Here is a 50,760-nt window from a genome sequence, read left to right on the forward strand (position 1 = left end):
ACCATCGCTCCGAGCACTGGGTCGTCGTCAAGGGCACGGCGGAAGTGACGGTCGGAGAGAACGTGCAGATGCTGCGCGAAAACGAATCGGTCTATATCCCGCTCGGCGAAGTGCACCGCCTTTCCAATCCCGGCAAGATTCTGCTGGAGCTGATCGAAGTGCAGACGGGCTCCTATTTCGGCGAAGACGATATCATCCGCCTCGTCGACGAATTCGGTCGTCACTAGTTTCAAATCACGTTCTTATCAAAATTAAAAAGAGAGGTTGCATGCGTATTGTGATGATAGGCTCAGGCTATGTTGGCCTGGTATCTGGCGCCTGCCTTGCCGATTTTGGGCATCATGTCACCTGCGTTGACAAGTCCGTAGCAAAAATCGATGCGCTTGAGGCCGGCGAGGTTCCCATTTTCGAGCCAGGTCTCGATATGATTATCGAGCAAAATCGGAAAGCGGGACGCCTCCACTTTTCCAAGGAACTCGCCCGCTCTGTCGCTGAAGCCGACGTTGTGTTCATTGCGGTTGGCACGCCGTCGCGCCGTGGCGACGGCCATGCTGATTTGACCTACGTGTATGCCGCCGCGCGGGAGATCGCCGCCGCGGTGAGCGGCTTTACAGTGGTCGTCACCAAATCGACGGTGCCGGTTGGCACGGGAGACGAGATTGAGCGCATCTTCCGCGAGGAATTTCCCGAACAGGAGATTGCCGTAGTCTCTAATCCTGAATTTCTTCGCGAGGGCGCGGCCATCACGGATTTCAAGCGCCCGGATCGTATTGTTATCGGCACAGAGGACGCACGCGCGACACAGATCATGCGTGAAGTTTATCGGCCGCTCTATTTGAATGAAGCGCCGCTCTATTTCTGCGAACGTCGGACCTCTGAGCTGATTAAGTACGCAGCGAATGCCTTTCTCGCGATGAAAATCACCTTCATTAACGAGATTGCCGACCTTTGTGAACAAATCGGTGCGGATGTACAAAAAGTCGCTAAGGGCATCGGGATGGATAAGCGCATCGGCGACAAGTTCCTGCACGCTGGCCCCGGCTATGGTGGTTCTTGCTTCCCCAAAGATACGCTTGCGCTCGTAAAGACTGCGCAGGACTTCGGCAGCCCCGTTCGCCTCATCGAAACGACAGTCTCTATCAATGACAATCGCAAACGCGCCATGGGCCGCAAGGTTATTGCCGCTTGTGATGGCAGCGTGCGTGCCAAGAAGATCGCGATCCTTGGTCTCACCTTCAAGCCCAACACAGACGATATGCGCGATGCCCCGTCGATTACCATCGTTCAGGCACTCCTCGACGGAGGCGCCAGTGTTCACGTTTACGACCCCGAGGGCATGGATGCTGCTCGGGGCGTGCTGGGTCCCGTCACCTACGGCAAAAACCCCTATGACATCGCGGCTGGCGCCGATGCCATTGTGCTGGTGACGGAATGGGACGAATTTCGCGCGCTCGATTTCAATCGTCTTAAAGAGCTGATGCAAAATCCCGTTCTCGTTGACCTGCGGAATATCTATCCAACCGATGAAGTCACGAGGCATGGCTTCCGCTACTTCGCTGTCGGAAAAAGAAATTAAAGGGAATAGATATGAAATACTTTATCACGGGGACCGCCGGCTTCATTGGCTTCCATCTTGCTCGACGCTTACTGGAGGATGGACATGAGGTGACCGGCTTTGATGGAATGACGCACTATTACAACATCAAGCTAAAGCACATGCGCAATGCCGCGCTGGCGCAGTTTCCGGCGTTCCGAGCGGTGACTGCCATGCTGGAGGATAGCCAAGCGCTTGAAGACGCCGCTGGAATTGCTGAACCCGACGTGATCGTTCATCTCGCAGCTCAGGCAGGCGTGCGCTATAGCCTTGAAAACCCGAGAGCCTATTTGAACTCGAACCTCGAAGGGTCTTGGAACATTCTGGAAATCGCCAAGAGGTTCAACGTCAGCCATCTCATGCTGGCTTCAACTTCATCAGTCTATGGTGCGAATCCGACCGTCCCGTTTCGTGAAACCGATCGCGCTGACGAGCCGCTGACCTTCTATGCGGCCACAAAGAAGTCGATGGAGCTTATGGCACACAGCTATTCGCACCTTTACAAAATTCCGACGACGGCATTTCGTTTTTTTACGGTTTATGGCCCATGGGGCCGCCCCGACATGGCACTCTTCAAATTCGTCAAGAATATCCTGGAAGACGAGCCGATCGAGATTTATGGCGAGGGCAAGATGAGCCGAGACTTTACCTACATTGATGATCTGGTGGAGTCTATTATCCGTCTGTCGCAAGTAGTCCCGGCGGAGGCCAACCGCGTCCCAGACCACAATGTCGAGACGCTTTCACTCGAGGCGCCATTCCGCGTCGTGAATATAGGCGGTGGTCAGCCTGTAAGCTTATTAGATTTCGTTGACACGGTTGAGATGGCGCTCAAGCGTAAGGCAAAGCGTTTAATGCTACCGATGCAAAAGGGGGATGTACCTAGAACTTTTGCCAGCCCCGACCTTCTATTCGCTCTCACCGGCTATAAGCCTGAAACGGGCTTGAACGTAGGAGTAAAAGCGTTCGCGCAATGGTATCTTCAGGCACGTCACGAACTCTAGTCACCATAGAGACAACTGCATGATGGCCGAACCAAAAGTCGCGTTCAAGAAGCTTTTATTTGCCTCTTGTTCAGGAAACCGGGGGTAGCCGCAGCTTTAATTTGTTCGGCCGACAGGCATAATTTCGGTCAATCGTGATCCAGCAAATACATAAGCTTGATCGATCCTTTCAATATACTATCAGAAGTATTAATAGGGACTCATCTTCCGGGCTATTTAGGATATCTATGGCATTTACGGTAGACGAGCTTAAGCAAGATGATCGTTTCTTATCAGCTATATTGCAGGGCGCCCACGACCTGATCGCCATCTACGTCGAGAATCCGCGCATCGCGTCCATCTTGGCCTCTCAGCAAAGGTGGCTATTAGCTCATTCTGCCTTCGCTCTACATCTTGGCTACCCCGGTGATCTCATGCCGGGGCTTTATAGTAGCCGCCTTACGGAATTTGCAGACAGGTACAATATAGCGAGCCATAATACCGCAGTGGCATTTCTCAAAGAGATGATGGCTTACAAGTTCGTCCAGCCCGTACTTCACGGCCAGGATCGGCGCATCACTCTTCTCGAACCAACAGAGATAACATATGAGTACATGGGTAAGTGGTTATATACACATCTTCATGTGCTGGACACATTGGACGGCGGCAGTCGAATTGCGGAAGCAGCGCTTGATGTGGCAGCCATCTGGAAGATGCAGCCACATATTGCCAAAAGGATAGTGGAAAGCAAGAATCTGAGAAATCTGGGGCCAACGTTCAATCTATTCAATTTTGCAACGTCCGGCGGGTTAGTGATGGACTTTCTCATCTCGTGCATAAACCTGACAGGCTCCCTGTCAGATAGGATCGTTATCGGACCGGTTTCCATGCAGGCGCTACAGAGCCAGTTCATGATCTCTCGGACACATTTGAAACGTTTGTTTAGGTCTGCAGCTGAACTTGGTAGCTTGGGTTGGGTAGGGGTACCGGGGAAAAGTAGTTTCTGGATCTCTCGCAATTTTGTGCTGGAATACAGGAACTACCAGGCTGAGAAATATGCCATCATCGACATCGTCCGCAATGAGATCTTTAGCTCTATGGAGAGTGGAATGACAATCTGCGCTGAAAGCTAGTGCAGTGTTTCCGGCGAGCGTATTCTTGAGAAGTTGCAGTCTAGCGGTGCTCAACGAATGTGACATATTCGTTTTTGAGGCTTGTCTTTTCGGTTGCGGATTGGGCGAATGCGAAGCCGACGATGCTGACTAACGCAACGTCGCCGCCCATCGCGCCACGTGATCGGCGACGGTCGCGACATGCTCCGCTGCCGTGATACCGGACACGGCTTTCCGCGGCTGGAAGTCATGGTCTCCGTCTTCAAGCCAGAGAATTTCGATCCTTTCGGAGAGCATGTAGCCGGAGACTTCCTCCCGCGATCCGAATAAGTCGCGAGTTCCCTGGCAAATGAGGGTAGGCGTCTTCATCTCCTCCAGATGAGCGGTCCGCAGACTGCCAGGCTTCCCAATCGGATGGAACGGGTATCCAAGGCAAAGCAGTCCGGAAACTTTTCCCTCATCGCGAAGATCATCCGCGATCATGCTCGCCACGCGGCCGCCCATTGATTTCCCCCCGGCGATGACTGTTCCTCCCAAATCGAGTTCGTCGATCACTGCTTCGAATTCTTGCTTCAGGAGTTCTGCGCGGGGCGGTGGCGACCGCTTTCCGGAAGACCGTCGTGCTGACATATAATCGAACTCGAACCGGACGACCCGTAAGCCTTTCTCGGAAAGCGCCGCGGACACGGTTTCCATCCACTTCGTGTCCATTGCGCCACCCGCCCCGTGGGCGAGAACGACGGTGACCGCGGCGTCTTCGGGACCGGTGATGAGGACGTCGTGAGGCATTCGAGATTCTCCTGGTTCGTGGCACCGATATCACGAAATCGAAGACAGCAACTCGTCCATACTAGGGAATGACAGTTGAACGGAGAACCGGTCGGCAAGAAGATTCACAGCAGCATCATGGCTTGCGTTGACGTCTCCGTTGATACTAATTTTCCACCTCTTTTGAGACTGCGGAATTCATGTGTATGCTCATTGGAAGTCCATGCAGATGAAGTTGCCCTTATCCATGCGCGAAGTTTGCAGCATGCCGGATAGGAACATGCGATCTCCATATGACCGCCCTAGGGTTGGCACTTGGGATCAATCATATCCTCTGCGGACCCGTGGGATTTGTTTGCTCCGATTATTCTCGCCAGAATATAGAAGCCATGCCGCCCGTCCGACAATGTGGAGCCAAAGACGCCAACGACTACGTTTTTCATATTTGAGCGGGCTCCATCAACACCGTCTGCGACAACCTTCAACGGGTTTAAATTTGAGAGGTCATCGGCCGGATGGAATGTTGCCCACCAACCGGCTTTGGTCCTCAAGTTTGTAAACCGGCCGCTTCCAATCTCTGTCGCATGGGTCTTCAGCAACGCGCGAAAGCGAGGTGTCTCGCATCCCATGTGTACATGAAGACGATCTTGCGTGCGCCAACTGGCAGGGTTTATCGCTAGCGCAAAATCCTGTGGCGAAACCTTCCATGCGTGCAGGCCGATTGCGGCTGATCGCTCTCTCCACGCTGCGTCAAAATAGTTCGGCGCTCCGGCCACTAGAAGGCGAGGGTCTTCGATGCCGGGCACATCGTCTAGCGGCGCAAGAATGGTTCGCTCTTTGTCAGTCGGCTCGCGAAGAATGGCGTAGGCGGACAACGGATCCTGCGCCTGGACTACTTTGAGGCACGGATACGGCGATCCCGTCAGGGTAGAGTTAATCTCGCAGGCTCTAACGACCAGCCCCAAAGCAGAGCGGCTGGCGAATGAGCTCATGATTATGACTGCAATAACGAGAGAGATAGAGAGAACGGCAGGACGATGCTTCATGCGTGATTTCGAATTTCTGCTGACGAGCCAATCATGTCTGAAGACATGTCTCACGATAGCCTATCTTAAATCCCTTGCGATAGACGCGGAAGAACCACGGACCTCGAGAATTCAGCGGAGATTTCCATTCCGATTGTCGGGACATTGATATTTCCAGAATCTTTGTCTGGCAAGGCAGAAAGGGGTCATTTGCGGCCTTGGTGCACGGGTCGCGGTTTGGTTGGATTTCGATCTTTGACGCTGTGGCTATGCCGTAGCTGTCTTGCACCGGACGGATTTCGGGCGTGCACACGCAAGCATGCGATTGAGTATGGCGCAGCCAATGGCAACTTCCGTCTCCTGCGCGCCGAAGGATCGTGCCCGAAGCCGGTGTCCGATGATCGACTTGTAGCGCCCGATAGCAGTTTCGACGAGCGACCGCTTGCCATAGCCGGTCGCTGCTTGCCACTTCATCCGCCCGTCTCTGTTGATCGCCGCGATATGCTGGTCGCGCTGGCTGGCGATCCCTGCGTCCGAGCGGTTGATCGCGTTGGATCTCGGTGGAATGACCACGGCGGCATCAGCGCTGTGATTGGTAACGGTGTCGTAGGTCGGCTCACCATCATAGGCACCATCGGCCGTCAACTGGCCAATCGGTCCGTCGATCTGATCGAGCAGCGGCTCCACCTGCGAAGCGTCGCCCGCATCTTGATCGGTCATGACGTGGGCGATAATCTCCCCGTTGTCGGCGTCCAACGCCAAATGCAATTTGCGCCAAGCCCGACGGGATTTGGCGCCATGCTTCTCCTCCAGCCACTGGCCGGCGCCGTAGACTTCGAGCCCAGTGCTGTCGATCAGGACGTGAACGGCCTCTTTCGTCGGAATTTTGCGGCCCGCCCGCCTGTCAACCAATCGCCATGCCCTTGCACGTCGGCTCAGCGTCGTATGATCAGGGACGGCGAGGTCCAGTCGCATCAGCGTCAACACCGATGCCAGCAAGCCCTCCGTCTGGCGCAGCCGCAGGCCAAATACGAGGCCCAGTGTTAGGGCGGTCTCGATCGCCAGATCTGAATAGCGTGGCTGGCCACCGCGCGTTGTCCGCTTCAGTGCCTGCCAGGACGACAGAGCTTCTGGCGTCATCCACAGTGTCAGGCTGCCGCGCCGGCGAAGGCCTGCCTCATATTCCGCCCAGTTCGTCACCTTGAATTTCATCTTGCCAATACGATGACGGCAGGCGGCTTTATGTTTAAAGGGCATGATGATGGCACTGGACTGTTTCGATCGCGGTTCCATATTCCAACTTCGCTAAATGATCCGTGCACCAAAGCAGAGCAGATGCAGATCGATGGTGGCAGGAATGACAAGTTCGTCGCCTGGGCGGATTCCGGCGGCCTCGTCATGGGCCACTACGACGGTTCCAATCTGCCCATGTGGCAGATTGCAAAGAAATACGTTCTTGCCGACAATTTCTTCCAGGGAGCATTCGGTGGTTCGTTTCTGAACCACTTCCAGCTGGCCTGCGCTTGCGTCCCTGTTTTCCCGGATGCCGACAAGAGTCCGGCAAAGCCGACCATCGCCAAGGTAGACGCGGATGGCGTTTCACTGACTGTGGTCGAGAACGCGCCCAAATCGGCTTTGGAGGGCGCGCCGAAATTTGTATCCGACGGCAATCTCACGCCCGACTTTCACGCCGTCAACACGATGCAGCCGCCATATGAGCCGAGCGCCAATCCTCCCGTTGCTGGCGGCGATACGTCCTTTGCGGACCCCAGTCTGCCGACAACCTTGCCGCCGCAGCACGACGTCACGATCGGCGATCTTCTGACGCTGAAAGGCATCGATTGGGCATGGTATGCCGGAGCATGGCAGGCGACCCTTGATGGGAAGAATGCGACGCCGGTGCCGAACTTCCAGTTCCACCACCAGCCATTCAACTATTTCGCCGCCTATGCACCCGGTACTCCGGCTCGCGCCCAGCATCTCAGGGACGGAGGCCTCAGCGGCACAGCCTTCATCAAGGACATCGATGACGGCAAGCTTCCTCCGGTCACGTTCTATAAACCTCAGGGAAATCTGACCGAGCACAGCGGTTACGCCGACGTTTCAAGTGGCGATCAGCATCTCGCCGATATTGTTTCTCATCTCGAAAAGAGCCCGCAGTGGGGCCATATGTTGGTGGTCGTCACTTACGACGAGAACGGCGGGTTCTGGGATCACGTCGCTCCTCCGAAGGCGGACCGTTGGGGTCCGGGCAACCGGATTCCCGCATTCATCATTTCCCCCTTTGCACGGATCGGCATGGTCGATCACACGCAATATGACACGACGTCCATCTTGCGCTTTATCACCGCCCGCTATGATTTGCCCGTCCTGCCGGGTCTAGTCGCCCGTGACAAGGCGCTGCGGAACAACGACGAGGCGCCCATGGGCGACCTGAGTGCGGCGCTCGACTTGACACGATAATCATGCGGGCCTCGGACACTGTCCGAGGCCCACTACCTTTCCGTGGCAGGAAGAGTTGTCTGACGGCCCTCAGAGGCTGGGCGACATGCTGGAAAGGGCACTCTAACGTTAACCGAGCATCGCTCGCATAAGGGCCCAAACAATCGGGCGGAGAATTCTCATCAACCCGTCCGATAACGGAAGAGGATCATGAAGCGCTTCAAGTTGGCGCGACTGCTTCAGCGTTTCGTTTCCATCAACGACCCGATCGCCAAGCTCCTTGACGTTCCCCGCTACGCTATTCCATCCGCCCACCATCGCGAGCTGCGAGCAGCAGCTATGGAATCATGGCGCCCAATCGCGCGCCTGGTCAGAGCAGGCGACCTGGACGAATTGCTTGAGCCGTTCGTGTTCACTTTTTTCTTCGCCATCGGAGATATGGAGGCTGATGGAGCCCTCAGTAGGAGTCGTCATTCGGTCGTTACACAGCTGTGTGATGCAGGTAGCCGTGGCGCGGTTAAGCGCCTAATCGTCAATCATTGAACGGGGATGATGATGAAACACGATACCAGAGCTGGCTACCAGCTGGTCGGCGTCGCCATCTTGGCATTGTGCCTCGCCTTGCCGGTTCGCGCGCAGGACACTTCTTCGCCGGCAAATGCCAAGCCCTTCCTGACGCTCGACGGCAAGCAGCCGCTGGTGATAGGCCACCGTGGGCTTCCAGGCCTGATGCCCGAGGAAACGTTAGCCTCCTATGATATGGCCGCTGCCCTCGGCACGGACGCCCTGGAAGAGGATATTCACCTCACCAAGGATTGCCAGCTGGTCGCACGCCATAATCCCTGGCTTAGCGACAACACCAATGTGGCGGAGGTCGCCAAGACCAATGCGGACGTCGCTGCTCGCAAGCGCACGGTGCCCGGCGTCATGGTCAAGGTCAAATGGGCGCAGACACCGACCAGCGGTCCGGCCGAATATCTGGCCGATCTCACCAATCCCGCCGATCCAAAATCGGTGCTGAAATCTTTGGTGGTTGACGGTGAAGATCACACCAATGACTGGTCGATCTCGGATTTCACCCTGGCCGAACTCAAGACCTGGATCGCCGGCACCACTTTCGACGCCGCTGCCGAGCGGCCGAAGGAGTTCAACGGCAAGTTCCCCATCCTGAGCTTGCAGGACATCATCGACATTGCCAAGGTCAAGACCAAGGAAACCGGCCGGACGATTTCCGTCTATCCGGAGACCAAGAATCCGACCTGGAACGATGCGCAGGCCATTGCGAATGGTTGCGGCGCGCCCGGCAGTCACCCGCTTGAAGATGCGATGATCAAAGCCATCGAGGAGAACGGACTGAACTCGAAGGAGGCGCCGATCTTCGTTCAGAGCTTCGAGCCCGGCAGCCTGAAATATATGGTCAGCCATGGCCTGAAAACGAAGGTCGTGCAGCTTATCGACGGCGACGGCGTTGACTTCAAGACTGGTGCCGTGAGCTATGACGATATCACTAACAGCCGTCCCTTCGACTGGACCGTAGCAGGTGATCCGCGCTGGTTCGATGCCATGCTGACCCCTGCCGGACTTGCGGAGATCAAGACCTATGCCGATGGCATCGGGCCGTGGAAGCCGCAGATCATCCCGTACAAGATCACGGCATGGCCGGACAAGAATGCCGACGGAACGCCCTTCAAGCCCTCATATTCGCTATCGACGACACAGGCGCCCACCACGCTCATCGCGGATGCGCACAAGATCGGCCTGTTCGTGCATGTCTTCACCTTCCGCAACGAGAAGAAGTACCTGGCGGCGGACTATGGCGGCGATCCCCAGCAGGAGTTCTTGAAATTCTACCAACTCGGCACCGACGGCGTCTTCACGGACTTTACGAATACCGGCGTGATGGCCCGCCTCGCGTATTTGCATGAACTCGGACGCTGAGGTCGCCGGCATCCAAGCCAAGCTGCGTTTCCAAGCGCCGAAGCGATAGGCCAGTTATTGCCCAAGTCGCTTGATCTTTCTGCGTGGGCTATGCGAGTTGGATTATTATACGGACACTCTTCGAAAGAGCGAGCATCCCCAAGCGGGCTAAGAAAGTTCCATAGGTAAACGATATGCCACAGTGTCCGAATGGGGTCGCAGGTTCGTATCCCGTCAGGACCCTCAATTGCAGCATTCGATCTTCAGTCACTGCAAGCTGACGAGCTGTTGACTGTTTGACCAATGGCAGGTTTAGCCAGCCTGGCCGCCGCAAGATTGGCGTACAACCAGCCGGCATGACAATCGAGTGATGCCTGTCGGAACGGTTTCGCCTTTTGTCAGACTGAGGATGGCAAGGCCAGCGCGCCGACCGATCTCTTTCAATTCCATATCCACCGTTGTCAGAGGCGGTCTGGTTTGTCGGGAGATCACCTCCCAGTTGTCAAAGCCGACGACGGCAACGTCCTTCGGAACGGCGATATCGATGTCGCGAAGGGCATCGATGACACCGCGGGCGATCTCGTCATTGCCGCAGAAGATGGCATCGGGCTTTTCGCCAGGGCGGGAAAAGACGGTGTCGATTGCCTCGTGACCCCATTCCTCGCTCCAGTCCCCATAGAGCACTTCCGCATCCTTACCGAAGCTCTCGCGATAGGCTTTCGCCCGGATGCGCACGGCCAGATAATCTTCCGGCCCGGTAATATGCAGGATTCGGGAGCGGCCCAGTCCTTTCATATGCTCAACGGCTAGGCGGGCGCCCTGAGCATCGTCCGGGAAAAAGCTGATGTTCTCGGGTGGTCCTTCGGCAAAGGCATAGACGACAGGAATTGCCAATTTGGCCAGTTCAGCCGGCGGCTTGAGATCGAGGCGCGTGGCGGTGAAGATGATGCCGTCTACCTGTCGATCGAGGAGGGCCTCCAGATGCAGGCGCGCTAGGCGCGGGTCGTTGTTGGTGGCGCAGAGGAAGACGGAGAGGCCGTGATCGACGAGCACTTCCGACACACCGGCAGCCATGGGTAGCGTCAGCCTTCCATAGGTATCGTTGGTGAGCATGCCGATCGCATGACTGCGCTTACTCAGAAGCCCGCGGGCGAGCGTATTGGGCCGAAAACCGATTTCCTTGGCTACACGTTTAACGCGTTCCCGCGTTTCGGCATTGGTGCGGCCGGTTCCGTTCAGGGCATTTGAAGCTGTCGAAATGCTGACCCCGGCTGCCTGGGCCACGTCATGGATCGTCCGCCGTCGTATGTCCTTTTCAACCAAAGGCAGGTTCCTCTATCGAATATGATAAAACCTTTTAGCAGAAATAATCGTGATGATAAAAGGTTTTATCAGATTCCTTCATAAATGCTGCGTACATACTGTCGACATACCAAAAAATGTCGACTAACGTTTTGCACACGCCAATGGGAGGCTGCTGGCGGCAAGAAAAAGGGGAACATCTATGTTCAAGTTAAAGTTGACGCTTTCTGCGCTTTCGCTTCTGGCCAGCGCGACGCTTGCCAATGCTACCGACATCACCCTTTGGGTGCGCACCTCGTCCGGCGCCGTGCTTCAGGGGCTGGCCGACAAATACAACGCATCGCATTCCGACAAGATCAACGTGACCCAGATCACGGCTGAGCAGATGGTGCCGAAGCTCGGCGCCGCTATTGCCGGCGGCGCGGCTCCGGATAGCGCCGTGCTCGACCTGATCTACCTTCCGACTTTTGCCGCGGCTGATGGTCTGGAGGATATCACCGACTTTGTGAAGGGCCTGCCATATTCGCAGGCGATGAGCCCGTCCCATATCCGCCTTGCCACCTATGACGGCAAGATCTACGGCGTGCCGGCACTGCCGGATGCGTCGATCATCGCCTACAACACCGATCTCTTCACCAAGGCTGGTCTCGACCCCAACAAGGCGCCGGCATCGCTGGAGGAAATCGCCACTGACGCCAAGAAGATCACGGCGCTCGGCAACGAGACCTATGGCTTTTATTTCGTGGCCAATTCGGGAAGCTGGCTGATCTATGACTTCCTGCCGCATCTCTGGGCCGCAAATGCCGACGTGCTGAGCGATGACGGCCGTGCAGCAACCGTCGATACACCGGCGCTGCGCGAGACGATCGCGGCTTACCGCGATATGTGGAAGGCGGGCGCGATCCATCCCACATCCCGTTCCGGCAACGGCAACAATGCCGTCGAAGCGTTCGCTTCGGGCAAGGTCGGCATCCTGATGACCGGCTCCTACATCGTGAACCTGCTCACCAGCAAATATCCGGATGTGAAATTCAACGTCGCGCCGATCCCGGGGGCGAAGGGCGGTGAATCGAGCTTTGCGGGTGGCGACACGCTTGCGCTCATCAAGGGCATCAGCCCGGAAAAGAAGAAGGTCGCGCTCGACTTCGTCAATTTCTATATGCAGCCCGAGCAGCAGGTCTACATCACCCAGGAGTCGGGCATGCCGTCGCGCACCGATCTCGCCACAGAAGCCTATGCGAAATTCGACAAGCGCAATCTCGTCGCCTACGACATTCTCGCCAAGGCACGCACGCCTTACACCTTCTCCTCGGATGAGCTTTTCGTCAGCCGCACCGGTCCCTTCCTCAACCTGATTCAGGGCACGATCTTCGGCGACGATGTCGATGCAACGATCGTCAAGACACAGGCCGATTTCACCCGCATACTCAAGCGGACCAATCCGAACTGAGTGGTATCGTCTGCGATCTAGGCAGGGCGTTTGAACACGCCTGCCTTTCTGACCGAACATGTCGATAATCAACCAAGGGGGACAGTGCCGTGAGATCGTCGGTGCGTCACAATGAGACGCGAGCTATCTCCAGCGGAGAGCCCGAACCGAAGGGGTGGCTTGGTCTCGCGTTCATCCTGCCGGGTCTGCTGTTCATCGTCGTACTTTTCCTCGTCCCCCTGGTGATGACAATCTGGATGAGTTTCTACAATTGGCCGCTTCTTGGCCGGACAAAATTCATCGGCCTTGCCAATTATGCCGAGCTTATCGACGACGTCCAACTCTGGCATTCCCTGGGTTTCACGCTGCTCTACACCGTGCTGGTGACTACTGCGATCTTCCTGGTGGCTTTCCCGCTCGCCCTGCTTGTCGACCGGCCGCTTCGCATTGCCGGCTTCTTCCGCACGATCTACTTCATGCCCGTCGTCATCGGGTTCGGAGCCGCATCGACATTGTGGATGTGGCTGCTCAATCCAGACAGCGGCGTCTTTGCGCAGCTGCTGCGGGGAGCGGGGCTTATCGACAGCGCCCCGAGGCCGCTGGAAAGCTTCTGGCCGGCACTCGGCGTCGTCATTCTGATGGTCGTCTGGAAGACGGCAGGCTTCACCATGATCATCCTGCTGACAGGTCTGCAGAGCATATCGGATGATGTCATAGAGGCTGCCAAGATCGATGGTGCCAATGTCTGGAGCCGGTTCCGCCGGATCACGTTGCCGCTGATGCGAAATTCGGTGGTGCTGGCGCTCGTGCTGAACGTGACCTCGTCGATGCTGGCCTTCGACCAGTTCTTCATCATCACCCAGGGCGGGCCGGAGAACAGCACGATCTCGGCGGTGTTCTCGATCTATCTCGCGTCTTTCTCGTCATATCGCCTGGGTTACGGCTCGGCGATCTCGCTTGCGCTTCTCGTCGTCCTCGTAGCGATCAGCACGATCCAGTTCGTCTTTCTTCGCCAGCGACCGGAGGAAGGCTAATGCACCGGCTAAACTGCAAGCTTGCGCCCAAGCCCGCGGGCGAGCGGCTCGGCTATCTCGCCTTCATTCTCGTGGCTCTTGTCTTTGCCGTCTTCTTTGTGATGCCGATCGTCTGGTCCTTCGCGAATTCCTTTAAGCCGGCGGCCGAGGCGCTTGCCAATCCAGCGGCATTGTTCTCGAAGACCTTCTCGCTGGAGAACTACCGCCGCCTCGAGCATGTCGGGGCCGGCTGGTACGTCTATGCCGGCAATTCAGTCTTGATCGCCACCGGAACGGTGCTGTTGACGGTGCTGATATCGGTTCCGGCGGGATACGGCTTTTCGAAGTTCCGCTTTCCGGGTCAATCCATGCTCTTCGTGCTGATCATGGCGACGATGATGATCCCGTTCCAATCGATCCTCACGCCGCTCTTCCTGATCCTGAAAGCCTTGCGATTGCAGAACAATCTCTTCGGGCTGGTGCTGATCTACGTGACGTTCCAGCTGCCCTTTTCCGTCTTCATGATGCGCAATGCCTTCGATGCGGTGCCAAAGGCGTTGATCGAGGCGGCGCGGATCGACGGCGCTTCGCAGGCGACGATTTTGCGGCGGATCATGCTGCCGATCGCGTTGCCCGGAGTTGCCACGATCGCCATGTTCGCTTTCCTGAATTCATGGAACGAGTTCCTGGCGGCGCTGATTTTCCTCTCCGACCAGAACAAGTTCACCCTACCGATCATGCTGGTCAACGTCTCCTCGGGCATTTACGGCATCATCGATTGGGGCGCGCTGCAGGCCGGCATTGCCGTGACCATGGTCCCCTGCATCCTGCTCTTTCTTCTCTTGCAACGATACTACGTGCGCGGCCTGACAGCCGGCGCCGTGAAATGACAGCGGTCGTTCCGCTGAAGGAGTTATCATGTCCAGTTCCCCTCGTGTTCAATCGGCACTGCCCGCAGGGCTCAAGCGTTATCTGCCTGCCGATCATTCCAGCGTCGCCTTCGATGGCGGCTTCTGGCAGAGCTGGAGCGAGACCGTTCGCAACGTCACCATTCCCACCCAGCACAAGCGGCTCGAGGAAGAGGGCTTCCTAGAAGTGCTCGATTTCGACAGACCCGCTGGCCCGCTCGTCCGCTCGATCCAGCCGAGCGGCCTGTCGATGCAGCATTTCTTCGATTCCGACTTCGGCAAATGGATCGAGGCTGCGAGCTATACACTGAAAGCCCAACCCAATGCGGAGATCGAGGCGAAGATCGACGATATCGTCGCCAAGCTTGAAAGCGGGCAGATGGCGGATGGTTATCTCAACAGCTGGTTCATCCGTCGTGAGCCGGAAAAGCGCTGGAGCAATCTGCGCGACCTGCATGAAATGTATTCGATGGGTCATCTTCTTGAAGGGGCCGTCGCTTACTATGAAGCAACGGGGAAGGGCCGTTTCCTCGATGTCATGATCCGTGCCGTCGATCACATCATCGATACCTTCGGCCGAGAGCCCGGCAAGCTCAGGGGTTACGACGCCCACGAGGAAATCGAGCTCGCGCTCGTCAAGCTTTATCGCGTCACGCGCGATCCCCGGCATCTGAAGCTTGCGACCTATTTCGTCGACGAACGTGGCCAGATGCCATCCTATTACGACGAGGAAGCGCGCAACCGCGGAGAAGATCCGGAAGATTACGTCTACAAGACATATGCCTACAGCCAGGCTCACATGCCTGTACGCGAGCAGCAGCAGGTGGTCGGCCACGCGGTCCGCGCCATGTATCTCTTCTCGGCGATGGTGGATCTGGCTGTCGAGAACAGCGATCCGGCGTTGAAGGCAGCCTGCGCACGCCTATACGACAATCTCGTCGGCCGGCAGCTCTATGTGACCGGCGGCCTCGGTCCGTCCGCATCCAACGAGGGTTTTACCCGCGAATTCGATCTGCCGAACGAAACGGCCTATGCCGAGACGTGCGCCGCGGTCGCACTCGGCTTCTGGAGCCATCGCATGGCCCAGATTGATCTCAACAGCAAATTCACCGACAGGCTGGAAACCGTACTGTTTAACGGCGCTCTCTCCGGCATCTCACGCGACGGCGAGCACTACTTCTATGAAAATGTGCTGGAAAGCCACGGGCAGCATCGCCGCTGGAAATGGCATTATTGCCCCTGCTGCCCGACGAATATCGCCCGCTTCATCACGTCACTCGGGCAGTATTTCTATTCCACCAAGGAGAGTGAGCTCGCCGTTCATCTTTATGGCACCAATTCCGCCGAGCTGATGGTCGGAGACACTTTCGTTCGTCTGAAGCAGGAGACGCAATATCCCTGGGACGGCGACATCATGCTGCAGCTTGCGCTTGAGCGGCCAAACCGTTTCACGTTGCATCTGCGCATCCCCGGATGGTGCCGGAGCGCTGAGATCTCCGTCAACGGTGTGGCCGTCGATCTCGGCGCACGCGTGACGAACGGTTATGCGGCGATCATAAGAGAATGGCAGAACGGCGACGAAGTCCGCATCAGCCTGTCGATGCCGGTCGACCGTATCTACGCCCATCCCGCCGTCTCCGAAGATGGCGGGCGCGTTGCCTTGCGGCGCGGCCCGGTCGTCTATTGCGTCGAGGAGACCGATCTCGGCGGCGAGCCGCAGCGGCTTCGCCTGCCGGCAACGTCGGAGATTTCGGCTCGCTACGACGCAGGGCTTCTCGGTGGTGCTGCAGTTCTCGAGGGCACAGCGCTCGAGGCTGAGGATGCCGGTTGGGAAAATGCGCTTTATCGCACCGCGCCGCCCGCGTTGAAGAAGAGGCCGTTCAAGGCGATCCCCTACCATCTCTGGGCCAATCGCGAGGCCGGAGCGATGGCGATCTGGCTGCAGGAATCCTAGGAGAGAACGATGGCACGACTGGAACTGAAAAACGTCGTCAAATCCTACGGCATCTACGAGGCCGTCCGGGGTATCAGCCTTGAAATTGAAGACAATGAATTCGTGGTTTTCGTCGGTCCGTCTGGATGTGGAAAGTCGACGACGTTGCGCATGATCGCGGGTCTCGAACATATTACGGCGGGCGATATCGTCATTGGCGACCAGGTCGTGAATCGCCTGGGGCCTGGAAAGCGCGACATCGCCATGGTGTTCCAGAACTATGCGCTCTATCCGCACATGACGGTGCGTGAAAACATCTCTTTCTGCCTGGAGCAGCAGAAACTGGCGAAAAGCGAGATCGATGCGCGCATCGCCCGGGCCGCCGAAACGCTGCATATCAGCGGGCTTTTGAGCAGGCGTCCGGGCCAGCTTTCCGGTGGCCAGCGCCAACGCGTCGCGATGGGGCGGGCGATCGTGCGCAATCCAAAGGTCTTCCTCTTCGACGAGCCGCTGTCGAACCTCGATGCGAAGCTCCGGGTCCAGATGCGCACGGAGATCAAGCGGCTGCACCAGATACTGCCAACCACGACGGTCTACGTCACTCACGACCAGGTCGAAGCCATGACCATGGCCGACCGTGTCGTGGTGATGAATGGCGGCGTCATCGAACAGGCGGGGCCGCCGCAGGAACTCTATCACCGCCCGGTCAGCCAGTTCGTCGCCGGCTTCATCGGCTCGCCGTCGATGAATCTCCTTCCGGCGCATTTGGTTTCGAGTAGCAGGGGAGTTGCCGTCGTTCTGGGGGACGGCGCCGAGCTTCCGGTTCCCGATGCGCGCGTCAACGAGTATGCGTGCCATGCTGGAAAATCAGTCATTTTCGGTATACGGCCAGAATCGATTAGCGATCGTCAACGGCGCCCAGGCTTTGCAGACGTTGAGGCGAAGATCGATCTGGTAGAGCCTCTCGGTCCGGAGACTATGGTCTATTTTTCCATCGGCGACGCCAACCTATGCGCTCGCATCGATCCGGAAAGCGGACCTAAGCCCCAGACGGCGATGCCACTGTCGTTCAATATGAACCAGATGCACTTGTTTGACGTGGCGACAGGTTCGGCTCTCTCGCTTGGATAGATGTGATCGAACGTCACGGGCGTTGTCGCCTGCCGCTACCTGTTCGAAAGTAGGTAGCAGGGGGAGTGTGTGCTGCGACACGGTTGGCGTTCGATCGGTATCGGAAACTGCAGAACTATCGCTGTTCATTCCAGCGATGCCCAAAATTGAAATCGTCATGGATCGGCTCCTCTTCCTTCAATGACGGCGCATCATACTCGATGTTTCGGAAGGGCGGGCCATCCCATAATCAACACACTAGCGACCAGAAGCCCTCGCCTTCTTGGGGGCCGAAATACCGCTTTCCCGCTCAAGCTTTTTGCGAGCGAGTTTACGAACACGCCTGATACCCTCGGCCTTTTCACGAGCACGTTTTTCGGAGGGCTTTTCAAACGCTCCCGAAGTTTTAGGCAGGCCTGCCGGCGGTTCTTCTACACGGAGAACCTTCTTCCCGGGAAGGCCAAGGATGAGGAGAGCGCAGTTTCGGCGGATATGCCTTTGCAGCCGCCGAGTGCCGCGGTTTCGCTGATCAAGAAGGTATTGTCGCAGGAGGACGCCGAGGACGGTTGGGTCAGTCTTGGCACGGTCGGAAAGCAGGTTTTGAACTTGGCGCCTGACTTCGATCCGCGTACGTTCGGGTTCAAGAAACTCAGTGATCTCGTCCGGAAGACGAACCAGTTCGAAGTCCAGCAGGGCGAGGGTGGGCCAATCCGGATTCGTATGAAGCGTGCCGCCGGAAAGTAGCCACGCGAAGGTTGTCGACGGGCATTTCAAGCTTTCCGTCACCGCCAGAACAGTCTATTTGTGCTCCAGCAATGAGATCCGCCTGGCGAGCATTGGATTTGGCGCGACGCTTCGAACGAGGAAGAGACTATGGCGACTGGTACCGTTAAATGGTTCAACGCGACCAAGGGGTTTGGGTTCATTCAGCCGGATGACGGCAGCACTGACGTGTTCGTCCACATTTCTGCAGTAGAGCGCGCCGGTATGCGTGGCTTGAACGATGGCCAGAAGATCACCTATGAACTGGTGAAGGATCGCAAGTCAGGCAAGATGTCGGCGGACAATCTACAGGCCTAATTTGCGCTCGGGCGAAGCTTGTCGAGAGGGCCGGTTTTGCGACCGGTCGTTTTCAGTTTCCGAGAGGGTGCTTGGCGCGCCGACGACTTGTAATGACGCGATGCAATATGAAGGATGTTGACATTGCTGCAACGCAGCATTACCTTCGACGTATCGAAACGGTTCACCTCCTCCCGAGCCCTTTCGTCCGACGGACAGCACTCCTCCTCCCAGCTGTCGGTCACCTATCGAAGCCCGGTGCACCTCCTCCCGCACCGGGCTTTTTCATGTCCGGTTTGCCAGCTGTTCATATCGCGCCGATTAGCCGAGGACGCGGTGAGGCTAAGTAGGTGAGGGGATGGGTGTGATGTGGCGCCGACATAGGTCCTTGTTGACTTCGAGGGTAGAACGCTCCATATAGTAACCCATTGGGTTATAGGAAAGAGGTGCAAACAGTTGCCGAAACACCGCTGTTTGTGAAATAGGCAGCTGAGCTCTTTACCGAGGACGAGCGGAAGGAGCTGATCGATTTCCTCGCAGCAAACCCACAGGCCGGCGATGAAATTCCCGGTACGGGCGGTGTGCGAAAGGTGCGGTTCGGTGCCAAGGGCAAACGCAAGCGCGGTGGGGCTCGCGTGATTTATTACTGGTACAGCGACGATGCACCAATTTATGCCCTCTTGGCTTACGGGAAGAACGAAAAAACCGACCTGAAACCCGAAGAGGCCAAAGCCGTGGTCGCGTTCGCGAGGGCTATTAAGGCGGCGAATAGGAGCAAGGCATGAGCGAGATGACAAAATTCGGCGCGGATTTGATCCAGGCTATGTCTGAAGCGCTGGCGCATGCTCAGGGCAAGGACCTTCCGGAGGCCCGCGTGCACACGATTGATCTTGGCATGGTCGATGCGAAGGCGATCCGCAAGAAACTCGATTTGACCCAGGACGAGATGGCGACAGTCCTGGGAACCAGCCCATCTGGATACAAGAAATGGGAGCAGGGAAAGCGGCAGCCGTCCGGCGCAGCGCGGACCTTGCTTCTGATCATGGAGAGGGAGCCTGAAGCGGTGCTACGGGCTTTGTCGGCTAATCGTGATACGGTTGATAGCGACGGCGCCATCCCCCAGGCAGCTCACTGAAACTCTTGCCAGCGGCGAGGTGTTCTACAGTCCCGCCGCCTTTGTCAAATTGATGCGGAAGCGGTCACGTCGAAGCTGGTACTTGCGCGTCATCTCGGTGGACGCATGGCCAAGCTGCTTTTGGACATAGTATTGCTTGGCACTTAACAGTGAGAATGCGATCGTTTCGATCATGTTCGGCAGGCAATTGCGAGCATAAGGGAGGTTGGCGCCTCAATTGGATAGTCGGCCAGATTACCGTGAGACAGGCCCGCGGCGGAAGCGTTGAGATAGCTACTTGAATGTTATAGCGATCTTTGGTCGGTGGCTTCTAAACACCTTTCTTTCAATCGTCGCATTTCACTTAACCCTTGCTTCGTCAACGGATGGTAAGGGGTGCAGAACAACCGTTGAGAATTGCATGAAAGCCAACCGAAAATGAAATCGAAAAACGCAGATGGAATCAGCCCCCTGGTCCTCGTCGCTCTCTTCGGCTTGGCCGCCTTTGTGGCAGGAATATTCTTGGTAGGTGCGCAAAGACCCGATTGGGTAGCTGTGGAATGTTCAGCTGCTGCGGTCGGCACGGCGATTTCTGGTGTCCTTTGGCTATTTGGGAGATGGCGCGGCTTTTTCGCTCCCTGGCTATCGGTGCTATTGGGCGCGGTGTCCGGACCCGGGATGCTGTATTTGGTGTTTGCGAACATTCTCATTTGGTCGGGCAGTTCACCCTTTGGCGGACCTGTTGGTCAGGTCATTCAGAACAACACAACCGTGACGTTAACTGGAATAATCGACCAGCCGATGTACGACCAATGGCGATCAATCACGACCTCCGGTGCCTTGCAAGGCAATGCGCGAGTGGCTCTGGACTCTCGTGGCGGCGATATTCGTATCGCGCGTAGGATTGGAGAGGAGATCAACGGACTCGGCTACCCGGTGGAAGTGAAGTCCGGAAATAACTGTGAGTCTGCATGCACGTCGATATTCGCCTTGGCCAAAACACGTCTCGCTGACCCCGAGGCAAAATTCATGTTTCATGGGTCCGCCAGTGCCGTCGGAATACCTTTCGTTATGCTGGGGACGCGGTTCGACTCTGAGGCGCCCTCTACTCGCGATGATGTTGCAAAATTCGATGCTATCGCTCGCTACCTTGAGAAGGCGGGTGCCTTCGATTCGACGCGGAGAGTCGAACTCAAAGGCCAGGATTTGTATGACCTCGATCACAACTTTCTGCAGCTTCGATAATGAATTGAAATACAATCCTCCAAAGGAAGAGGCGAACTCACAAAAGGTCAGAGTCCCGCGGCCTTGCGGACATCGGTAGCCCTGGCAGGATCCGTGTGATGGTCAATCGCCGCAGGTTTGGCTATCTTGGGTATGACATCTGCACAGGCAATGCAATGTTGCAGGTCAAATGGCTGAGTTCGACCCGCTTTGCCGATGGGGTGGAAAAAGGGATTCAATTTTGCGCGAGTTTTTGCTGTTCTGTGAACTAATTGCTCTCGGAGCACTGTTCTTTGCGCTCATCTGGCTCAAAGCGAAGAAGAAAATCCCCGGTTCGTGGGTTTCGTTTGGGCATGCCTTGCTTGCTCTGGTCGCGACCGCGTCTTATGGTTTGACCTATTCGTTTAATCTTTGGTTGGTCATTGGCGGAGCAAGTTTGACTGCGGCCTTGATTCTCATTGGGTGCATCGAACGATCGAAAGCCGAGTAGGTCGCCGCAATCTTGCTCCCATAGAGGTCGGATGCGGCGACGGTAGTGCCGTCTGGTTTTCGTCACGGAGGGCGCTTGCGTAACAGACAGTTCGGCCGGCTTATGAAGCAGGCGTTCAATCGCGAACGAGCCCGAAGCGACGTGCCTCGTCCAGCAGCGCCCTGACGGAAGACGGCTGCCATTTCCGGCCACCACGTGCCGGCCACTCCCCCATTTGATCCAGTTGCGCGGCGATGTCGCGCAACGATAGATCCGGATCGGCGATCGTGATCGCGGCGACGAGCTTCATCAAATGATCTTCGGGCGCGCGACGAGGAGAACGCGCCAACAGTTCTGGCTCCGCGAGCTTCTCACGAATCATGCGATGAACCGCCCGCGCAATCGTTCGACCGTCCAATCGTGACCCCTGCGATTGAGGATCCGTACGACATCGTCCCAACTATGCTGCGGGCGTAGCTGCCGCACGGTTGGCAGCCATGTCTGCGCCGACGAGATCAGTTCGTCCAAATAGACGCGGCGACGAGCGGCCGAGACCGCACGTACTCTCCGGTTGACGTTCTCGAAGGCCGGGATTGCCGGCAAGTCGCCCACGCGCCTTGGCCGCTTTCATGCCGGACTTGGTTCGCTCCACGATCAGAGCACGCTCAAGCTGGGCGACGGCGCCGAGCACCTGTAGCGAAAACATGCCTTGCGGGGTGGAGGTGTCAATCGGATCGCGCAGCGAGCGGAAATGCACGCCGTGTGTTCGAGGTCTTCGATGACGTCGAGTAAATGGCTGACCGACCGAGCCAGACGATCGAGGCGAACGACGACGAGCACGTCGCCGGCGCTGAGATCTTTTAGCAGCTTGGCGAGGACCGGTCTTGCGCGTGACGCTCCCGATCCGTGCTCCTGATGAATGCGATGGCAGCCGGCTGCGCGCAATTCGTCGACCTGGGCGTCATTGAGCTGATCGTCCGTCGAAACGCGGGCATAGCCAACTAGTTTTTGGATTGGGGGAGGGGGACTGACCTTCACCGCTTTCGCCATCGATTTTTCGACCCGTTTTTGATGACGTTTGTACAGATAAGGAATGCGTGAGAAAAGGAACGTTAGTGAACGTCCCTAAGTAAACGCGCCGATCGGCCCATCGTATGACCGGTATTGTCGTCGAGCCTTACCGCCGCGTGCAGCCGGATGCCGCGACGACAAGCATTGGGTTAATTGGCGACAGCCATAAAGCCGCCGCTTGGCCGTCAACAGGTCGCCGCGCTATTGCCCCACAGAAAACGTTTGACGGCCACATTGTCGCCGGATCGTTCTTCAACCCTAACCAACGGCTAAATCAATGCGATATGCCGCCGTTCGCCCTACGCCATCAAAGAGGTGTTCTCCGCACGCTACGAGAGAGGAATTAAGATGATCACTCGTTATATCCCTGCCGCATCGTTGACCGCTGCAGTCTTGAGCTTGATGTTTCTCAGCAATCCTGCATCCGCACAGCAAGCAACGCAAGAGAAGCAACCTACCCAAGCACAACCAGATAGCAATAGTACGCCTGCGACCGTGAGCGATCAAAAAATCGAGGCTTTTGCGGTCGCGTATCTCCAGGTAGACAAAATCAGGCAGGAATACTCGGCCAAGATCGGCGCAACGTCGGATCCGACCGCGAAGCAACAGCTACAGACCGAGGCAAGCAAACAAATGGTACAGGCTGTTCAGACCTCTCCGGGCATGTCAGTAGACGAATACAACGCGATTCTAGCGGCTGCAAATAAGGATCCGGCGCTCGTTAAGAAAGTTCAGGACAAGCTTCAGAAATCCGCGCCTGCACAGTAGTAAGCGACGCCACGAACACCAAGCAAATTGATCACCCACCGCGGCCGCGCCGAGTGCCCCGATCTTGGCGCGGCACAGATGCGGGACTCTTCATCACAATGGTCGCGAGCCGGTCGCCCCTTGTCGAACGGCAGGATAACTTTGAGCGCGCCAAGCTCTACGGCCTGCCAAATACACACTGAACTACCCTCTCTGAGCCAATAGTTCCGGAGAGGGTTCTTGGCAGCAAACATTGCGTATGGCGGACGCCTGTTTCGCGGACTGTCACAGAATGTACGCCTCCGCAACTCGTGAGTTCGACTCCCATCAAGACCACCAATTCAGAAAGGGAGCTTTCAGTCCGAGGCGGGCAATGTGGCCGCCGGTCGGCTCGCGAGCACCAGGGGTGCGTGTTTCCAGCAGACAAAGCCCGGCGATGCGAAGGTGGTGTGGTGATAACGCGGCATTTAGGCGGTGCTATTGCCTAATGCTGTCTAATCGCACCAAGTCGAACTAACGCATGCCCAGCACCGCCAATTTGAATCAAAAGGTCTGCTCTCATCTCCCCGTCGGTGACGACCTTGATTTTGGTCCATTTGCCTATCTTGGTATCGGCGGGTACGGGCAAGCCCTCTCGCAGCAAGAGAGTAAGCTCGGGTGCTATGTCCGACTTGTAGATGCAAATTCTCATTGCACGGCGCCCAACTGCACAGAATTCTAACAGTTATATTGCGCTGCATTATCAATTATTGCAATGCCGCAAAACGCTTCTCCGCTCGTTTCGCAACGTTCCCGCATTTTCCATTAGTTCCTTGCAAGGCTCTACACCCCCAAAGTAGGGGGCGTCTTTTTACCATGCGGGAAGAAGCTCGGATTCTGATCTTGCCGCGTCTACTAGAAGGCAATAAATTTGCTGCTAGAAAGATCGCAGCCATGCGGCTGCGGTCAGTTAAGGACCTGAATTCTTAAACCGCAATCGGCGTAAGCCAGGGCTGATCGGCTGCCGCTGCGCTGTCAACAACCGCATCAACGAATGCTACACCCTTTAGTCCATCGTAAGCGGTCGGAATATCGCGTCCGATCGCTGTCGGTTCCCGTCCTTCACGCTTGGCACGAATTGCCTCGGCAAAGCCGGCATACAGATTGGCGAACGCTTCGAGATAGCCTTCGGGATGGCCGGGAGGCGTACGGGTCCGCGCTTTGGCGGTGTCGCTAAGGTCGTCGGCGCCGCGCTTGATGATCTCTGTCCGTCCATTCAATCGTGCGTGCACGAGCTCGTTCGGTTGCTCTTGAAACCATGTCAGCGAGGCTTTCTCGCCAAACACCCGCAACCGCACACCATTTGATGATCCAAGGGCTACTTGTGAAGACCAAAGAAGCCCGCGGGCGCCGCCTTCATAGCGCAGCATGACTTGGGCGTTGTCATCCAGGGCGCGTCCGTCCACGAAGATGGCGAGATCGGCGGTCAATGATTGAAGCTTGAGGCCCGAGACGAAGCCGGCCAGATGATAGGCATGCGTGCCGATATCGCCGATCGAGCCACCACGGCCGAACGATCCATTCCATGATCGCAACATGGCGATACATGTCGTTCTCAATAAACGGCTTCATGAGGTAGAACAATTACTTCCGACGACGGATCAAAAGGGGAGCGGGTTGGGGATATTTTCAGGCCCGTAGAGAACCGTCGGCACCTCAGTCTCAAGCGGAAACGGGGCCTGATCATGGCCAAAAAAGGCGAAGTGGCGAAGGATGAGATCTACCGCCAACCGGACCTGCAGTTCCGGACTCTGATCGATCGCAATCGACATCAGCCCTTCTCGGAGGAATGCCGCCGTATTGCTCGTCAGCTCGTGCCCCACAAACACTGGGCGTACGTCAAGAAGGTCAGCGCGAATTGCTCGCGCAACGCCGATGTTCGCTGCGCCCACATTATAGATGGCGACGGTGTCCCGATGCTTTTGGAAGACCTCGCGCAACCGCAATTCTGAATGCATCCGGTCATCTCCGCCTTCGACAACCTCGGCCACGTGCCATCCCGGGGCTTTTTCTACAAGAAACTGGCAGAAGCCGCGCACTCGATCCGCATGGGATTGGAATCCGAGGTGGTTACATAAGATCACTATCGGACCAGGTGAGCGTCCCATTTTCGTAGTAAAGTAGCTCGCCGACCGGCCAGCCTTATAATGATTCGTTCCCGCGTATCCAATCCGCGCGGATCCAGGAACATCCGAAATTACCGTGACAACAGGAATCCCCTTAGCACTGAGCTCTTCGACAGCTGCGTGTACGATAGGATGGTCCTGCATATACGACACGACCGCATCGCAGCTCGTCTTGGTAAGGGCCTTCGCAAGCGTTTCGGCTCGCTCGTCCTCCAGAACTGTGCGGTGAATGATAATTGACCTGTCAAGCGAGGTCGAAAGGCGGCGAAATTCAAATCCCATGCGGGCAATCAGCGGCAGTTCCGGCCGAGCAAGAATGACATCTATCCTAATTAAGCGACGGTGGCTTTGCGGTAACATACGACGTAGCCCCAGCTCCTTTGCCGCCTGAAGAACGCGTTTACTGACTTCTTCACTGACGTTGCCGCGATCGTTTATAACTCGATCAACACTGGCTGTACCGACACCTGCACGTTTTGCTACGTCTGTAAGTGTAATGCGTGTTGTCAGTCGCTTCGATGCCATTGCTTGCTACCTCGAACTACGAAATCTTCAAATGGTCCGCTCGTCGTATTTCGCTGGCCCGTCTCTGTGGTCGAGCGGATCGGCGCTTGATCTGCCGCGCAGTGATCGCAGAGCTGCCCCCGATGCCGAACACATCGATAGGCATCACCATTTGTCGTTCAGAACACCAATATCGAGACTGATTGAATTCAATCAATGATCTCGTAAATTCTTGCACCAGAATTTGCTAGCGATGGTGAGCTGGCGGCGAGCGCAAGGAGACGCTCGGCTGGGCGTGGCCGCGATTTCAAGCAGCGAGAGATCTCTTTGCCGTGCGAGCGTGAGATGGGGTGAGGGCGCTCGCCGAAGGAAAACAAGTGGAAGTCAGCACGGCGGAGAAGCCAGTGCTTTATCGTACAGAAAGAACGCAAACGCATCGAAAGGCAACCAAAAGATGTCTATGTGCCGTAAAATAACACCGAAAGATGGCATTTCGGATCAGATTGATTGATCTTGATTGAATCCAATCACCAATCTCTTTGCTTGAGTCGGCCGCCGCTCTGAAGATGGGCGCGAGAAACTGGTCAAAAATCTGTTGGGGGAAACGGGACCGGTTCACTGTTTGGGAGGAATGGCCATGGGTGGCCGGATAGATTTTGCACTCAATCATATAACGACGCCACGGCTAGACATCCGTGCGTTCATTGACCTTGCGGCGCGAATTGGCTGCCTCGGCGTCGAGCTCAGAAACGATTTGGCCGACAAGAAACTTGCGGATCGGCCGTTCTTCGATGGCGATGAACCGGATGCAATCGGTGCCTATGCCCGCCGAAAGGGCATACGTCTGCTGGGGCTCTCGGAAGTCTATGGTTTCAACCGCTGGTCCGAAGAGATGCGGGCAAAGCTTGAGCGCCTCATCAAGCAGGCCAAGGAAAGTGGGGCTAAATCCATCAGCCTCATTCCGAGCAATGACGGCGCAGTCGTGACAGACGAGGCCCGTCTTGCAGGCCTTCGCCACGCCCTGCAGGAAATCCTGCCGATGGTTGAATTGGCCAACATCGTGGCTCTCGTAGAGCCTCTGGGCTTTCCTACCTCGTCGCTTGGGCGCAAGCGGGAAGCCGTCGAGGCCATTGAGGCAGTCGGCGGTAGAGGCCGCTACAAGCTCGTCCATGATACCTTCCACCACTATCTTGCAGCTCACTACACCGGAGTCTTTTCCTACGAGCCGTTCGCCACAAGCGTTCACGCTGCCTCCGATATTGAAGGCGACCTCCGCGCAAGCATGGCACTGATCGAAGCCGGGATCGCCCCGTAGCCGACCTGCTTGAATTGCGGCCTCTAGTGCAAACATCTTGCGAAGCATTGCTTCGTTCAGAGTCGACATGTCGTTTTAGTCGCCGTCATAGGACGGCATATGGGAGGGGAGAAAATGAAAAAATCCATCAAAACACTGGTCTGGGCATTGGCCGCAGGCGTGGTCATGGTCACCAGTGCGACTGCCGCCAATATTGCGATCATTGGTGGCAAAACTGACGATGCCTTCTTTGCGAAAATTAAGAAAGGCATCGATGATGCGGCGCTTGTCGTAAAAGAACATGGGGGCACCGTGAACTATCTGCAGCTCCAGACGTACGACAATATTGGCGGCGACGCTGCAAACCTTATTCGCACAGCAATTAGCCAAGGCGTCAACATAATCGCCGTTCCTAACTGGGTTCCTGCCTCCGAGGATGAGGCTATCAAAGCCGCGATGAAGGCAGGTATCCCGGTTATGCTCTACAACGCGGGTGGTGCTGAGAAGGCGAAAGAGCTGGGAGCGATCAATTATATCGGAAACGAGGAATATCCAGCTGGAGTTGCAGGTGGACGGTACTTTGGAGACCATGGGTCTAAGAACGTAATCTGTGTGAATACCGTTCCTGGCGCTGGAAATCTTGAGGCTCGCTGCAAAGGGATTGCTGACGGAATTGCAACTAAAGGAGGGAAGTCGAAAGAGCTTCCGCTGCCCTCCTCTTCATTTGGAGATCCGACCGCTGTTGCAGAAGCCATCAAAGCTGAGCTTGTTCGCGACGACACCATTGACGGCGTCTTCACGATTTCTGCTGGTGACGCCGATGCTGCCGCGACCGGGATCAGCCAGGCTGGAAAGACAGGATCGGTCAAGCTCGGTGCGTTTGATATGAATGCAGCTGGTCTCAAGCGCATGCTAAGTACCGGACAACTATTCGCCATCGACCAACAGCCTTGGCTGCAAGGCTTTCTAGCAGTCACGATGTCTGACGCCTACTCGAACTACGGGCTCGCAATATCGTCGGCCCCGGTTCTAACCGGACCAGGGATCGTGGACGCCTCGAACGCCGAGGTGACGCTCAAAGGCGGCGAGGCAGGCTATCGCTGAGACGGCGAAGTTCGCCTGCCACCTAACCTTGGGGGCAGGCATTCAAACCGGGCGTGCCTTCATTGACGAGGTTCGCGGGCCCATCAAAGGGAAACCAGATCCATGACAACCAATGCTCTCTCAAACCGGGCGACCGCCACTATAAACGCTCGCCCCACAGCCAAAGGCGGCGTGCCATTTACTGGACTCTTGCGTCGGCCTGAAGCAGGTGCACTCCTTGGTCTAATTGGCGTAATTGCCTTCTTCTCCGTTTTCGGAAGTATCAAATTCCTGGGACTGGCAGGCGCAGCCAGCTGGCTCAACGTCGCCGCCAACCTCGGCATCATCGCCATTCCAGTAGGCCTTCTAATGATTGCCGGTGAACTCGACATCTCTGTCGGGGCCATGATCCCCGCTGGGTCGATGACTGTTGCCATCATCTCAGGCCACTACGGATTGCCTATATGGATCGGCGTTGTCGCCTCGCTCGCACTGGGCCTGGTCGTTGGCGTAGTCAACGGCTTCTTGGTTGCGCGCACCGCCGTGCCCTCATTGATCGTGACGCTCGGCACGCTGTTTGCGATGCAGGGAATTGTGCTCGGGTGTTCCGTCTTCATAACCGGCACGACGAGTGTCGCGCTCACTGCCGATCCTGTTAGCAAGTTTCTATTCGGTCAGTTCATCGGTGGCACGTTTCAAAACATTATAGTCTGGTGGTTTGGACTGACCGTTCTCTATATCTTCTTCGTGCACTTCTCACGCTACGGCAATTGGATTTTTGCAATGGGCGGTGACAAAGTTAGCGCCCGTAATGCCGGTATTCCCACCGAAAAGCTGACGATCACGCTGTTCGTCTTGTCGTCAACGAGCGCCGCGTTCGTTGGCATGTGCCAAGCGATACTCTTCAATTCTGCGCAGGTGTCGGCTGGCATGACCTACATCTTCAATTCGATCATTTCCGTGGTAGTCGGCGGAGTTCTCCTAACCGGCGGCTTTGGGTCGATCATCGGCATCTTCCTCGGCACCATCACGTTTGCGATCGTCAACCAGGGCATCTATTTCACGGATTTTGATCGAAACTGGTCGAGCCTCATCATCGGCGTCATGTTGCTTCTGGCGGTTCTCATGAACAACACATTCCGCAAGATGGCGCTCACGTATTCGCCAAAAAAGAAGTGAGGACATGCAATGAGCGAGCCAATTCTCGAATTTCGCAATGTCAACAAGTCCTTTGGCCCAATCGACGTACTTCACGACATTTCGTTGAGGGTCCATCCGGGTGAAGTACTCTGTCTGCTGGGCGACAACGGCGCTGGCAAATCGACTCTGATAAAGACCCTGGCAGGCGTGCACAGACCAACGTCCGGCCAAATCCTGATGGACGGGCAATCAGTTGAGTTCAACAGTCCGAAGGAGGCCAGCGACCGGGGAATTTCCACAGTCCACCAATTCGGTGGCACCTTTCCGCTGATGAGCATTGGTCGGTCGTTCTTCGTTGGCGTCGAGCCCACCAAAACATGGGGTCTGTTCACCGTTTATGACCGCAAGCGAGCAAACGAGATTGCCGTCAAGGCGGTACAGGAGTTTGGTATCACGCGCATCGATGACGGCGATCGTTTAGTCGGCGGCCTGTCCGGCGGCGAACGGCAGTCGCTGGCCATCGCACGCGCGGTCCATTTTGGTGCCCGTGTGCTAATCCTTGACGAACCGACTGCAGCGCTTGGTGTCAAAGAAGCCGCACATGTGCTGCGCATTGTGCTCGAAGCACGTAAGCGAGGTCTCGCGGTGATATTCATCACACACCAGGTTATCCATGCGCTGACCGTTGGCGACCACTTTGCGGTCCTGATCCGTGGAGCGCTAGCTGCCGACTTCCGCCGTGGCGAAAAAAACCGCGACGAGATCACGGACCTCATGGCGGGTGGCGAGCAGATGGCCGAATTGGAGGCCGAGATCGAGGCCCACCAAAGAGCGCGAATGGGACATCCATCGTCAGTCGCCGAACTGGGTTAGGCCGCCTGATCAATCTTGGATGCCCCCACTACGTTGAATGGTCTTTGGAAGGCCAGCGATGGACACTCGCCGACCATTCTTTTTCCTGACGAACAAATCGAACTGCGTGGCAATTAGAACTGTGCGGAGAACGCATGATGCCTGAATGGATTGAAGCGTGCGGCGTCGGCGACGTCGAAAACGAAGATTTGACCCGCTTTGACCACGGCGGACGGACATTCGTCATCTATCGCAGCCCCGATGACGAGTATTTCTGCACCGATGGGCTTTGCACGCATGAAAAAGTGCACCTCGAGGACGGTCTCGTCATGGACTACGAAATCGAATGTCCCAAACACCAGGCAGCATTCGACTACAGAACCGGTGAAGCTTTGCGTGCACCGGCTTGCGTTAATCTCAGGACCTACAAAACGAAGGTCGAGAGCGGCCGTATCTTGATCGAAATCTGAACACTGGTTCGACGGAGTCGATCACTCGCTGAAATACGAAGATGGCATTCCTCTTCCAGGTGCGAGGCGAATTGGTTTTGATTGAATTCAATCAGTATTGGGCCCGCGTTCGCAAATCTCCAATGCTATCCTTTTCCTCGAGTGACGCTGCCCAAAAAGGGAATTTGAGGAGTTCCACATTGAGGGTGACGTGCTGCGAAAGTGCCTGTCTGCAGCGAGCAAAAATCCGTTCATCTAGAATTTGAGCGCCTGCGGAGCGAACCCGTTAGGGAGGAGAACGATGCAGTATCGCGAATTTGGAAGAACCGGCTGGCAGGTCTCGGAAATCGGTTTTGGCGCATGGCAGATCGGCGGCACGTGGGGGAAGGTTGATGACGATGAGTCCGTGAGGACGTTACTTCACGCGTTCGAGCATGGCGTCAATTTTGTCGATACAGCGCAGCTCTACGGCTCAGGGCATTCCGAAGAGGTGATCGGGACTGCTCTTCGAGAATGGAGGGGTGGCAAGGTCTACGTTGCAACGAAGGCGCAACCGACGATCTGGCCACATCCCGAAGATGAAGCCCCCCTTTTCCGTGGCCGTTTCCCTAAATGGCATCTGCGCGAAAGCGTCGAGAACTCCCTGCGGCGTCTTGGCGTTGAAAGAATCGATCTGTTCCAGTTGCACAGTTGGTCCCCGAGCGGTCATCGCGAACTCGACTGGCTGGAGACGCTCAACGAGCTTCGGATCGAAGGAAAAGTCGACCAGATTGGCATCTCATTGCGAGATAACCGACCAGACGAGGGTGTCGCTCCAGCCAAGCTAGGGTTGGTCGCATCTCAGCAGGTCATATTCAATATGTTCGAGCAGACGCCGCGCAATCATCTTTTTCAGGCCGCCAAGGATTCGGACACGGCTATTATTGCGCGTGTCCCGCTCGATAGCGGCTCTTTGAGCGGGCGCTGGGTAACCGATACCTATGCCAGCTGGGAGCCTGGTTCACAGCAGCACGACATGTTCCGCGGCGAGCGGTTCGCCGAGACACTGACCAGATTGGAATTGCTAAAAGCCGACATCGGCGATCAATACGGGTCACTTGCTGAAGCAGCCATGCGCTATGTGCTGTCTCACGATGCGGTGAGCGTACTGATCCCGGGCATGAGCTCTGTCCAACAGATTGACATGAACATTGCCTATTCAGACGGCCGTTTCCTGCCGGACGAATTGATAGAACGGCTGCGGACGCATTGCTGGGTCAGGAACTACTACAAATGACCAGAGCAATAGAAATGCTGCGCCCCTCCCAAATCCGAAGTGCATTCGAAGAATGTTCTCTCGTTTATCTGCCGCTTGGAACGATCGAATGGCACTGCGAGCACCTGCCGGTCGGGCTGGATGCGCTCACAGCACGTGACCTGTGCCTCCTGTCGGCGGAAGTGACCGGTGGCCTGGTCTGGCCCGCCCTCTACTATGGAACTGGCGGCGATCATGGGAGCTACCCGTGGACCGTCATGATGGAAAGTTCGGAACATCTTGCGCCGCTTCTGCGGAAGACACTCAACCGTCTTGCGGAGCTAAAAGTCGAGCGCATCGTCCTCTTCTCCGGCCATTTTGCCGGTGATCAGTTAGATATGATCGACCAGCTCAAGGGCGAGTTTGAAAAACTTGGGCCGATGAAAGTGCTGGCGACGGCGGTAAACCGCTTCAACATCCCGGACTTCCCCCCAGACCATGCTGGCCGTTTCGAAACGACCCTCCTTGCGGGGCTTTGGCCCGAGACCGTCAAGCTCGACGCACTGCCCGCGAAGACGAACGGCGATGACAGGCCCGACCGTCATGATCCTTCACATCCTCTCTGGGGCGTGATCGGGGCCGACCCGCGCGATGCGGTGATATCGGACGGGCCGAAGCTTGTGTCAGAAATCGCCTCGAAGCTCGCGGCCTTCGCCGTCGGCAGAGACTAAGCGGGCGTCCAAGAATGGGCGCCAGTGCTGCCGTTTCCTGGAATGACCCTCAAAAGCTAGGGAGATGAAAATGAATGATCTTGATTTTGGTACCCGTGATAAGCGAGGCGATTGGCGGCCCAACCAACCGCTTAAGGTTGGCCCTCTGCTGGATTTCCCATGGCGCCCGCTACGCGTACTAAAGTGGCTTCCCTCGTACTTTCTGCCCTGGAACGTGGTCTTCATGGCAGTCGGTGCGATCTTTTGGCTCTATCTGACGCCCTCGCGTGAGGCCTTGCAAACGATAAGCTGGACCTGGCCCCTTTTGCTACTTCTCCGCAACTCGGCACTTGTTCTGGTGCTTTACGGAGCGTTGGAACTCCGCCTTTACATCAAGCGATCCCAGGGCAATCGATATAAGTTCAACGGCAAGTTTCCGTCTGAACAGCCATCGACGATCTTCATGTTCAAAAGCCAGAACATTGACAATGCCATCCGTACATTCGGAACCGGCCTGCCAATTTGGACCGCATATGAGGTGCTGATGCTCTGGGCTTGGGCCAATGGCTACGGTCCGTGGGTCACCTTCGGCGACAACCCTCTATGGCTTGTCGCCTTTGGTCTCGCTATCCCTTTGATCCACGAGGTACATTTTTTCTGCATTCACCGGCTGATACACGTTCCGGTGCTATACAAGTGGGTTCACTCGGTTCACCACAACTCTGTTAACCCCAGCCCGTGGTCGGCGCTCTCCATGCACCCGGTCGAGCACCTCCTTTACTGGTCGGACATCCTCCTCCATCTGGTCCTCCCATCCCATCCCCTGCTGGTACTCTATCATCTGCAGGTCACCGGCACAGGCGCAGTCATCGGCCACGTTGGCTTCGATAAAGTTGAGGCAGGAAAAGAAGGGCTGGTAGACACTCACGCGTATGCCCACTACCTCCACCACAAGTATTTCGAAGTAAACTACGCCGATGGCATGCTACCGATCGACAAGTGGATAGGCACTTGGCATGACGGCACTAAGGCAGGGGACGGCATTATGCAGGAGCGTTTCAAGAAGAAGCGCGACCGAATGAATGCCACACTCAAGGACAGCCAGTATTGATCTTCGATACGCACAAAGATGCAGATGGTGTTATCCGTTACGGCGATAATGGGGACAAGGTGGTCGCGGCCGGTGGGCGATTTACGTTCGATGACGCAACTAGTGACATCCTGCTTAAGCAGCTTCCACCACTGATTCATATTCCTGCCACCTCACGGAGTGCCGGTCCGCTTGGGGCGATCCTTGATCTGCTCTCTTATGAGACCAAGACGATCCAACCAGGTTCGGCCATCTCAGCCAGCAGCATCGCAAACGTCGTCGGCTGGCTCGGCGCGATGATTGACACTCGGGTTGGAGCCGCCCTCACGCTGATGCATGGCGATCTAGCCCGACGCTGGAGGTCGAAGACCTGGCCCTTGCCGTTGGAATGTCGCGAACGACTTTCACCCAGCGCTTCAAGACACTCGTAGGCTTGCCGCCCCTCGACTATCTGATGCGCTGGCGCATGACGGTTGCCAGGGCCGAATTGAGGAAAGGTGACAAGAGCCTTCGACGGTTGCCGAGAGCGTCGGCTACGCCTCTGACACCGCATTTAATTCCGCGTTCAAGCGGACGATCGGGCAAAGTCCTGGCCGCTGGCGCAGTAGAAACTAAGGAAGGGGCGATTTCACGCGATGGTGGGGCCAGTTTTCGGCCTGCTCGCCCATCCGGCCGTCAACAGGCATGACAACGCCCTGGCCTGATCTTTTCCTCGGCAACTCGATGCTGGCGTTTTCCCGACAACGTGACAGCGGCCCCTGCCATGTTGCTAGGGACGTACCAAGCCTATATCGGTAATCGGTGGGCGAGAACGTTCGACAAGATGGGGAACGCCGAAATATGCATGAATACGCCAATGCCGGAACGGAGCCTCCCGGGCGCAATGCCGGCTCCCCAATCCTTCTTCGACTCGAATTGGTCTCTGGTGTCGTTTGGCAGTGGCGAAAACGGTTTTCGCCGACCAAGGAGTGGACGTCAGCCTGAACGAGATCGCCCGCCGCGCCGGCGTGGGGATCGGAACGTTGTATCGGCACTTTCCGACTCGCGGCGCGATCGTCGAGGCGGTCTACCGCCGCGAGGTCGAGCAATCGGCCGGCTCGGCGTCGCGCCTTCTCGGATCGTTGCCCCCCGGCGTGGCCCTCGGCGAATGGATTTGACTGTTCGTCGACTATATCGCCACCAAGAAGGTCATGGCGTCAGCGCTCGGCTCGATCGCCGGCAGTGCAACTGAGCTCTACGCTGAAGCCCGCAAAGAGTCGGGAACCCCGCTTTCCCGCATCCCGGCTGAAGGCGGTCGCGGACAAGAGGCCCCCATGCAACCCCTCAAAACCTCTGCAGAGGTACTAGGCGCATTTGTAGTTTGGGGAAACTAGAACGCCTGGTCTATGGCCCCGTCGGCGATCCGGGTGCGCGCTTGCCGTGCCTTTGATCCAAGTACCACTCGAGGAGCCCATTCATGTAGGGGCAGACCTCTTGGACAAGGTCAGTACGAGCGTATTCCACGCGTGGCGGGATCTCAGCGAAGATCTTTCGCGATACCAATCCATCGTTCTCAAGGTCACGTAACCGCTGCGTCAGCATGTGCTGCGTGATACCAGGAATAGCACGCCTTAATTCGCCAAATCGGTGTGCCCGTTGGCTGAGTATCGACATGATTTCCAGTTTCCATTTTCCGGAGATCATGGCTAGAGCGCGGCGCATGTTTCGATTTTTGTCAGCGACTTGCGCGGGTGTCAGCCCCGCGGTGGTCTGAATTTCCATACTATCCATCAAAAATCCATCCTACTTGTTGGCCCGTGCAAGCATGTTTAGATGCAATTCGTGTTGATCGCCAGCTGTGCCCGCCCTCGCTCCAATTCGTCGCGTCCAAGCAGCCATCCGGCACGAACATCGAGCAGCTAACTGGAGAAATGAGTATGACCATGAGACGCATAGTGACAGCCCACAACAAAGATGGCCGCGCGATAATCGTCAGCGACGTACAGTTGCCGCCCAATCCGGTATCGAACAGGGCCGACTGGTCCGTGTATGACGTGTGGGCGGCGGAAAACCCTCACTTCCCCGACGCCGGCGAGCGCCCAAATGTCAACTGGTTTTTCCCCCCGATCGGTGGCTTCCGCTACATGCACACGCTGATGGAACCCCAGACCCGGTCCGAGCATGCAACGCCGGCGCGCGAGGACGTCCTGACAAACAAAGGCGGCAAACATCGCACCGCCACGATAGACACGGTCTATGTCATCAAGGGAAGCTGCGTGTGTGAGCTGGACGACGGCGCCAGCATCCAGTTGAACGCGGGTGACACACTGATCCAGTGCGGCGCGGTCCACGCCTGGAGCAATCCGTTCGACGAGCAGTGCCATGTCTTGGTGGTGATGATTGGCGCGCAACATGACCTGGTAGAGCCGCCCGCTGGGGCTTGAGCGGGAATGCTTTCTTAATTGTAGAACACGGCCTTTTCGAGCATGACAGGTAACTCGTTCGGCATTTTTGCTTCGAAGAATGTTCCGCTGCGTAGGAACCGCGCAACCCATGTCACCTCATGGGTCACGCTAGAAAGATATGAATTCTGATATCTAAAGCACCGTACGATCAACGGGGCGCATATCCTGACGCTTTGAGATAGTTCCAGCATTCGGTTCTATTGAAGAGATTGCAGATAGAGCTAAAAGCATTGTACAGCGTATCGAAAATTCTTGCGCCAGCGGCGCGCAGGTGCGCCTTGATCTTGGAAAAAGCCATCTTGATGGAATAGAGATCGGGGCTGTGGGACGGCAGTAACAGGAACCAGGCATTGTGTTCTTTAAGGCCTATGCCGCCCTGGTGCTCTTGTGAGCCGCAAGATTGTCGAGGATGACGACGTCACCGGGTTCAAGTGATATGGCAGCAGGGCGTTGAGATGGATGAGCGCGTTGGCGGAGCCTCCGATCGCTGAACTAACGCGGATGGTTGTAATAACGTGGTAATGCAATATGTAGTTGCACATCTGCAGACCTACGACCCTTGCTAGTCGCCGAAGAAGGTACTCTGCGTCATTTTGGGGGCAGGCGGAAGCCGTTGATTGCCGCTGCCCGCTTATGGTGACCAAGTCCCCGTATCTCGGACAATCTGGCGGTACAGGTCCGTCCGAATATCGAGAACCCCTGGAGTCTGGATAATAATCTCAACGGCTTTCTCAAACGCATCGCTGTCCTCAGCGAAGAATTCAAGTATAAATCCGTAGTCTCCCGTTGTTTCCGAAAAAAATGTAGCTCCCGGAAGTCGCGACAACACTTCGCGAATTTGCGCGATTGGGCCTGTTGTCTTGATACTCACCATCACTGCGGCGTGAAATCCAATAACAAACGGGTCGGGAAGGACATGAAATCGCAAAGTCCCACTATCCACGAGAGTTAAGACGCGCTGCCGCGTCGCCGATAATGACAGGCCTACGCGTTCGCCGGCCATCGAATACGAGATGCGGGCGTCTTGCTGGAACTGTTTCAATAGGCGAATGTCGAATTCATCCAACTTCGCAGTGCGCACTCTATCGATGCTGGGTCTTGGTACGCGGACTGGCGGAAAGTCAGCGTCGAAGTAATAGGGGACTGGTTCGAATTCCAAATATGCTTGCAGCGACGTCTCACGCACGCCAGGCGTTTGTCGGATCACTTCCTCGGTGAACCTCTGAAGCTCATGCACATCCGCAAAGTTTGCAGTCGCCAGAAGCGTCGTAGCGTCATCCACCACTGCCAACCAGTGAAATTCAGGATGAGTCAGCAACGACTTCAGCGTGCTGTCTCGCCCGCCGGCGACTGTTATGCGGAATCCAATGACCAGCGGCCGGCCAAAAGCAGATGGATCAACAATTGCCGTCACTTTAAGAGCGCCAGATCGCATAAGGCGGTCGAAGACCGCACGGACGACGTGCTGGGGTTCTCCAATCTTGGCGGCCATACTGGCTACCGAGCCCCGTGGAGATGCCTGAAGCTCACAAGCGACCAAACGTTCGAGTGGGGACAGCAATCCCACCTCCGTAAATTATTTTGCATATATGCACAGAAACAGCATAATGTGCATCTGCAGATGATGTTTTTATTAAAATATGCGTCTGGTCAAGGTCGCAGAAACAGAGTGCGAACAAGATGGAGATGTGCGCGGCAAAGGAATCATATGTGATTCGATTCTCCATCTCGCGATTGTTGGGTGCACCGTTAGCGCATCTCGCTACCAATGAAAACACGCGACTTCACCAAGCAGCATGTGCCGAACGCTCTGGAAGGTAATGTGGTCTCTTCTCTACAAGTTTCTACGATCTCATTATCGTGGATATCCTTATTCTGACCTCGCAAATGGCAACCCATTTGCTGAAGCAAGGGCGAAAGTCTCTGCGCGCATCTACCAGGACACCATTCCTGGCCGTCAACGCGACAAGCGGATCATTGTCCTGAAATAGCGGGTCTGCACCGCAGCGGTCATCGCACCTTGGAATCCCCGAGTGCGATGTCCGCGGCAAGGTCACTTATCGTACATGTGGTAGAGTTTTGCGATCACCTTCCACCGTCCGTCGAGCTTCATGAGCGAATGGAAGTCGGTGAAATCGCCGCCCTGTGCATCCTTTTCCATGGTCACTTTCACAACAGCCGTGGTGGTTGTTATGTCGAGAACGTCAATGTGCGCGCTGACGTCTTTGGCAGGACCATAGCGTTCGACGAAGGTGTAGAGGTTGTCGATGGGACCCTCGAGAAGTCCGCCCGGGCTGAAGCCGTACATGACGGCATTCTTGTAAAAAGCAGACTTCAGCTTCTCGATGCTGCCAACACGCAGCCCCTCGACATAGCCTTCGACCGTCGCCACGACGTCTTCATAGTCTCTTACAGAGCTTATGTTCTTGTTGAACCGCATGGTTATTCTCCTTTCAGGTTGGCGCGAATTCGTGCGTATCGGCGCGCTCGAAATCCTGGGCGAGTTAGGGACGACAGGTTCCCGCACTCTCGATTGCAGTCTTGTTGTAGTCGTTGGTACGTTGGAGGCAGGAGGCTCATTTTTGAGCGTTAAGGAAGGCTGTCTTCGCTGCTGCGATCTGTGACTAGGTCGAGCCCCAAATCGCGAACCTCATTTTTCAGTTGCGCAAGAAGCATCTGCCGTTCGCCTTCGGGCAGCCAACTTGCCTCGGCGGCGTCAATGATGCGATCCCAGACGGTCTGCAGACCCCAGCCCAAATGGCGGGCGGCAAGAACGTGCTCTTTGCCAATGTCGGTGTGGAAGATCTGGGGATCATCCGTGTTGATCGATACCGACAGGCCTGCATCGACCATCGCCTTGATCGGCGAGTTTTCCGGATCTGTCGCGAAATACCCACTAGCAAGGGTCCAGCAAGCGGTGAAATGCACGCGATCGCGAACAAGGCGGTCGAGCAACTCCTTGTCCTCAACGATGTAATAGCCGTGATCGATGCGCTGGCACCCAAGAACGTCGATCACTTCTCCATTGTCGTGGACAGGGACGCCCGCATGAGCGGTTCGGTGAAGTCCGTGACGACGGGCGAGGTCAAAGGCCGGCTTGAATTCGCTGGCACGGAAATAAGGATTGCCATCCAGGCCGATCCCCAACATACGTTCGCAAGGATTATCGATAATGTCCTGAACAAGCTTCATGGCCACATCAAGCGACTGCTCGCGGTTGATGGCGGCAATCATGCGGCTTTTGACGCCTGTTTCGGCTTCGGCTCTCTTGATCCCGTCCAGCAGGCCATCAAGCATTTGAGGGTAACTCATGCGTTTATGCATGGTGGGCTGAAAGAAAATTTCGGAATAGCGAACATTTCCGGCAGCCACTTGATCGCATAGAACCTCGTAGATTGCTCTGCTGCAGTCTTCGGGCGTGGCCATGGCCTCGCAAACGCCGAAGAACTGCTTGAAGAATTCATCCTGTTCGTATCTGCCGGAATAGAAGGCCGACGGGTCATCGGCGTGCAATCTGACGCCGTTCTTTTGCCCAAACGCCAATACGGTTTCGGCGCGGACCGAACCTTCGAGATGCGAATGCAGCTCGATCTTGGGCAGGGAATTGATTTGTTGCTCGATATTGGTCATTTGCTTGACTTCCTCATCTTAAACAGTCGCGACGATGCCCCGATCCCGAAGTTCTCGAAGAACGGCAGCATAAGCGCTTACGGTTTGGTCGAGTTCCGACGGCCCATGGACCGACGAGGTGAAGCCCCCGTTGAAGATCGTATTGAAGACGCCGTTGTTGCACAGGCCGCAGTAGAGGGCTTCGACCATCTCAAGCGGTGCGTTCGACAGTATCGAGGGCGAGACGGCGTCATAGTCGGGCCGGCCCGGAACGACAGCGAGCGGATCTGCCTCGTTGGGGTGCAAATAGACCCAATAGGTAGAGGAGGGGCCATAGGCGAAGCCAGCGATCGAGAGGGCGGCCATCAGTTTGTTCAGCTCGGATTTCAGGTCGGTTGCAAAGGCTTCCGCGCGACGCTGCGGCTCACCATCAGAGATGGCGTCAATCATGGCGATGGCGGCGGTAGCGACGACGGGATGGCCGTTATAAGTTCCGGAGTGGCTAACCGGGGACCTAACCCCGTGCGCAAGCTGGTCCATGATCGCGGCCTTGCCGGCAACAGCCGAACCGGGAAAACCGCCCGTCGCAATCTTGCCCAACAGCGTCAGGTCCGGGTCGAGATTGAGCAGCGCTTGAATGCCGCCGGGTGACCAGCGGAAACCGGTGACATTCTCATCGCAGATGAACGGCACATTTTCGGCGCGGGCCAGCGCACGCAATTCCAGCAGCCTGTCGTGAGAGAGCGGGTTCATCCCCATACCCGCGCCCGAAGGCTCGACAATCATCCCGGCAATGTCGCCTCCCGCGAGCCGTTGTCTGACGGCCTCAAGGTCACCGTCCAAAGAGGCGGTAACGATTAGATCGCCCTGGCTTGCAGGGACGCCGCACGGAATGGGAGCGCCTTCAAGATATCCGATCGCGGAATGGTCATGCCAGCCATGATAGGCGCGGCCGAACCGCAGGATACGATCCTTGCCGCTGTAGCCGCGCACTAGGCGGAAGGCGAGCGTGGTTGAATCACTGCCCGAGCCCGTAAACCGCACGAGATCCGCCGAAGGATAAAGCTTCTTGATACGCTCGGCCCAGATCACTTCGAGCTCGTTGTTGGTTGCCCCACCCAGGCGCGGATCATAGGAAGCAATTGCCTCCAGAACGCGCGGATCACCGTGGCCGATAATGGCGGAGGCTCCATTGAGGGCATAGTCCACATATTCCAGGCCATCGACGTCGCGCATGCGAGCGCCTTGGCCACCCTGCCAGTAAAGCGGGATCGGGACAGAGGCGCGATAATTGTGGCTCGTTCCCCCTGCCAGCGTTTTTCGGGCACGCTCGTACATGGCCTGCGAAGCAGGGTGCTTGCGGAGATAGTCGCACTTCATTTCGTCCAGCGATGCAAGCGAGGTAGAACTAAGCTGGGTCATGCAGCTGTCCTCTGGGTGATTGTGGCAAGGCTGCTATGGCAACGATGCATCATCTTTGAATTCCTTCTCGTTGGAGAATTTTTGCGCAGCACTCCTCGAGCGGCAAATGCCACTTGAAATAAAATACTGCATTTTCAGCTGGTTAACGCCGTGTCGGCTGACGCTTAGGTCGTCACAGCAATTGCCTTGCGCCCTACCATTCAGGTTTGTATTGGTCGACGTTTTCCATTGTCACTGCCCCCGCAATGTTGCCAACCGCATACGCATCGATGCCATTGGGCTCAATTGGCTCGCCGTTGATGGCTTTCAAAGCCATCTCACCTTCAATGCGCGATACTGTGAAGGGGAGGACGGAAAACGTCGCGAACAGCTCGCCGCTCTTGACCGCGGTGGCGCCAGCTTTCGTGCCGCCTTGCGCGATCTCCTTAATCTGATCCTGCATCCCCAGGCTCTTGATTACCTGCAACCCGGCCATTGCTGTGGGATCGGCCACGAAGGTCACGATATTTACATCCGGATGCGCGACGAGCAGATCGCGCAGTTTCGCGGTCGTCTGGGCCGGATCGTATTGAGATTCATAAATCGCGACGATCTCAACGTTCGTGCCTTCGGCTTTTTTCTTTATGTAGTCGATCTGGCCCTTGAATAGCGGGTCCGATATATAACTCACCTCGATCAATATTTTGCAGCTTTCATGCCCTTCGCAGATTTTTGCGATCAGGTTCCATGTGTATTCTCCCGCTGTTGCCGGTCGCCAAATGGCCGAACCGAAGACACCTTCGACCTGGGGCTTCAGCTCATCGGGATCCTTTCCGATGCTGGTGCCGTCGACGATCAGCGGAATTCCAGCTGCGTGCGCAGCCTTTGCGCAAGGGATTGAAGTGGCGTTGTCCAACGGAGTAATAACAATCGCATCATAGCGCTGTGAGGTGATCGCATCCTGGCACTGACGCAATTGAGCTGTGGGATCGAACTCAGGATTGAAGATCGTGATCTCCCCGCCGGAGCCCTCCTCGAGTCCCTGTTTTTGTGCGGGTGTGTATGTTGCGTCGACCACGCCTGCCAGAAACGCGATACGGGGCGCTTTCTTTTTGGGTTGATCGGCAAATGCAGCGCTTCCGAACGCGACCGCAAGGGCTAATGCTGTGGCGAGAGACTTCATGCGCGGTTCCTTCTGGTTGGACAAGTTGTACCGAACTTCAAGGCAACAGCTCCGGCCCTCCAAGGTTACGAGCCCTTCTTATTGTGCCTTCGAATTTCGAGGTTTATTCATATCGTTGCAGATGCTTGCCGGCGCGCTTACCTCCTCGCCCAGACATCGATTGCCACTGCGATAAGGATAAGGACCCCAGTCATCATCTGCTGATACAGAGGATCTATACCGTTGAGGTTGAACCCGTTGGAAACGCCGGCGAGGATGAACACACCCGCGAGGATTCGCCAGATAGCGCCGTCGCCTCCCCGCATTGAAACTCCACCGACAAGAATGGCGGCGAGGGCGGAAAAGACGACGCTGTTGGCGAGGCCGCTGCTGCTACCCACCGCGAGCGAACGGCTGGCGACGACTATTCCAGCCAGTCCCGCTGAAAATCCCGACAGCATGTAGGCCCAAGCGCGTGTCCAATCGACAGAAACACCTGACAGCTTTGCAGCCTCCTCATTGTCTCCGGCAGCTAGAAGATGGCGTCCGAAGATCGTCCGGTTGAGCAGAAATGCGCAGACGGCAGCAAAGGCGGCGAAGATAATGATCGAGACATTGATGCCGAGTATATCAGCTGAAAGCACTGAGAATGCCGGGTCCTTTATATAGGTAAACCCACCGCCACTTATCGCAATCGCTGCCCCACCGTAGAATATCGATGTCCCGAGAGTCCCCACGAACGAGTTGATTTTTCCAACCGTGCAAATCAATGCATTGACACCGCCGAGCGCGACGCCGGCCAGGATTCCGGCAACGATGCCAAATTCAGCACCGAATGCGTTTGAGACCTTTGCTGCGACTATTGCTGACAAGACGTAAATTGCTCCTGCTGCAAGGTCGAAGCCACCACCCATGATGACCAGACCTCCGGAGCAGGCGATAAGCCCGACAGCAACGGATTGAGCCAGGACGTTCTCAAGGTTCCTAGAGGTCAGAAACACGTCTGATGTCAGTGCCAACACAATGAAGAGGCCAACAAGGAAAGCGAGGATTGAAAAGTCCTGCATCCGCTCGATTTTACGTTGCCTTCGCCCATTCGCCGCTCCGGGTACCAGGGAAGGGTCCTTGGCCAGGGAGGGTGATTGTGAGGGTCTACTTAAGCTCATGCTCATTCCTCTCAAGCTGTTCCAAATGCGGCGGCCAGAATTCGTTCCTCAGTGGCCTCGCCTTTCGAAAATCGACCGGCGATCTGCCCCCGACGCATCACCACTACGTCGTCCGACAAGCCAATAACTTCCTCAAGCTCGCTGGACACCACGACGATGGCCCCACCGTTGGCGACGAAGTTGAAAAGCAGCTCGTAGATGGAGCGCTTGGCCCCGATATCGACACCTCTGGTGGGCTCATCGAGCAAGAGCACCTTCGGATCGGCCAGAAGACACTTGGCCAGAACTACCTTTTGCTGGTTTCCGCCGGACAAGGAACTCACTCCGGCACCTCCTCCAGCACAACGAATACCAAATGTTCCGATGCTATTCTTGACGAGGTTTTGCTGCCGATGGCGGCTTAGAACGCCGGCGGATGCGATATAATCCCGCAAATGGGGCAACACGATATTGTCACCGACAGTCTGGCTTAGAAGCAGACCTTCGTCTTTCCGACTTTCGGGCAACAAGGCTAATCCCTGTGCAATTGCCTCGCGCGGGCTTTTGAAGCCGGAATGACCATTGGTCCCAAACCGGATCTCGCCGCCGGTTGCCCGATCGGCGCCAAAGATGGTGCGAAGAAGTTCCGAGCGGCCACTTCCGATCATCCCTGCAATTCCCAGAATCTCCCCCGAACGGACCGAAAAGCTGACGTTGTTGAATTTCTTTCCCGACAGCCCGATCACCTCAAGTCGAGGCTCGGCAAAGAGACTTGCCCGAGGGCGAGGAGGAAATGTCGATTCTATCGAACGTCCCAGCATTCCCTGAACGAGCGTGGCTGATGTCTCGTCCGCAGCCTTTGACGATCGGACCACGCAGCCGTCCCGCATGATCGTCACCCGATCAGAGAGCTTGAGCACTTCCTCGAGGAAATGCGAGACAAGGACAATAGCCTTTCCCTGATCGCGCAGTTCCCGGACCATCTTGTGGAATTGCACGGCTTCGGGCGTCGTGAGGCGCGCAGTCGGTTCATCCATGATGATGAGCTTTGCGTCGCGCGCGAGCGCCCGTAAAATCTCGACCTTCTGCTGGTCGCCAATGCTGAGCGAACTCACCTTCATGTCAGGGTGCAGATCAAATCCCCAGCGTCGAACCAGCTCCGCATAACGGCCCCGAAGCGAACTCTCGACCAGAATCCCTGCGCGATGATCCTCAAGTCCGAGGAACACATTTCGAATGACGGATTGGGAGGGGAGTAGAGCCAGCTCCTGTTGAACGATAGCGATACCCGCACGCAGCGCGTCCCGCGGACGGGCAAAGTGGACCGGGACCCCTGCAATTTGCAAATGCCCCGACGACGGTAAAACTGCCCCCGCAAGGATCTTGGCAAGCGTCGATTTTCCGGCGCCATTCTCTCCGACAAGAGCGTGTACCTCGCCGGGATTGATCGCGACGGAGACTTCATTCAGCGCACGAGTCGCACCATAATTTTTGGACACGCTGACAGCGGAAATAATTTCACCGTTGCTTGGTATGTCGCTTGTCATGCTCCAACCCGCCCACGCACGCTGATTAATATTGTGCTTCCTGTGCCCATAAAATATGCATTCTTTTAAGGGGGTCATCAAAATACATTTACACTCTATTGAAATAGAGGACAATTGCAACAGAATTTTTGACAAGATTTATGCTGTCTGATCTGGAGCGTCTAGTAGCCAGTCAATCTATTCGAGATCAGCGTCGATGCGAACGATCAGACCTTCAGGGTTGAAGGCAATGTCGAGCCGCCCGATCTCGTGGCCGAAATCTCCTGTAAAATCGACCCGGGCACGGGCTCGATTCTCGCCGAGAACCTCGACCGAGAGAAGACGCGTCACCGTGTGATAGCCGACGAAAAATCTTTCGACATAATCGCGAATGCCCGCATGATGGTCGAAGCGCTCGCCCGTAGATGGGTCGTCGATGACCGCCCGAGGCGTGAACAGGGCAAGTGCCGCTTCCACATCGAAAGCGTTGGTGGCGCTGATCAAGGCATTCACTTGTGCGCGCATAGTCGTTTCACTGGCCATTTTGTCGGTTCCCGTGCTGCCAGCTCTTGTAAACGAATTCGAGAGAGTAGCCGTCGGCGTCGAGGACCTGTGCCGCGTAGTAGCGAGGATCGTAGTGTACCTGCGGACGAGGCGGGTGGATTTCTCGCGCGCCGGCAGCGAGAGCGGCGGCATGCGCGGCATCGACCATCGCCTCGGAATCGGCGACGAAACCCACATGCACGGCGCCGGGAAAAGCCTTGCCGGCGCGGAGCCAGAAGAACATGCGGTCGTTCGCACCGAAACCCTTGAGATCGGGATGGCCGGGAGGGCCATTCCTTCCATCGTAGTCGAGGCGCTGCGTGATGCCGAGCGGTCCAAGGGTTGCGGTGTAGAAGGCAATCGAGCGGTTGATGTCGCTGACTGTGAGAAAGATGTGGTCGAGCATCGTGGTACTCCTTTGCTTGAGCGTTTCCGGGTTAGATGTTGTAGCCGCCGGCCACTTCTATATCCTGGGCGTTGATCCAGCGGTTCTCGTCCGAGAGCAGGCTGGCGATCACGCCTCCGACCTCGTCGGGTTCGCCGACCCGGCCGAGCGACGTCATCCCGGAAAGCAGGGCTTCGAATTCGTCGTTTAGGCCACCGCCGAGTTGGGTACGGATCGCGCCCGGAGAGATCGAATTCGCCCGAATTTTCCGGTCGCCGAACTCCTTGGCCATGTAGCGGGTCAGGACCTCGAGGCCGCCCTTGAAGGCTGCATAGGGTGCTACGCCCGCCGTCGCCACACGCACGGTCGCGCTGGTCATGTTGATGATGTGACCGCCATCCGTCATCAGTGGCAGCAGCGTCTGCGTCAGGAAGAACGGTCCCTTGAGATGCACGTCGAACAGTCCTTCGAACTGCTCCTCCGTCACCGTGGCAATCGGATTGTAGAGGCCGTAGCCTGCGCTGTTTACGAGGAAGTCGAAGTCGGCGCGGCCGAAGCTTGTCTGCAGCACGGACGCGACGGCGTCTCGGAAGGCGGGGAAGGATTTGGTGTCGCCGACATCGAGCCTGAGCGTGACGGCAGTGCCGCCGGCCGATGCGATCGAGGCGACGACCTCCTCGGCAGCGTCACGGTTGCTGTTGTAGGTGAGGATCACCCCCATGCCGTGGGCGGCGCAGATCTTGGCAGTGCTGGCGCCGATACCGCGGCTGCCTCCGGTGATGATGACGACCTTCATTTTGGCCCTCCATTGGTTCGCCTGACGATGACCAAGAAGTAGTCTCGGCCTGGAAAGTTTGCTGTCCGGATTCTCTTCGATTATTGCCTATTTCTGCTTTTGGCTTGCGACGTTGCCGAAGCCGTGGCAGTAATCTGGCGATGAACGAGAAACTCGATGAACTCCGAAATCTGGCGTCAAGGGCGCAAAACCGTCGCACCGAGACCGGGATTCCGCGCGTCGCGATGGTGCAGGGAGAAATCCCAGAGCACCAGCTCGCGGCCGTCTATGAGCCGATGGTCAACCTGATCCTGACAGGATCGAAGACCATGACATTGGGTGAGCGCACTTTTCACTACGATCCAGCGACCTATTTCGTTATATCGGTGGACCTTCCTGCGGTCGGCGCGGTTCACCCTGCCGAAGATGGCCGGCCATATCTCGCGGTCAGCCTCACGCTCGATCCCGTGGTGGTCGCCAACATGCTCGCCGAACTTCCGAAGCCTGCGGGCGGCGCGCTCTACGCGGCTGGGTTCTCAGTTGCGCCCACCACCGAAGATCTTCTCGATGCCTGGGTTCGCATGCTGCGACTGATGGGTCGTCCGGACGAAGTTTCAGCACTCGCCCCCGCCTATGAGCGCGAGATCCTGTTCCGTGTTCTTCAGGGGCCGCTTGGCTGGATGTTGCGGGACATCGCGTTGCCGGAGACGGCGCTTTCACGCGTCGGCGTCGCGATCCGATGTATCCGCGAGAATTTTGCCAATCCGCTCAGGGTAGACGACTTGGCCGACATGGCCGCGCTGAGTGTGTCGGCCTTCCATCGTCATTTCAAGGCGGTCACGGCGCTCAGCCCGATCCAGTACCAGAAGCGGGTGCGGCTGCTCCACGCGCGTTCGATGTTGCTGGCGGGCGAGGGAAACGCGACATCGGTCGCCTTCAGCATCGGCTACGAGAGCGCAAACCAGTTCAGCCGCGAATATGCACGGCTGTTTGGCCGACCGCCGTTAAAGGACATTGCCAATCTAACCCAGGCGCTCCGCCGCAAGGCCGCGTAGGTCGCACCTGTCGAGAAGATTTGCGCTCGCCGGTTGCGCCGAGCTGCCTGGATACCATATCAGTATCGGCCACGTAGGACCACCTGGACCAAACGGTTCAATAGGCACCCAAAGGCTGCAGAGCAGATGAAATCGCTGCTACCAAAAGGGACGCGAGTGACCACCAAACGTCCGGCCATGCCAATATATGTGTCTATAATTCTATAACAATGTAACAGAGATAGGGTCGGGTGCATTCTTCATATAACCTGCAAAAGCAAGTCGGATCACAGCCAGATCGGATCGGAGTATAAGTGTCGCGGAATTCAACTTTTGATATCGAAGCTTGGCGCGACGAAGAAATCAGGACCGAGCTCGAACATCGGACCAAGGTAACCCCGGCGATGCTCCATTCGATCAACAAGGACGGGCTATTGATATCGGTAAGCGATGCGTGGCTGGACAAGCTCGGCTACACCCGTGATCAAGTCATAGGCAGGCTCGTCCGAATTTCTGACCGGTGAATCGTGCGCATACGCCACACGGGAAGTCCTTCCGGCCTTCTTCCTGACTGGGCGCAGTGACAATATCGAATACCAAATGGTTTGTAAGGATGGCCGGATAATCGACGTTTTGTTGTCGGCGTACTGGATAGGGTTCCATGCGAAGCTGGGGGCGTGTCGTTGGCCGTGATCACGTATGTGACCGCACTTAAAGCAACGAAGCGCCAACTGGCCTAAGCGAGGCGCGATACAGGGACCTCGTAGAAAGCCAAACGGAATTGGTGTCGTTGGCAAGTCCTGACGGCGAGCTCCGGTTTGTCAATCACGCTTATGCGCGTCACTACGGCCGAGAACCCGGCGAAATGATCGGGAAAAGTCTGTTCGACTTTATTCCCGAGACCAACCGTCCAGCGGCCGTGGATCACTTGCGTATGGTCTGCAGCGTTGATCACAGCGTTGAAAATGAAAATCAGGTGGTGTTGCCCAATGGCCAGATCAGGTGGATGGGATGGACCAACAAAGCGCCCTGAGGGATCTGGACGGATGCATAACTGCTATCCACTCGGTGGGTAGGGACATTCATGACAGGGTCATCAGCGAGCAGCGGATTAAGGAAAGCGAGGCTCGTTACCGACTGTTGGTCGACCATGGAACCGACACGGTCTTCCAACTCGATTGTGATCTTGTGCATCCGTACGTCTCTCCCGCGTGCCGCGATATCTTCTGCCGCGAACCTGGAGAGTTGATCGGCGTGCAACCGATGGCGATCACACATCCCGAAGATGCTGATCGTGCGAGATCGGCTTTTCGGGAACTTCTCGACAGCCGGCTTGAGCGCCACTCGCTTCTCTGTCGCTTTCTCCTTCGCGATGGGAGCTGGATCTGGGTCTAAAGAGAATGGGCGCAATATCGTCGTCAAAGACGCTTAGCATCAGTTCCCGTTGCAGATGTCCGATGTGTGTTCCTGTGTTGCAGGGCTCAAACGCCGGCGGCTAATAACTTTATATTGATTTTCCGACTTGCGGTCGCCTGCCCGGTTCCTATCAAGGCGGCTGTGTTGCCGTGAGCTAGCGTTCGGAAGCTTGGAACGCCACACGAAGCTTTGTCGTCTCGGCAGGCGAAATGACGTTTGTGCTCCATAGCGCTTATAGACTGCGATGCGGCATGGCCCTCAAACCATCCCCGATGACCACGTCTGACATTTTACCGATGGTTTCGTTCTGCTTGTTATAGATGTCGACGCCGACCAGCTTCGATGTGACCAGGTCGTTGTCCTGGATGTTCACGTATTTTAAGGGACCGCCTGCCGTCGTGCTCGAGGTCAAGACCGATCCGGAGGTCCTCCCGATACCGCCACACCTGACCTTTGAACAGACGCGCAATAATCTGACTGCCCCTTACTGAAGGAAGACCCGCAGGAAAGCGGCGTTGTCAAGGGCACCTTGCGACGGCCGCTCAGTGCAATCCTTCCGGACATCGGTAAGGCAACAGCATCCACCAACCGCCAGATAGGTAGGTGCTATTAGTCGCCGAAGGAGGCCTTGCCGGCGATACGAAAAGGCTCTCGTTCGAGCCGCCGCCGAGGACGCAGATATTCTACACAGACGCGCGATAGATATGTCCGCGCGTTGCGGTGACAAAGGCGGTGAGATGACGCTCATTAGACACGCCGTGTTGAAACAGCGTAATGATCACAGCAGCCACTCGTTCGGCTTCTTCGCTCTCCTTGTCGATATTCAGCTCAAAGAGAGCGGCGTCAAAGGCGCGTTGGCAAAGGTCGAGATCCACGGACGTCAGTGGCTGGTCACTTGTGTTCGTATATTTTCTGAACATGGCGGGTTCCTCTCCCAAGGGAAGCCACGCAAGTCCGCGCCGCAACTGCAGGCGTGTTTGCAGCCTGCGGGCCACAAGCCCAAAGACGCGGTCTATGCTTATCTATGGATAGATGTCGGCGAGGTCACAGAGGCTTTCCCGGTCGCGAGACCATCGGCATAGCGGCTCAACATGAACCCGGCCAACTCGGTTGCCTGCGTGCTGCCTTGCGAGTTCGCACGGCGCTCACATGCTTCTTCGAAGATCGCGCGAATCTCCGCAAGAGCCGGTGGTGCCGCTGTAGGATGTCTGGGGGATCCGATCATGGTTCGCCCCTTTCAAGTCGGGGCGAGAGTGGATAAAGCCTCTCAGGCGCTGCCGCCCGTGTTACTTGGGCAGCGATAGGATTACGGTACGCCTTCGGCGTCCAGTTGGCAACGCAAATCGGCGCGCAGCGCTCCAGCATATTGCGGCTCTTCGCCCCGACGGAGGTGCTGACGTCGGAATAGCGTTCGAGACATCTCCGGCAGTTGCTCGCCGAGCATTTTGTGTAACGAATGCCTTGACTTAGGACGCTTCGTCTGTCGCCATATCAAGTTCACGCCGACGACCGCTATCTTTAGCAATGCCACATGGTTGGCAGCAACCAAAGCTCGCCGGCGCGATGAAAGCGTTACTGC

General features: G+C 56.5%; 51 protein-coding genes and 5 pseudogenes. 33 read left to right on the forward strand and 23 right to left on the reverse strand.

Annotated elements, in window-relative coordinates:
- The 4 genes from JTP94_RS06935 to JTP94_RS06950 form a co-directional block, all read left to right on the forward strand.
- Positions 1-227: cupin domain-containing protein (locus JTP94_RS06935; protein WP_204849806.1), on the forward strand; the 227-nt coding region annotated here is incomplete at its 5' end.
- Positions 228-268: 41 nt separating this feature from the next.
- Entirely contained in the window at positions 269-1,576 is a 1,308-nt protein-coding gene (locus JTP94_RS06940; protein WP_204849807.1) for a UDP-glucose/GDP-mannose dehydrogenase family protein, read from the forward strand.
- A gap of 11 nt (positions 1,577-1,587) precedes the next feature.
- The gene (locus JTP94_RS06945; RefSeq protein WP_204849808.1) at positions 1,588-2,598 is read left to right on the forward strand and encodes an NAD-dependent epimerase/dehydratase family protein; all 1,011 of its coding nucleotides are present in this window, start codon (positions 1,588-1,590) and stop codon (positions 2,596-2,598) included.
- Between the two features lie 227 nt (positions 2,599-2,825).
- On the forward strand, positions 2,826-3,710 hold the full coding sequence (locus JTP94_RS06950; RefSeq protein ID WP_204849809.1) for a hypothetical protein: 885 nt from the start codon (positions 2,826-2,828) through the stop codon (positions 3,708-3,710).
- Positions 3,711-3,839: 129 nt separating this feature from the next.
- Here the strand turns inward: JTP94_RS06950 and JTP94_RS06955 are convergent, their stop codons facing one another.
- The 3 genes from JTP94_RS06955 to JTP94_RS06965 all read right to left on the reverse strand — a co-directional run bounded on the left by JTP94_RS06955 (position 3,840) and on the right by JTP94_RS06965 (position 6,739).
- Positions 3,840-4,478: an alpha/beta fold hydrolase gene (locus JTP94_RS06955; RefSeq protein WP_204849810.1), complete on the reverse strand. Its 639-nt coding sequence runs from the start codon at positions 4,476-4,478 to the stop codon at positions 3,840-3,842.
- Between the two features lie 281 nt (positions 4,479-4,759).
- Positions 4,760-5,503, reverse strand: a complete 744-nt coding sequence (locus JTP94_RS06960) for a CDP-diacylglycerol diphosphatase (protein ID WP_204849811.1) — start codon at positions 5,501-5,503, stop codon at positions 4,760-4,762.
- A 246-nt stretch (positions 5,504-5,749) separates the two neighbouring features.
- Positions 5,750-6,739: an IS5 family transposase gene (locus JTP94_RS06965; RefSeq protein ID WP_204849812.1), complete on the reverse strand. Its 990-nt coding sequence runs from the start codon at positions 6,737-6,739 to the stop codon at positions 5,750-5,752.
- Between the two features lie 72 nt (positions 6,740-6,811).
- On the opposite strand from JTP94_RS06965, the pseudogene acpA reads away from it, so the two are divergent.
- The 3 genes and pseudogenes from acpA to JTP94_RS06980 form a co-directional block, all read left to right on the forward strand.
- Positions 6,812-7,945: pseudogene (gene acpA, locus JTP94_RS06970) on the forward strand (acid phosphatase); the annotation flags it as partial.
- Between the two features lie 114 nt (positions 7,946-8,059).
- Positions 8,060-8,183: pseudogene (locus tag JTP94_RS35355) on the forward strand (IS6 family transposase); the annotation flags it as partial.
- Positions 8,184-8,479: 296 nt separating this feature from the next.
- Positions 8,480-9,862: a glycerophosphodiester phosphodiesterase family protein gene (locus JTP94_RS06980; protein WP_204849813.1), complete on the forward strand. Its 1,383-nt coding sequence runs from the start codon at positions 8,480-8,482 to the stop codon at positions 9,860-9,862.
- A gap of 291 nt (positions 9,863-10,153) precedes the next feature.
- Here the strand turns inward: JTP94_RS06980 and JTP94_RS06985 are convergent, their stop codons facing one another.
- Entirely contained in the window at positions 10,154-11,164 is a 1,011-nt protein-coding gene (locus tag JTP94_RS06985) for a LacI family DNA-binding transcriptional regulator (RefSeq protein WP_204849814.1), read from the reverse strand.
- A gap of 181 nt (positions 11,165-11,345) precedes the next feature.
- On the opposite strand from JTP94_RS06985, the gene JTP94_RS06990 reads away from it, so the two are divergent.
- The 5 genes from JTP94_RS06990 to JTP94_RS07010 all read left to right on the forward strand — a co-directional run bounded on the left by JTP94_RS06990 (position 11,346) and on the right by JTP94_RS07010 (position 17,557).
- Positions 11,346-12,593 (forward strand): sugar ABC transporter substrate-binding protein, encoded by a 1,248-nt coding sequence (locus tag JTP94_RS06990; RefSeq protein ID WP_204849815.1) that lies wholly within the window; start codon positions 11,346-11,348, stop codon positions 12,591-12,593.
- 89 nt (positions 12,594-12,682) lie between these two features.
- The gene (locus tag JTP94_RS06995; protein WP_271023465.1) at positions 12,683-13,606 is read left to right on the forward strand and encodes a carbohydrate ABC transporter permease; all 924 of its coding nucleotides are present in this window, start codon (positions 12,683-12,685) and stop codon (positions 13,604-13,606) included.
- Positions 13,606-14,475 carry a carbohydrate ABC transporter permease gene (locus tag JTP94_RS07000; RefSeq protein WP_204849816.1) on the forward strand — a complete coding sequence of 290 codons (870 nt, stop codon included), beginning with the start codon at positions 13,606-13,608 and terminating at the stop codon, positions 14,473-14,475. The genes JTP94_RS06995 and JTP94_RS07000 overlap by 1 nt, the downstream gene beginning before the upstream one ends.
- 28 nt (positions 14,476-14,503) lie before the next feature.
- Positions 14,504-16,447 (forward strand): glycoside hydrolase family 127 protein, encoded by a 1,944-nt coding sequence (locus JTP94_RS07005; protein WP_204849817.1) that lies wholly within the window; start codon positions 14,504-14,506, stop codon positions 16,445-16,447.
- Positions 16,448-16,456: 9 nt separating this feature from the next.
- On the forward strand, positions 16,457-17,557 hold the full coding sequence (locus JTP94_RS07010) for an ABC transporter ATP-binding protein (RefSeq protein ID WP_204849818.1): 1,101 nt from the start codon (positions 16,457-16,459) through the stop codon (positions 17,555-17,557).
- Between the two features lie 237 nt (positions 17,558-17,794).
- Here JTP94_RS07010 and JTP94_RS35360 read toward each other — a convergent pair whose 3' ends face one another.
- The gene (locus JTP94_RS35360) at positions 17,795-18,004 is read right to left on the reverse strand and encodes a hypothetical protein (RefSeq protein WP_409456590.1); all 210 of its coding nucleotides are present in this window, start codon (positions 18,002-18,004) and stop codon (positions 17,795-17,797) included.
- A 30-nt stretch (positions 18,005-18,034) separates the two neighbouring features.
- Between JTP94_RS35360 and JTP94_RS35365 the strand changes: the two genes are divergently transcribed.
- The 3 genes from JTP94_RS35365 to JTP94_RS07025 all read left to right on the forward strand — a co-directional run bounded on the left by JTP94_RS35365 (position 18,035) and on the right by JTP94_RS07025 (position 19,730).
- Complete coding sequence (locus JTP94_RS35365; RefSeq protein ID WP_409456589.1) at positions 18,035-18,280, forward strand: OST-HTH/LOTUS domain-containing protein; 246 nt, start codon at positions 18,035-18,037, stop codon at positions 18,278-18,280.
- A 129-nt stretch (positions 18,281-18,409) separates the two neighbouring features.
- Positions 18,410-18,616 carry a cold-shock protein gene (locus tag JTP94_RS07020; protein WP_183835065.1) on the forward strand — a complete coding sequence of 69 codons (207 nt, stop codon included), beginning with the start codon at positions 18,410-18,412 and terminating at the stop codon, positions 18,614-18,616.
- Positions 18,617-19,376: 760 nt separating this feature from the next.
- Positions 19,377-19,730, forward strand: a complete 354-nt coding sequence (locus JTP94_RS07025; protein ID WP_204849820.1) for a DNA-binding transcriptional regulator — start codon at positions 19,377-19,379, stop codon at positions 19,728-19,730.
- 24 nt (positions 19,731-19,754) lie between these two features.
- Here the strand turns inward: JTP94_RS07025 and JTP94_RS35375 are convergent.
- Positions 19,755-19,859: pseudogene (locus JTP94_RS35375) on the reverse strand (integrase); the annotation flags it as partial.
- 288 nt (positions 19,860-20,147) lie between these two features.
- Here JTP94_RS35375 and JTP94_RS07030 point away from each other — a divergent pair.
- Together JTP94_RS07030 and JTP94_RS07035 are read left to right on the forward strand one after the other, a co-directional pair.
- Positions 20,148-20,954 carry a hypothetical protein gene (locus tag JTP94_RS07030; RefSeq protein ID WP_204849821.1) on the forward strand — a complete coding sequence of 269 codons (807 nt, stop codon included), beginning with the start codon at positions 20,148-20,150 and terminating at the stop codon, positions 20,952-20,954.
- 169 nt (positions 20,955-21,123) lie between these two features.
- Positions 21,124-21,423: a hypothetical protein gene (locus JTP94_RS07035; RefSeq protein WP_204849822.1), complete on the forward strand. Its 300-nt coding sequence runs from the start codon at positions 21,124-21,126 to the stop codon at positions 21,421-21,423.
- Positions 21,424-21,538: 115 nt separating this feature from the next.
- On the opposite strand, the pseudogene JTP94_RS07040 reads toward JTP94_RS07035, so the two are convergent.
- Positions 21,539-22,452, reverse strand: a pseudogene (locus JTP94_RS07040) (recombinase family protein).
- A 369-nt stretch (positions 22,453-22,821) separates the two neighbouring features.
- On the opposite strand from JTP94_RS07040, the gene JTP94_RS07045 reads away from it, so the two are divergent.
- Positions 22,822-23,241: a DUF4168 domain-containing protein gene (locus tag JTP94_RS07045; RefSeq protein WP_204849823.1), complete on the forward strand. Its 420-nt coding sequence runs from the start codon at positions 22,822-22,824 to the stop codon at positions 23,239-23,241.
- A gap of 944 nt (positions 23,242-24,185) precedes the next feature.
- Here the strand turns inward: JTP94_RS07045 and JTP94_RS07050 are convergent.
- Both JTP94_RS07050 and JTP94_RS07055 read right to left on the reverse strand, forming a co-directional pair.
- A complete protein-coding gene (locus JTP94_RS07050) occupies positions 24,186-24,818 on the reverse strand; it encodes a Gfo/Idh/MocA family oxidoreductase (protein WP_246754704.1) in 633 nt (210 codons plus the stop codon).
- A 42-nt stretch (positions 24,819-24,860) separates the two neighbouring features.
- Positions 24,861-25,910 carry a LacI family DNA-binding transcriptional regulator gene (locus tag JTP94_RS07055; RefSeq protein ID WP_204849824.1) on the reverse strand — a complete coding sequence of 350 codons (1,050 nt, stop codon included), beginning with the start codon at positions 25,908-25,910 and terminating at the stop codon, positions 24,861-24,863.
- Between the two features lie 616 nt (positions 25,911-26,526).
- Here JTP94_RS07055 and JTP94_RS07060 point away from each other — a divergent pair.
- From JTP94_RS07060 to JTP94_RS07110, 11 genes and pseudogenes are all read left to right on the forward strand, one after another.
- Positions 26,527-27,204: a TIM barrel protein gene (locus tag JTP94_RS07060; protein WP_210384050.1), complete on the forward strand. Its 678-nt coding sequence runs from the start codon at positions 26,527-26,529 to the stop codon at positions 27,202-27,204.
- A 114-nt stretch (positions 27,205-27,318) separates the two neighbouring features.
- Positions 27,319-28,287 (forward strand): substrate-binding domain-containing protein, encoded by a 969-nt coding sequence (locus JTP94_RS07065; RefSeq protein WP_204849825.1) that lies wholly within the window; start codon positions 27,319-27,321, stop codon positions 28,285-28,287.
- Between the two features lie 102 nt (positions 28,288-28,389).
- Positions 28,390-29,445: an ABC transporter permease gene (locus tag JTP94_RS07070; RefSeq protein WP_204849826.1), complete on the forward strand. Its 1,056-nt coding sequence runs from the start codon at positions 28,390-28,392 to the stop codon at positions 29,443-29,445.
- 9 nt (positions 29,446-29,454) lie between these two features.
- On the forward strand, positions 29,455-30,279 hold the full coding sequence (locus JTP94_RS07075; RefSeq protein WP_204849827.1) for an ATP-binding cassette domain-containing protein: 825 nt from the start codon (positions 29,455-29,457) through the stop codon (positions 30,277-30,279).
- 137 nt (positions 30,280-30,416) lie between these two features.
- Positions 30,417-30,728 carry a MocE family 2Fe-2S type ferredoxin gene (locus JTP94_RS07080; protein WP_204849828.1) on the forward strand — a complete coding sequence of 104 codons (312 nt, stop codon included), beginning with the start codon at positions 30,417-30,419 and terminating at the stop codon, positions 30,726-30,728.
- A 280-nt stretch (positions 30,729-31,008) separates the two neighbouring features.
- Positions 31,009-31,983: an aldo/keto reductase gene (locus JTP94_RS07085; protein WP_204849829.1), complete on the forward strand. Its 975-nt coding sequence runs from the start codon at positions 31,009-31,011 to the stop codon at positions 31,981-31,983.
- Positions 31,984-31,997: 14 nt separating this feature from the next.
- Positions 31,998-32,672, forward strand: coding sequence for a creatininase family protein (locus tag JTP94_RS07090; RefSeq protein ID WP_204849830.1), 675 nt, complete (start codon positions 31,998-32,000; stop codon positions 32,670-32,672).
- A gap of 70 nt (positions 32,673-32,742) precedes the next feature.
- Complete coding sequence (locus JTP94_RS07095; protein WP_204849831.1) at positions 32,743-33,762, forward strand: sterol desaturase family protein; 1,020 nt, start codon at positions 32,743-32,745, stop codon at positions 33,760-33,762.
- On the forward strand, positions 33,759-34,172 hold the full coding sequence (locus tag JTP94_RS07100; protein ID WP_204849832.1) for a cupin domain-containing protein: 414 nt from the start codon (positions 33,759-33,761) through the stop codon (positions 34,170-34,172). Before JTP94_RS07095 ends, JTP94_RS07100 begins: the two co-directional genes overlap by 4 nt.
- Positions 34,173-34,269: 97 nt before the next feature.
- Positions 34,270-34,356 (forward strand): annotated as a pseudogene (locus tag JTP94_RS35995) (hypothetical protein); the annotation flags it as partial.
- A 323-nt stretch (positions 34,357-34,679) separates the two neighbouring features.
- Positions 34,680-34,898 (forward strand): helix-turn-helix domain-containing protein, encoded by a 219-nt coding sequence (locus tag JTP94_RS07110; protein WP_312038141.1) that lies wholly within the window; start codon positions 34,680-34,682, stop codon positions 34,896-34,898.
- A gap of 226 nt (positions 34,899-35,124) precedes the next feature.
- On the opposite strand, the gene JTP94_RS07115 is transcribed toward JTP94_RS07110, so the two are convergent.
- On the reverse strand, positions 35,125-35,502 hold the full coding sequence (locus tag JTP94_RS07115) for a helix-turn-helix domain-containing protein (protein WP_204849851.1): 378 nt from the start codon (positions 35,500-35,502) through the stop codon (positions 35,125-35,127).
- Between the two features lie 155 nt (positions 35,503-35,657).
- Here JTP94_RS07115 and JTP94_RS07120 point away from each other — a divergent pair, with 155 nt between their 5' ends.
- Positions 35,658-36,164, forward strand: a complete 507-nt coding sequence (locus JTP94_RS07120; protein WP_204849834.1) for a cupin domain-containing protein — start codon at positions 35,658-35,660, stop codon at positions 36,162-36,164.
- A gap of 652 nt (positions 36,165-36,816) precedes the next feature.
- Here the strand turns inward: JTP94_RS07120 and JTP94_RS07125 are convergent.
- The 10 genes from JTP94_RS07125 to JTP94_RS07170 all read right to left on the reverse strand — a co-directional run bounded on the left by JTP94_RS07125 (position 36,817) and on the right by JTP94_RS07170 (position 46,752).
- Complete coding sequence (locus JTP94_RS07125; RefSeq protein ID WP_204849835.1) at positions 36,817-37,677, reverse strand: Lrp/AsnC family transcriptional regulator; 861 nt, start codon at positions 37,675-37,677, stop codon at positions 36,817-36,819.
- 561 nt (positions 37,678-38,238) lie between these two features.
- Positions 38,239-38,625, reverse strand: a complete 387-nt coding sequence (locus JTP94_RS07130) for a nuclear transport factor 2 family protein (RefSeq protein WP_204849836.1) — start codon at positions 38,623-38,625, stop codon at positions 38,239-38,241.
- Positions 38,626-38,774: 149 nt separating this feature from the next.
- Complete coding sequence (gene add, locus JTP94_RS07135; RefSeq protein ID WP_204849837.1) at positions 38,775-39,815, reverse strand: adenosine deaminase; 1,041 nt, start codon at positions 39,813-39,815, stop codon at positions 38,775-38,777.
- A gap of 18 nt (positions 39,816-39,833) precedes the next feature.
- Complete coding sequence (locus JTP94_RS07140; RefSeq protein ID WP_204849838.1) at positions 39,834-41,216, reverse strand: aspartate aminotransferase family protein; 1,383 nt, start codon at positions 41,214-41,216, stop codon at positions 39,834-39,836.
- 193 nt (positions 41,217-41,409) lie between these two features.
- Positions 41,410-42,378 (reverse strand): sugar ABC transporter substrate-binding protein, encoded by a 969-nt coding sequence (locus JTP94_RS07145; protein ID WP_204849839.1) that lies wholly within the window; start codon positions 42,376-42,378, stop codon positions 41,410-41,412.
- Between the two features lie 137 nt (positions 42,379-42,515).
- A complete protein-coding gene (locus JTP94_RS07150; RefSeq protein WP_204849840.1) occupies positions 42,516-43,424 on the reverse strand; it encodes an ABC transporter permease in 909 nt (302 codons plus the stop codon).
- A gap of 110 nt (positions 43,425-43,534) precedes the next feature.
- A complete protein-coding gene (locus JTP94_RS07155) occupies positions 43,535-45,049 on the reverse strand; it encodes a sugar ABC transporter ATP-binding protein (protein WP_204849841.1) in 1,515 nt (504 codons plus the stop codon).
- A 177-nt stretch (positions 45,050-45,226) separates the two neighbouring features.
- On the reverse strand, positions 45,227-45,571 hold the full coding sequence (locus JTP94_RS07160; protein ID WP_246754706.1) for a nuclear transport factor 2 family protein: 345 nt from the start codon (positions 45,569-45,571) through the stop codon (positions 45,227-45,229).
- Positions 45,561-45,977: a VOC family protein gene (locus JTP94_RS07165; RefSeq protein ID WP_204849842.1), complete on the reverse strand. Its 417-nt coding sequence runs from the start codon at positions 45,975-45,977 to the stop codon at positions 45,561-45,563. The genes JTP94_RS07160 and JTP94_RS07165 overlap by 11 nt, the downstream gene beginning before the upstream one ends.
- A gap of 31 nt (positions 45,978-46,008) precedes the next feature.
- Positions 46,009-46,752, reverse strand: a complete 744-nt coding sequence (locus JTP94_RS07170) for an SDR family NAD(P)-dependent oxidoreductase (RefSeq protein WP_204849843.1) — start codon at positions 46,750-46,752, stop codon at positions 46,009-46,011.
- Positions 46,753-46,892: 140 nt separating this feature from the next.
- Here JTP94_RS07170 and JTP94_RS07175 point away from each other — a divergent pair, with 140 nt between their 5' ends.
- From JTP94_RS07175 to JTP94_RS35385, 3 genes are all read left to right on the forward strand, one after another.
- Positions 46,893-47,786, forward strand: coding sequence for an AraC family transcriptional regulator (locus JTP94_RS07175; RefSeq protein WP_204849844.1), 894 nt, complete (start codon positions 46,893-46,895; stop codon positions 47,784-47,786).
- A 763-nt stretch (positions 47,787-48,549) separates the two neighbouring features.
- Positions 48,550-48,798, forward strand: a complete 249-nt coding sequence (locus JTP94_RS35380) for a PAS domain-containing protein (RefSeq protein ID WP_271023421.1) — start codon at positions 48,550-48,552, stop codon at positions 48,796-48,798.
- Entirely contained in the window at positions 48,777-49,160 is a 384-nt protein-coding gene (locus JTP94_RS35385; protein ID WP_246754711.1) for a PAS domain-containing protein, read from the forward strand. Before JTP94_RS35380 ends, JTP94_RS35385 begins: the two co-directional genes overlap by 22 nt.
- A 253-nt stretch (positions 49,161-49,413) precedes the next feature.
- Here JTP94_RS35385 and JTP94_RS07185 read toward each other — a convergent pair whose 3' ends face one another.
- The 3 genes from JTP94_RS07185 to JTP94_RS07195 form a co-directional block, all read right to left on the reverse strand.
- Positions 49,414-49,593, reverse strand: coding sequence for a hypothetical protein (locus tag JTP94_RS07185; protein ID WP_204849845.1), 180 nt, complete (start codon positions 49,591-49,593; stop codon positions 49,414-49,416).
- Between the two features lie 271 nt (positions 49,594-49,864).
- Complete coding sequence (locus JTP94_RS07190) at positions 49,865-50,101, reverse strand: hypothetical protein (protein ID WP_204849846.1); 237 nt, start codon at positions 50,099-50,101, stop codon at positions 49,865-49,867.
- Between the two features lie 386 nt (positions 50,102-50,487).
- Positions 50,488-50,760: hypothetical protein (locus JTP94_RS07195; RefSeq protein ID WP_204849847.1), on the reverse strand; the 273-nt coding region annotated here is incomplete at its 5' end.

Source organism: Martinezella lusitana, assembly GCF_016901135.1.
Classification (GTDB): domain Bacteria; phylum Pseudomonadota; class Alphaproteobacteria; order Rhizobiales; family Rhizobiaceae; genus Rhizobium; species Rhizobium lusitanum_D.

Excerpts from the sequence above, each read along its gene's own strand:
- JTP94_RS07140 (WP_204849838.1), bottom strand. The coding sequence starts at position 41,216 with ATGACCCAGCTTAGTTCTACCTCGCTTGCATCGCTGGACGAAATGAAG.
- JTP94_RS06955 (WP_204849810.1), bottom strand. The coding sequence starts at position 4,478 with ATGCCTCACGACGTCCTCATCACCGGTCCCGAAGACGCCGCGGTCACC.
- add (WP_204849837.1), bottom strand. The coding sequence starts at position 39,815 with ATGACCAATATCGAGCAACAAATCAATTCCCTGCCCAAGATCGAGCTG.
- JTP94_RS07010 (WP_204849818.1), top strand. The coding sequence starts at position 16,457 with ATGGCACGACTGGAACTGAAAAACGTCGTCAAATCCTACGGCATCTAC.
- JTP94_RS07125 (WP_204849835.1), bottom strand. The coding sequence starts at position 37,677 with ATGGCCGCCAAGATTGGAGAACCCCAGCACGTCGTCCGTGCGGTCTTC.
- JTP94_RS07075 (WP_204849827.1), top strand. The coding sequence starts at position 29,455 with ATGAGCGAGCCAATTCTCGAATTTCGCAATGTCAACAAGTCCTTTGGC.
- JTP94_RS07120 (WP_204849834.1), top strand. The coding sequence starts at position 35,658 with ATGACCATGAGACGCATAGTGACAGCCCACAACAAAGATGGCCGCGCG.
- JTP94_RS07165 (WP_204849842.1), bottom strand. The coding sequence starts at position 45,977 with ATGCTCGACCACATCTTTCTCACAGTCAGCGACATCAACCGCTCGATT.
- JTP94_RS07060 (WP_210384050.1), top strand. The coding sequence starts at position 26,527 with ATGGGTGGCCGGATAGATTTTGCACTCAATCATATAACGACGCCACGG.
- JTP94_RS07170 (WP_204849843.1), bottom strand. The coding sequence starts at position 46,752 with ATGAAGGTCGTCATCATCACCGGAGGCAGCCGCGGTATCGGCGCCAGC.
- JTP94_RS07000 (WP_204849816.1), top strand. The coding sequence starts at position 13,606 with ATGCACCGGCTAAACTGCAAGCTTGCGCCCAAGCCCGCGGGCGAGCGG.
- JTP94_RS07085 (WP_204849829.1), top strand. The coding sequence starts at position 31,009 with ATGCAGTATCGCGAATTTGGAAGAACCGGCTGGCAGGTCTCGGAAATC.
- JTP94_RS07115 (WP_204849851.1), bottom strand. The coding sequence starts at position 35,502 with ATGGAAATTCAGACCACCGCGGGGCTGACACCCGCGCAAGTCGCTGAC.
- JTP94_RS07055 (WP_204849824.1), bottom strand. The coding sequence starts at position 25,910 with ATGGCATCGAAGCGACTGACAACACGCATTACACTTACAGACGTAGCA.
- JTP94_RS07130 (WP_204849836.1), bottom strand. The coding sequence starts at position 38,625 with ATGCGGTTCAACAAGAACATAAGCTCTGTAAGAGACTATGAAGACGTC.
- JTP94_RS07190 (WP_204849846.1), bottom strand. The coding sequence starts at position 50,101 with ATGTTCAGAAAATATACGAACACAAGTGACCAGCCACTGACGTCCGTG.
- JTP94_RS07005 (WP_204849817.1), top strand. The coding sequence starts at position 14,504 with ATGTCCAGTTCCCCTCGTGTTCAATCGGCACTGCCCGCAGGGCTCAAG.
- JTP94_RS06940 (WP_204849807.1), top strand. The coding sequence starts at position 269 with ATGCGTATTGTGATGATAGGCTCAGGCTATGTTGGCCTGGTATCTGGC.
- JTP94_RS07080 (WP_204849828.1), top strand. The coding sequence starts at position 30,417 with ATGCCTGAATGGATTGAAGCGTGCGGCGTCGGCGACGTCGAAAACGAA.
- JTP94_RS07045 (WP_204849823.1), top strand. The coding sequence starts at position 22,822 with ATGATCACTCGTTATATCCCTGCCGCATCGTTGACCGCTGCAGTCTTG.
- JTP94_RS06990 (WP_204849815.1), top strand. The coding sequence starts at position 11,346 with ATGTTCAAGTTAAAGTTGACGCTTTCTGCGCTTTCGCTTCTGGCCAGC.
- JTP94_RS07160 (WP_246754706.1), bottom strand. The coding sequence starts at position 45,571 with ATGGCCAGTGAAACGACTATGCGCGCACAAGTGAATGCCTTGATCAGC.
- JTP94_RS07065 (WP_204849825.1), top strand. The coding sequence starts at position 27,319 with ATGAAAAAATCCATCAAAACACTGGTCTGGGCATTGGCCGCAGGCGTG.
- JTP94_RS06950 (WP_204849809.1), top strand. The coding sequence starts at position 2,826 with ATGGCATTTACGGTAGACGAGCTTAAGCAAGATGATCGTTTCTTATCA.
- JTP94_RS07025 (WP_204849820.1), top strand. The coding sequence starts at position 19,377 with ATGAGCGAGATGACAAAATTCGGCGCGGATTTGATCCAGGCTATGTCT.
- JTP94_RS07145 (WP_204849839.1), bottom strand. The coding sequence starts at position 42,378 with ATGAAGTCTCTCGCCACAGCATTAGCCCTTGCGGTCGCGTTCGGAAGC.
- JTP94_RS07150 (WP_204849840.1), bottom strand. The coding sequence starts at position 43,424 with ATGCAGGACTTTTCAATCCTCGCTTTCCTTGTTGGCCTCTTCATTGTG.
- JTP94_RS06980 (WP_204849813.1), top strand. The coding sequence starts at position 8,480 with ATGAAACACGATACCAGAGCTGGCTACCAGCTGGTCGGCGTCGCCATC.
- JTP94_RS07020 (WP_183835065.1), top strand. The coding sequence starts at position 18,410 with ATGGCGACTGGTACCGTTAAATGGTTCAACGCGACCAAGGGGTTTGGG.
- JTP94_RS07095 (WP_204849831.1), top strand. The coding sequence starts at position 32,743 with ATGAATGATCTTGATTTTGGTACCCGTGATAAGCGAGGCGATTGGCGG.
- JTP94_RS07030 (WP_204849821.1), top strand. The coding sequence starts at position 20,148 with ATGAAATCGAAAAACGCAGATGGAATCAGCCCCCTGGTCCTCGTCGCT.
- JTP94_RS07090 (WP_204849830.1), top strand. The coding sequence starts at position 31,998 with ATGCTGCGCCCCTCCCAAATCCGAAGTGCATTCGAAGAATGTTCTCTC.
- JTP94_RS07070 (WP_204849826.1), top strand. The coding sequence starts at position 28,390 with ATGACAACCAATGCTCTCTCAAACCGGGCGACCGCCACTATAAACGCT.
- JTP94_RS35385 (WP_246754711.1), top strand. The coding sequence starts at position 48,777 with ATGGACCAACAAAGCGCCCTGAGGGATCTGGACGGATGCATAACTGCT.
- JTP94_RS07175 (WP_204849844.1), top strand. The coding sequence starts at position 46,893 with ATGAACGAGAAACTCGATGAACTCCGAAATCTGGCGTCAAGGGCGCAA.
- JTP94_RS06945 (WP_204849808.1), top strand. The coding sequence starts at position 1,588 with ATGAAATACTTTATCACGGGGACCGCCGGCTTCATTGGCTTCCATCTT.
- JTP94_RS07155 (WP_204849841.1), bottom strand. The coding sequence starts at position 45,049 with ATGACAAGCGACATACCAAGCAACGGTGAAATTATTTCCGCTGTCAGC.
- JTP94_RS06960 (WP_204849811.1), bottom strand. The coding sequence starts at position 5,503 with ATGAAGCATCGTCCTGCCGTTCTCTCTATCTCTCTCGTTATTGCAGTC.
- JTP94_RS07035 (WP_204849822.1), top strand. The coding sequence starts at position 21,124 with ATGGCTGAGTTCGACCCGCTTTGCCGATGGGGTGGAAAAAGGGATTCA.
- JTP94_RS06965 (WP_204849812.1), bottom strand. The coding sequence starts at position 6,739 with ATGCCCTTTAAACATAAAGCCGCCTGCCGTCATCGTATTGGCAAGATG.